Source organism: Neobacillus piezotolerans (genome assembly GCF_003362805.1).
GTDB classification, from domain to species: Bacteria; Bacillota; Bacilli; order Bacillales; family Cytobacillaceae; genus Bacillus_D; species Bacillus_D piezotolerans.
In genome coordinates, this window is sequence record NZ_QNQT01000006.1 from 173015 (window position 1) to 230685 (window position 57671).

50 protein-coding genes, 1 tRNA gene, 1 riboswitch and 1 other annotated feature (2 of these 53 running past the window's edge) are annotated in these 57671 nt (G+C 48.0%); of the genes, 48 read left to right on the plus strand and 3 right to left on the minus strand.

Going from position 1 to position 57671, the window contains the following annotated elements:
• From polX to DRW41_RS14675, 19 genes are all read left to right on the plus strand, one after another.
• Positions 1-1406, plus strand: partial view of a DNA polymerase/3'-5' exonuclease PolX gene (gene polX, locus DRW41_RS14585; RefSeq protein ID WP_115452798.1) — the 3' portion only. 307 nt of this gene lie to the left of the window's left edge; the window shows 1406 of its 1713 coding nt (coding positions 308-1713); its start codon lies beyond the left edge, outside the window; the stop codon is at positions 1404-1406.
• Positions 1407-1439: 33 nt separating this feature from the next.
• Positions 1440-3797: an endonuclease MutS2 gene (locus DRW41_RS14590; RefSeq protein WP_115452739.1), complete on the plus strand. Its 2358-nt coding sequence runs from the start codon at positions 1440-1442 to the stop codon at positions 3795-3797.
• 46 nt (positions 3798-3843) lie between these two features.
• Complete coding sequence (locus DRW41_RS14595) at positions 3844-4248, plus strand: DUF350 domain-containing protein (protein WP_115452740.1); 405 nt, start codon at positions 3844-3846, stop codon at positions 4246-4248.
• Positions 4249-4482: 234 nt separating this feature from the next.
• Positions 4483-6186, plus strand: a complete 1704-nt coding sequence (locus tag DRW41_RS14600) for an AMP-binding protein (RefSeq protein ID WP_115452741.1) — start codon at positions 4483-4485, stop codon at positions 6184-6186.
• Positions 6187-6389: 203 nt separating this feature from the next.
• Positions 6390-7001 carry a fatty acid metabolism transcriptional regulator FadR gene (fadR, locus tag DRW41_RS14605; RefSeq protein ID WP_115452799.1) on the plus strand — a complete coding sequence of 204 codons (612 nt, stop codon included), beginning with the start codon at positions 6390-6392 and terminating at the stop codon, positions 6999-7001.
• Positions 7002-7016: 15 nt separating this feature from the next.
• Positions 7017-7790, plus strand: coding sequence for an enoyl-CoA hydratase (locus tag DRW41_RS14610; protein WP_115452742.1), 774 nt, complete (start codon positions 7017-7019; stop codon positions 7788-7790).
• A 119-nt stretch (positions 7791-7909) separates the two neighbouring features.
• Entirely contained in the window at positions 7910-8683 is a 774-nt protein-coding gene (locus tag DRW41_RS14615) for an electron transfer flavoprotein subunit beta/FixA family protein (protein WP_115452743.1), read from the plus strand.
• A gap of 92 nt (positions 8684-8775) precedes the next feature.
• A complete protein-coding gene (locus tag DRW41_RS14620; protein ID WP_115452744.1) occupies positions 8776-9753 on the plus strand; it encodes an electron transfer flavoprotein subunit alpha/FixB family protein in 978 nt (325 codons plus the stop codon).
• A gap of 178 nt (positions 9754-9931) precedes the next feature.
• Positions 9932-10246, plus strand: coding sequence for a thioredoxin (gene trxA, locus DRW41_RS14625; protein WP_115452745.1), 315 nt, complete (start codon positions 9932-9934; stop codon positions 10244-10246).
• Positions 10247-10434: 188 nt separating this feature from the next.
• A complete protein-coding gene (locus tag DRW41_RS14630) occupies positions 10435-11613 on the plus strand; it encodes a hypothetical protein (protein WP_115452746.1) in 1179 nt (392 codons plus the stop codon).
• 102 nt (positions 11614-11715) lie between these two features.
• A complete protein-coding gene (locus DRW41_RS14635; RefSeq protein WP_115452747.1) occupies positions 11716-12663 on the plus strand; it encodes an NAD-dependent epimerase/dehydratase family protein in 948 nt (315 codons plus the stop codon).
• The gene (locus DRW41_RS14640) at positions 12653-13603 is read left to right on the plus strand and encodes a lysylphosphatidylglycerol synthase transmembrane domain-containing protein (protein ID WP_115452748.1); all 951 of its coding nucleotides are present in this window, start codon (positions 12653-12655) and stop codon (positions 13601-13603) included. Before DRW41_RS14635 ends, DRW41_RS14640 begins: the two co-directional genes overlap by 11 nt.
• Complete coding sequence (locus DRW41_RS14645; protein ID WP_115452749.1) at positions 13603-15063, plus strand: alkaline phosphatase family protein; 1461 nt, start codon at positions 13603-13605, stop codon at positions 15061-15063. The genes DRW41_RS14640 and DRW41_RS14645 overlap by 1 nt, the downstream gene beginning before the upstream one ends.
• Complete coding sequence (locus DRW41_RS14650) at positions 15060-15827, plus strand: glycosyltransferase family 2 protein (RefSeq protein ID WP_115452750.1); 768 nt, start codon at positions 15060-15062, stop codon at positions 15825-15827. Before DRW41_RS14645 ends, DRW41_RS14650 begins: the two co-directional genes overlap by 4 nt.
• Positions 15828-15900: 73 nt before the next feature.
• On the plus strand, positions 15901-16659 hold the full coding sequence (locus DRW41_RS14655; RefSeq protein WP_115452751.1) for a hypothetical protein: 759 nt from the start codon (positions 15901-15903) through the stop codon (positions 16657-16659).
• 47 nt (positions 16660-16706) lie between these two features.
• Positions 16707-17627, plus strand: a complete 921-nt coding sequence (locus DRW41_RS14660; RefSeq protein ID WP_115452752.1) for an FTR1 family iron permease — start codon at positions 16707-16709, stop codon at positions 17625-17627.
• Between the two features lie 506 nt (positions 17628-18133).
• Positions 18134-19582 (plus strand): hypothetical protein, encoded by a 1449-nt coding sequence (locus tag DRW41_RS14665; RefSeq protein WP_115452753.1) that lies wholly within the window; start codon positions 18134-18136, stop codon positions 19580-19582.
• Between the two features lie 18 nt (positions 19583-19600).
• The gene (uvrC, locus tag DRW41_RS14670) at positions 19601-21373 is read left to right on the plus strand and encodes an excinuclease ABC subunit UvrC (protein ID WP_115452754.1); all 1773 of its coding nucleotides are present in this window, start codon (positions 19601-19603) and stop codon (positions 21371-21373) included.
• Positions 21374-21442: 69 nt separating this feature from the next.
• Positions 21443-21622, plus strand: a riboswitch (Lysine riboswitch).
• A gap of 115 nt (positions 21623-21737) precedes the next feature.
• Positions 21738-22967: an aspartate kinase gene (locus tag DRW41_RS14675; RefSeq protein ID WP_115452755.1), complete on the plus strand. Its 1230-nt coding sequence runs from the start codon at positions 21738-21740 to the stop codon at positions 22965-22967.
• A 45-nt stretch (positions 22968-23012) separates the two neighbouring features.
• Here the strand turns inward: DRW41_RS14675 and DRW41_RS14680 are convergent, their stop codons facing one another.
• Positions 23013-23474 (minus strand): YslB family protein, encoded by a 462-nt coding sequence (locus tag DRW41_RS14680; RefSeq protein ID WP_245959446.1) that lies wholly within the window; start codon positions 23472-23474, stop codon positions 23013-23015.
• Between the two features lie 360 nt (positions 23475-23834).
• Between DRW41_RS14680 and DRW41_RS14685 the strand changes: the two genes are divergently transcribed.
• The 19 genes from DRW41_RS14685 (at position 23835) to yihA (ending at position 43583) form a co-directional block, all read left to right on the plus strand.
• Positions 23835-24443, plus strand: a complete 609-nt coding sequence (locus DRW41_RS14685; RefSeq protein WP_115452756.1) for a succinate dehydrogenase cytochrome b558 subunit — start codon at positions 23835-23837, stop codon at positions 24441-24443.
• 57 nt (positions 24444-24500) lie between these two features.
• Positions 24501-26258: a succinate dehydrogenase flavoprotein subunit gene (sdhA, locus tag DRW41_RS14690; RefSeq protein WP_115452757.1), complete on the plus strand. Its 1758-nt coding sequence runs from the start codon at positions 24501-24503 to the stop codon at positions 26256-26258.
• A gap of 6 nt (positions 26259-26264) precedes the next feature.
• Positions 26265-27056 (plus strand): succinate dehydrogenase iron-sulfur subunit, encoded by a 792-nt coding sequence (gene sdhB, locus DRW41_RS14695; RefSeq protein WP_245959447.1) that lies wholly within the window; start codon positions 26265-26267, stop codon positions 27054-27056.
• Between the two features lie 179 nt (positions 27057-27235).
• Positions 27236-27817, plus strand: a complete 582-nt coding sequence (srtD, locus tag DRW41_RS14700) for a class D sortase, LPxTATN-specific (protein WP_115452802.1) — start codon at positions 27236-27238, stop codon at positions 27815-27817.
• Between the two features lie 98 nt (positions 27818-27915).
• On the plus strand, positions 27916-28365 hold the full coding sequence (locus tag DRW41_RS14705) for an acyl-CoA thioesterase (RefSeq protein ID WP_115452758.1): 450 nt from the start codon (positions 27916-27918) through the stop codon (positions 28363-28365).
• Positions 28366-28484: 119 nt separating this feature from the next.
• The gene (locus tag DRW41_RS14710) at positions 28485-28709 is read left to right on the plus strand and encodes a helix-turn-helix domain-containing protein (RefSeq protein WP_048825928.1); all 225 of its coding nucleotides are present in this window, start codon (positions 28485-28487) and stop codon (positions 28707-28709) included.
• 153 nt (positions 28710-28862) lie between these two features.
• On the plus strand, positions 28863-29318 hold the full coding sequence (locus DRW41_RS14715; protein ID WP_115452759.1) for a MarR family winged helix-turn-helix transcriptional regulator: 456 nt from the start codon (positions 28863-28865) through the stop codon (positions 29316-29318).
• A 10-nt stretch (positions 29319-29328) separates the two neighbouring features.
• On the plus strand, positions 29329-30126 hold the full coding sequence (gene racE, locus DRW41_RS14720) for a glutamate racemase (RefSeq protein WP_115452760.1): 798 nt from the start codon (positions 29329-29331) through the stop codon (positions 30124-30126).
• A 626-nt stretch (positions 30127-30752) separates the two neighbouring features.
• Complete coding sequence (locus DRW41_RS14725; RefSeq protein ID WP_115452761.1) at positions 30753-31805, plus strand: GerMN domain-containing protein; 1053 nt, start codon at positions 30753-30755, stop codon at positions 31803-31805.
• A gap of 107 nt (positions 31806-31912) precedes the next feature.
• Positions 31913-32668, plus strand: coding sequence for a ribonuclease PH (gene rph / locus DRW41_RS14730; RefSeq protein WP_115452762.1), 756 nt, complete (start codon positions 31913-31915; stop codon positions 32666-32668).
• A 19-nt stretch (positions 32669-32687) separates the two neighbouring features.
• Positions 32688-33293, plus strand: coding sequence for an XTP/dITP diphosphatase (locus DRW41_RS14735; protein ID WP_115452763.1), 606 nt, complete (start codon positions 32688-32690; stop codon positions 33291-33293).
• A complete protein-coding gene (locus tag DRW41_RS14740) occupies positions 33293-33808 on the plus strand; it encodes a metallophosphoesterase (RefSeq protein WP_115452764.1) in 516 nt (171 codons plus the stop codon). The genes DRW41_RS14735 and DRW41_RS14740 overlap by 1 nt, the downstream gene beginning before the upstream one ends.
• A 141-nt stretch (positions 33809-33949) precedes the next feature.
• Positions 33950-34023 (plus strand) — tRNA-Arg (locus tag DRW41_RS14745).
• A 248-nt stretch (positions 34024-34271) separates the two neighbouring features.
• Positions 34272-35312 (plus strand): tetratricopeptide repeat protein, encoded by a 1041-nt coding sequence (locus DRW41_RS14750; RefSeq protein ID WP_115452765.1) that lies wholly within the window; start codon positions 34272-34274, stop codon positions 35310-35312.
• 132 nt (positions 35313-35444) lie between these two features.
• Positions 35445-36740, plus strand: coding sequence for a trigger factor (gene tig, locus DRW41_RS14755; RefSeq protein WP_115452766.1), 1296 nt, complete (start codon positions 35445-35447; stop codon positions 36738-36740).
• 483 nt (positions 36741-37223) lie between these two features.
• On the plus strand, positions 37224-38486 hold the full coding sequence (gene clpX / locus DRW41_RS14760) for an ATP-dependent protease ATP-binding subunit ClpX (RefSeq protein WP_115452767.1): 1263 nt from the start codon (positions 37224-37226) through the stop codon (positions 38484-38486).
• Between the two features lie 199 nt (positions 38487-38685).
• Positions 38686-40404, plus strand: a complete 1719-nt coding sequence (gene lonB / locus DRW41_RS14765; RefSeq protein WP_115452768.1) for an ATP-dependent protease LonB — start codon at positions 38686-38688, stop codon at positions 40402-40404.
• Between the two features lie 270 nt (positions 40405-40674).
• Positions 40675-43002, plus strand: coding sequence for an endopeptidase La (gene lon / locus DRW41_RS14770; RefSeq protein ID WP_115452769.1), 2328 nt, complete (start codon positions 40675-40677; stop codon positions 43000-43002).
• Complete coding sequence (gene yihA, locus DRW41_RS14775) at positions 42999-43583, plus strand: ribosome biogenesis GTP-binding protein YihA/YsxC (protein WP_115452770.1); 585 nt, start codon at positions 42999-43001, stop codon at positions 43581-43583. Before lon ends, yihA begins: the two co-directional genes overlap by 4 nt.
• Before the next feature lie 129 nt (positions 43584-43712).
• Here yihA and DRW41_RS14780 read toward each other — a convergent pair whose 3' ends face one another.
• Positions 43713-44198 carry a LiaI-LiaF-like domain-containing protein gene (locus DRW41_RS14780; protein ID WP_115452771.1) on the minus strand — a complete coding sequence of 162 codons (486 nt, stop codon included), beginning with the start codon at positions 44196-44198 and terminating at the stop codon, positions 43713-43715.
• A gap of 401 nt (positions 44199-44599) precedes the next feature.
• Between DRW41_RS14780 and hemA the strand changes: the two genes are divergently transcribed.
• The 9 genes from hemA to ysxE all read left to right on the plus strand — a co-directional run bounded on the left by hemA (position 44600) and on the right by ysxE (position 55614).
• Positions 44600-45946 (plus strand): glutamyl-tRNA reductase, encoded by a 1347-nt coding sequence (gene hemA / locus DRW41_RS14785; RefSeq protein WP_115452772.1) that lies wholly within the window; start codon positions 44600-44602, stop codon positions 45944-45946.
• 14 nt (positions 45947-45960) lie between these two features.
• A complete protein-coding gene (locus DRW41_RS14790; RefSeq protein WP_115452773.1) occupies positions 45961-46794 on the plus strand; it encodes a cytochrome c biogenesis protein in 834 nt (277 codons plus the stop codon).
• Between the two features lie 15 nt (positions 46795-46809).
• The gene (gene hemC, locus DRW41_RS14795; RefSeq protein WP_115452774.1) at positions 46810-47748 is read left to right on the plus strand and encodes a hydroxymethylbilane synthase; all 939 of its coding nucleotides are present in this window, start codon (positions 46810-46812) and stop codon (positions 47746-47748) included.
• Positions 47745-48539, plus strand: coding sequence for a uroporphyrinogen-III synthase (locus DRW41_RS14800; protein ID WP_115452775.1), 795 nt, complete (start codon positions 47745-47747; stop codon positions 48537-48539). Before hemC ends, DRW41_RS14800 begins: the two co-directional genes overlap by 4 nt.
• Positions 48540-48589: 50 nt before the next feature.
• Positions 48590-49570, plus strand: a complete 981-nt coding sequence (gene hemB, locus DRW41_RS14805; protein ID WP_115452776.1) for a porphobilinogen synthase — start codon at positions 48590-48592, stop codon at positions 49568-49570.
• Between the two features lie 72 nt (positions 49571-49642).
• Positions 49643-50929: a glutamate-1-semialdehyde 2,1-aminomutase gene (hemL, locus tag DRW41_RS14810; RefSeq protein WP_115452777.1), complete on the plus strand. Its 1287-nt coding sequence runs from the start codon at positions 49643-49645 to the stop codon at positions 50927-50929.
• Positions 50930-51147: 218 nt separating this feature from the next.
• Complete coding sequence (locus tag DRW41_RS14815; RefSeq protein WP_115452778.1) at positions 51148-52548, plus strand: M48 family metallopeptidase; 1401 nt, start codon at positions 51148-51150, stop codon at positions 52546-52548.
• Positions 52549-52748: 200 nt separating this feature from the next.
• Positions 52749-53876: a stage VI sporulation protein D gene (spoVID, locus tag DRW41_RS14820; RefSeq protein ID WP_115452779.1), complete on the plus strand. Its 1128-nt coding sequence runs from the start codon at positions 52749-52751 to the stop codon at positions 53874-53876.
• A gap of 706 nt (positions 53877-54582) precedes the next feature.
• Positions 54583-55614, plus strand: a complete 1032-nt coding sequence (ysxE, locus tag DRW41_RS14825; RefSeq protein WP_115452780.1) for a spore coat protein YsxE — start codon at positions 54583-54585, stop codon at positions 55612-55614.
• A 17-nt stretch (positions 55615-55631) separates the two neighbouring features.
• Here ysxE and DRW41_RS14830 read toward each other — a convergent pair whose 3' ends face one another.
• Entirely contained in the window at positions 55632-55820 is a 189-nt protein-coding gene (locus tag DRW41_RS14830) for a YszA family small membrane protein (RefSeq protein WP_115452781.1), read from the minus strand.
• A 157-nt stretch (positions 55821-55977) separates the two neighbouring features.
• Positions 55978-56208, plus strand: a binding site (T-box leader).
• 127 nt (positions 56209-56335) lie between these two features.
• Here DRW41_RS14830 and DRW41_RS14840 point away from each other — a divergent pair.
• A protein-coding gene (locus DRW41_RS14840) for a valine--tRNA ligase (RefSeq protein ID WP_115452783.1) crosses the window boundary here: on the plus strand, positions 56336-57671 show its 5' portion. 1307 nt of this gene lie beyond the right edge of the window; the window shows 1336 of its 2643 coding nt (coding positions 1-1336); its start codon is at positions 56336-56338; its stop codon lies beyond the right edge, outside the window.

Below are 57671 nucleotides of genomic sequence, written 5' to 3' on the forward strand. Positions count from 1 at the left end.
TGGCCAAGCTCCATGAAATGCTCGGGATTGAAGATATCGCGGACCTGGAGGAAGCCTGCCGGATGCATAAAATATCCGAACTGCCGGGCTTCGGGAAAAAATCGGAAGAAAAAATCCTTTCAGCGATTGAAAAGGCTGGCGAACGCCCGGAGAGGCTGCCGCTCGCCTATATGCTTCCGATTGCGGCAAAAATCGAAGCGCAATTGGCCGAGATGGATGGCATTGAGCAATACTCGAAAGCAGGCAGCATCAGACGATGGGCGGAAACGGTCAAGGACCTTGATTTCATCATCGCGACAAACAGCCCTGAATCGGTCAGGGAACAGATACTTTCGCTTCCCGATATAAAGGAAGTTATCGGCGCGGGGGATACAAAAGTATCGGTAACGTTCGGATTCGAATATGATATCTCCGCGGATTTCCGAATGGTCGCACGCGAAGAGTTTGCAACCGCGCTCCATCACTTCACAGGTTCAAAGGACCACAATGTGCGGATGAGGCAGCTTGCAAAGGAGCGCGGCGAAAAAATCAGCGAGTATGGGGTTGAAACTGAGGACGGGATAAAAACTTTCGATTCGGAAACTGACTTTTATGCCCATTTCGGGCTTCCTTTCATTCCGCCGGAAATTCGGGAAGATGGCCGTGAGGTAGAAATTTATTCACCTGATATGGGGCTTGTGGACATACTAGACATAAAATCGGACCTTCATATGCACTCGACATGGAGCGATGGCGCCCATACGATTGAAGAAATGGCGGAAGCCTGCAGGGCCATGGGCTATTCGCACATCGCCATCACTGACCACTCCCAGTTTTTACGGGTTGCGAACGGCCTGACTCCGGAACGCATCCGTGAACAAATTGAGGAAATAAAACGCCTTAATGAAAAATATACCGATTTTAAAATCCTGACTGGAATCGAAATGGACATTCTCCCGGATGGGTCGCTCGATTACGATGATGATCTGTTGAAAGAGCTTGATATTGTCATTGCGTCGATTCACTCCGCTTTTTCGCAGCCCCGTGAAAAAATCATGATGAGGCTGAGGGCGGCACTTGAAAATCCGAATGTTGATATCATTGCCCACCCAACAGGCAGGCTGATCGGCCGGAGGGACGGCTATGATGTGGATATCCCGATGCTGATCGACATTGCAAAAGAAACGAATACCGCGCTGGAATTGAATGCGAATCCGCATCGGCTCGACCTCTCGTATGTCCATTTGAAAAAGGCGGAGGAGGCCGGAGTTAAGATCGTCATCAATACGGATGCGCATAAAACCGCGATGCTTAGCCATATGGGCATCGGCGTCGCGGCGGCCAGGAAAGGCTGGATTAAAAGCAGCTCTGTACTGAATACTTACAAATTGGATGATTTGCTCCAATTTTTGCACCACAGAAGCTGACAACACACTTAGGCAAAAAGGAGAGGTTTCTCCATGCAGGAAAGAACGTTAAAAGTCCTTGAGTTTTTCAAAGTCAGGGAACAGCTGATGGGCCATGCGGCTTCACCGCTCGGCCGCGATAAAATTTCCAGGCTTATCCCGTCTTCCGATTTTGAAGAAGTCCAAAGGCTCCAGGAGGAAACGGATGAGGCAGCAACGGCGCTTCGCCTGAAAGGCAATGTGCCGCTGTCGGGTATCCATGATATACGCGCGCATATCAAAAGGGCGGAAATCGGCGGGACGCTAAGCCCGGCAGAACTCGTCCAAATCGCAAGCACCATTTCGGCGAGCAGGCAAATCAAACGATTTATCGAAAACCTCCATGAGGACAGAACCAATGTCCCGCATTTGCTCGACTACACAAATAGAATCATTCCGCTCGCGGAACTGGAACAGGCAATCAAAATGGCAATTGACGAAAGTGGGGAAGTGCTCGACACAGCGAGTGACGCTTTAAGGGCGCTTCGCCAGCAGCTCAGATCGAACGAGTCGAGGGTCCGTGAAAAACTTGAAAGCATGATCCGTTCATCCAGCGCACAGAAAATGCTGTCCGACGCAATCATCACCATCCGGAACGACCGATTCGTCATCCCGGTCAAGCAGGAATACAGGGGCCATTATGGCGGAATCATCCATGACCAAAGCTCATCCGGCCAAACGCTGTTCATTGAGCCTCAGTCGATTGTCCAGCTGAACAACCAGGTCCAGGAAATCCGGGTAAAAGAGCAGCTTGAAATCGAACGGATCCTTTCGGAACTCTCGGCGAAGGCCGCGGAATACAGTGCTGAATTAAGGGTCATTTCCGATGTGCTTGGCGAACTTGACTTCATTTTCGCGAAAGCGCGCTATAGCCGGACGATTAAAGGGTCGAAGCCAACAATGAACAATGAGGGCCGAATTGCGCTGTACAAAGCGCGCCACCCATTGATACCAATGGATGAAGTCGTCCCGAATGATATTATGCTTGGAAAAGAGTATACGACAATTGTCATCACCGGGCCGAATACAGGCGGTAAGACGGTAACGCTGAAAACAGTCGGCCTATGTACACTGATGGCGCAGTCGGGCCTTCAAATACCAGCCCTGGACGGATCGGAGCTTGCCGTATTCAACGCGGTATATGCGGACATTGGCGATGAACAGTCCATCGAGCAGAGCTTAAGTACGTTTTCTTCCCATATGGTTAATATTGTCGACATCCTTAACAATGCGGACTATAACAGCTTTGTGCTTTTTGATGAGCTTGGGGCAGGAACCGACCCGCAGGAAGGGGCGGCGCTGGCGATTTCCATTTTGGACGAAGTCTACAAGCGGGGAGCGAGGGTGATTGCCACTACCCACTACCCTGAATTGAAAGCGTACGGGTATAACCGTGAAGGTGTCATGAATGCAAGTGTCGAATTTGACATCGAGACGTTAAGCCCAACGTATAGGCTTTTGCTTGGCGTCCCGGGGCGAAGCAATGCCTTTGAGATCTCGCGCAGGCTTGGACTGAATGAACGTGTCATTGAAAATGCGAAATCCCAGGTAAGCGAAGACAGCTCACAAATCGATAATATGATATCGAAACTTGAATCGAGCAGGCGGGATGCCGAAATCGAACTTGCGGAAGCCCACGAATTACGAAAGCAGGCAGAAAAGCTCCATGCCGATTTGCAGAAACAGCTTATCGAATTCTATGAACAGCGGGACACCATGATGGAAAAAGCCGCCGAAAAAGCCGGCAAGCTTGTCGAAAAAGCAGCCGAAGAAGCGGAAGAAATCATTGGCGACCTAAGAAGGATGAGGCTTGAGAAGAACGCTGAAATCAAGGAGCATGAACTGATTGACGCAAGGCAGCGGCTCGCCGGGGCTGCCCCAAAGGTGAAAAAGACAGAAAAGCCAGGTGCGAAAAAAGCCGCCCTGCATGCCTTCTCGCCTGGCGATGAGGTCAAAGTCATCACTTTTGACCAAAAGGGAATTCTTCTGGAAAAAACGTCCAACAACGAATGGCAAGTACAAATCGGCATCTTAAAAATGAAAGTTGCCGAAAAGGACCTCGAATACATCAATACGCCAAAACAAAAGGAAGTAAAGCCGATGGCAATCGTCAGAGGCAGGGACGCCCATGTCTCGCTTGAGCTGGATTTGCGCGGCGAACGATACGAAGATGCGCTCTTCAAGGTCGAAAAGTACATTGATGACGCGCTCCTCGCTGGTTATCCAAGGGTGTCCATCATCCACGGGAAAGGCACCGGGGCTTTAAGACAGGGAGTACAGGAATACTTGCGGAACCACCGGTCCGTCAAAAAAATCCGGTTTGGCGACGCCGGTGAAGGCGGGACCGGTGTTACAATCGCCGAGTTTAAGTAACGGTTGGGGAGAAATTGTTTAAATTACGGTTGGGGAGCTAAATGGTATGGAAAGCTTTTGGCAAAATGAATTTATCCAGATCGCAGCCTACTATAGCCTTGTCATACTTTGCCTTGTCCTATTTCTGGCTGCGTTTGAACTGGTTACGAAGTATAAGAATTGGGAGGAAATCAAAAAGGGAAATGTGGCCGTGTCCATGGCGACCGGCGGTAAAATTTTCGGGATCGCGAATATTTTCAGGCATGCGATTGAGGAACATGCTTCGGTCCTGGCAATGATTGGCTGGGGCGTGTATGGTTTTTCCCTCCTGCTGGCCGGCTATTTCATTTTTGAATTCCTTACCCCAAAGTTCAATGTCGACGAAGAAATTGAAAAAGACAACCGCGCCGTCGGGTTTATATCAATGGTGATTTCCATCGGACTATCGTTTATAGTCGGAGCTGGAATCTAAACGGAGGATACAAAGTGGAAACACTTGCGAAAGTATTGTTGGGCCTTTGCGGCTTATTTGTGCTGATTGGAATCATTTATATGGCGTTTTTCGCGTAAAGTAGGGACCGCTGATGGAGCAGCGGTCCTTTTTAATGTGAAGATGAGGCATCTGTTTGTGGATTTGGGCTGGATGGATTATAATGGAATAAATAGATGGAATTTTTAAAAAATTTGCATTACCAAGGAGGTACCCATGATTGAGATAAAGCCTTGGCTCAAGCATTATCCGGAGGAAATCCCCGCATCCATCGAGTACCCGACAGATTCACTGCAGAGCTACCTGATAAAATCCGCCGAGGAATTCCCGGGAAAACCGGCCATCCACTTTATGGGAAAAGAGCTCACATTCAGGGAAATAAGGGAAAGCGCTGAAAAATTGGCCGCCTACTTGCAAAAGCTCGGGATTAAAAAAGGCGACAGGGTCGCTGTCATGCTCCCAAACACTCCCCAGGCAGTCATTGGATTCTATGGAATTCTGCTTGCTGGAGGGGTTGTCGTGCCAACAAACCCTCTATACATGGAACGCGAACTGGAATACCAAATGAAGGATTCCGGCGCGCTTGCGATTATCACCCTCGACATATTGTATCCGCGTGTTTCGAAAGTCTTCCATAAGACTGATTTGAAGCACATTATTGTAACCGCTATCAAAGACTTTCTCCCATTCCCGAAAAACCTTGTGTACCCTTTCATCCAGAAAAAACAATACGGGATCGTTGTTAAGGTAAAGCATGAGGGAAGCAACCATTTACTGACAGAAATCCTGAATAAGCCGGCAACCGACATTGAAGAATATCCAATCGATTTCGACGAGGATCTTGCCCTCCTCCAGTATACGGGTGGTACGACGGGTTTTCCGAAAGGAGTCATGATTACCCATAAAAATCTCGCCGCTAATGTGTTGATGTGCAACAGATGGCTGTACAAATGCCGGCCCGGCGAAGAACGGGTCCTAGGAATTCTTCCATTTTTCCATGTATATGGAATGATGGCAGTGATGGTCCTCTCAATCATGCAGGGGTATAAAATGATCCTGCTGCCTAAATTCGATCCGGACACAACGCTCAAGACGATCCAAAAGCAAAAGCCAACCCTATTCCCCGGAGCGCCGACCATCTATATCGGCCTTCTGAACCATCCGGACTTGAATAAATATGATTTGTCATCGATTGATTCGTGCATCAGCGGCTCCGCTCCGCTCCCTGCTGAAGTTCAGCAGGAATTCGAGGAAGTGACAGGCGGGAAGCTCGTTGAGGGATATGGACTGACGGAATCTTCACCGGTAACCCACTCAAATTTCCTTTGGGATCGGCCAAGGATTAAGGGAAGCATTGGCGTCCCATGGCCTGATACGGACGCGGTGATTTTTTCGCTCGAAAACGGCGAGCGCCTTCCGCCCGGAGAAATAGGCGAAATTGCCGTTAAAGGCCCACAAGTAATGAAGGGATATTGGAACCGTCCCGAAGAAACGGCCATGACGCTCAGGGATGGCTGGCTTTTGACCGGCGATTTGGGTTATATGGATGAAGACGGCTATTTCTATGTTGTCGACAGGAAGAAGGATATGATTATCGCTGGTGGCTTTAATATTTATCCAAGGGAAATTGAAGAAGTCCTTTATGAGCATCCTGCCATCCAGGAAGCGGTCGCCGCGGGCGTCCCAGACCCGTATAGGGGCGAAACAGTCAAGGCGTACATTGTCCTTAAGGAGGGCGCCACCGCCTCAGAAGAGGAACTGGACGAATTCGCACGCAAGCATCTCGCTTCATTCAAGGCACCGAGGATTTATGAGTTCAGAAAAGAACTGCCCAAGACCGCTGTCGGTAAAATCCTCAGGCGCGCACTCGTAGATGAAGAGAGGAAAAAGCTTCAGGAGGATGAACAAAAGCATGCATAGAAGGGGAGCCGCTTGACGGCTCCCTTTTTCCTTTTACCGGATTTCCCTTTTTTTCGGGTTCATTATATGATAGAAGTATCAGCGGCCCCATATCGCGGAACATCGGCTGCTTGACAGAAAAATCAAGGTGGTTTTATTATTAAATTATGAATGATTGTTCATTCATTTCATGTGTCGTGTTCTTCGGAGGAGGGTAAATAGTGGTGAAGAAAAACAGGCCCAAATACATGCAAATCATTGATGCCGCTGTTTCCGTTATTGCCGAAAACGGCTACCACCAGGCTCAGGTTTCGCGGATTGCGAAGCAGGCGGGAGTGGCGGACGGGACGATTTACCTGTATTTTAAAAACAAGGAAGATATCCTCATTTCTTTATTCGAAGAAAAGATGGGATCGTATATTGAAAAAATCGAGCCTGTCATAGCAGGAAAAGAGTCGGCGGCAGAGAAGTTATTACTATTGATTGATTCCCATTTCCGGATGCTTTCCGAGGACAGGGACCTTGCGATTGTCACACAGCTTGAATTGAGGCAGTCGAACAAAGAGTTGCGGCTTAAAATCAACGAGGTGCTGAAAGGGTATATGAAACTCATCGACGAAATCCTGCTTGAGGGCAAACAAAATGGAGAATTTTCCCGATCGCTCGATATCCGCCTCGCGCGACAGATGATTTTCGGGACAATCGATGAAACGGTCACCACATGGATTATGAATGAGCAAAAGTACGAGCTGAACACATTGAGTATTCCTATCCATGAACTGCTTTTGAATGGATGCGGAGCGGGCACATCCGGGCCTTCCGCCAGCCAAGTCTAATGAGGGGGGATTTGTTTGGAATTTTTAAAATGGTCAAATGAGGGCGGCATCGCGGAGGTTGTAATCCAGCGACCGCCGGCAAACGCACTATCATCCCACGTTTTGAAAGAGCTTTCATCCATCCTGGACGAAATTGAAACGGATAAGGAAATTAAGGTTCTCCTGCTTCGCGGTGAAGGAAGGTTTTTTTCCGCAGGGGCGGACATAAAGGAATTTACAACGATTACATCCGCTGAGGACTTCTCCGACCTTGCCCGCCTTGGACAAAATTTGTTTGACAGGATGGAGAAGTATTCAAAGCCGATTATAGCGGCCATCCATGGGGCTGCGCTCGGTGGCGGGCTTGAACTGGCCATGGCCTGCCATTTCCGCCTTGTCAGCGAAACAGCGAAACTCGGGCTTCCCGAGCTTCAGCTTGGCCTAATTCCGGGCTTTGCCGGTTCTCAAAGGCTCCCTAAATTTGTTGGAACGGCTCGAGCGGCCGAAATGCTGTTTACTTCCGAACCCATAACAGGGCTGGAAGCTGTGCAGTTTGGACTGGCGAACCACGCCTATCCTGAGGAAGAACTTTTGGACCATGCCTTCACAATGGCCAAAAAGATCGCCAAAAAAAGCACTGGCTCGCTAAAAGCAGCCATTGAGCTTTTGAACTATTCAAAGACGGAAGAATTTTATCATGGTGTTGACAGGGAAGCGGAGCTGTTTGGCCAGGTTTTCATGTCGGAGGACGGCCAGGAAGGCATCCGGGCGTTCATCGAAAAACGCGAACCGGAATTCAAAGGCGAATAAAACCTTAAACCGGGATTCCTACCCGGCTTTCAGGAAATTTTGAAAGCGTTTTACCGTTATAAAACATCTATTCTATCAAACACGCAGAAATCAACTGAACTTTGGGAGGGGTAAAAAGTATGAATATTTTTGTGCTGATGAAAAGGACATTTGACACGGAAGAAAAGATTTCGTTGTCCGGCGGCAAAATCAATGAGGATGGCGCGGAATTCATTATCAATCCGTATGACGAATACGCCATCGAAGAAGCAATCCGGGTGCGTGATGCACAAGGCGGTGAAGTAACTGTTGTGACAGTCGGGACTGAAGAGGCTGAAAAACAGCTGCGGACCGCATTGGCAATGGGGGCGGATAAAGCCGTCCTGATTAACACGGAAGATGATGTTGAAAACGGCGACCAATTTACAACAGCGAAAATTCTCGCCGAATTTTTAAAAGACAAGGAAGCTGACCTCATCCTTGGCGGGAATGTCGCCATCGATGGCGGGTCCGGACAGGTTGGGCCCCGAGTTGCGGAACTACTGGGCATCCCGTATGTAACGACCATCACCAAGCTTGAAATTGACGGAGGAACCGCGAAAATCGTCCGTGACATCGAAGGCGATTCCGAAGTGGTTGAGGCATCCCTTCCTTTGCTCGTGACCGCCCAGCAAGGACTGAACGATCCACGGTACCCATCGCTTCCGGGAATCATGAAAGCAAAAAAGAAACCGCTTGATGAACTGGAATTGGATGACCTTGATCTTGAAGAAGACGATGTCGAGGCGAAAACAAAAACAATCGAAATCTTTATGCCGCCAAAGAAAGAAGCAGGGCGCATCCTTCAAGGTGATTTGCAGGATCAGGTAAAAGAACTTACCCAGCTCCTTCATTCCGAAGCAAAAGTCATTTAAACCTCACATATTTCGCCGAGGCGAAAAACGATTTTAGGACTAAATTAAATTTGGAACCCAAGCTGAATGATAAAGCGCAGGAGGTAGAGGATATGGCGAGAAAAGTGTTGGTATTGGGAGAAGTACGCGATGGTTCGCTTAGGAATGTTTCCTTTGAAGCAATCGCCGCGGCTAAAACGGTAGCCGAGGGCGGGGAAGTAGTCGGCGTTTTGATCGGAGATGCTGTAAGCGCTTTAGGTACTGAGCTTTATCAATATGGAGCGGATAAAGTGATTGCAGTCGAAGACGAAAAACTGAAAAATTATACGCCGGACGGTTATTCGCAGGCGCTTTTGGCGGTTCTTGACTCAGAAAAGCCAGAGGGCCTGATTCTTGGACATACGGCTATGGGCAAGGACCTGGCACCAAAAATAGCCGCAAAACTTGGCAGCGGGCTCATTTCCGACGCCATCGCGGTCGAAGCCGCGGGCGGGAATCTTGTTTTCACAAGGCCAATATATTCCGGAAAGGCTTTTGAAAAGAAATTTATCACCGATGGGCTGATTTTCGCGACAATCCGCCCGAATAATATCGCTCCGCTTGAAAAAAATGAAGCCGCAAGCGGAACGGTGGCGGCGGTCACGGTGGAGATCAAGGATTTGCGCACGATCGTTAAAGAAGTTGTCCGGAAAGCAAGCGAGGGAGTCGACCTTTCGGAGGCAAAGGTGGTTATCGCGGGAGGCCGGGGTGTAAAGAGCGCTGATGGTTTCGAACCGCTGAAGGAGCTAGCCAAGGTTCTCGGCGGCGCGGTTGGGGCATCAAGGGGCGCATGTGACGCTGATTATTGCGACTATTCACTTCAGATCGGCCAAACAGGCAAGGTGGTAACGCCGGACCTTTATATTGCCTGTGGGATTTCTGGAGCGATCCAGCACTTGGCAGGGATGTCGAACTCGAAAGTGATCGTCGCCATTAACAAGGACCCTGAGGCGAACATCTTCAAGGTTGCAGACTATGGTATCGTCGGAGACTTGTTCGAGGTCGTTCCGCTTTTGACGGAAGAATTTAAAAAGCTGAAAATCCACTCCTAATATTGGAGCTCGAAAAAGGGCGGCGTAACCCGCCCTTTTTCCTTTTAACGACTTCAGCCACGGGAATATCCCTGCCATGGCCCGGGAAGGCTAAAGCAGAAACAAATTATTAGCATGCACCTCCGAATGGTGGTATACTTTCGGTAGATTTTAGTATCAATTTAGGAGGCTATTTTTTATGGCAATTTCAAATGTAACAGACCAGAATTTCGCTGGCGAAATCGGCTCAGGCCTTGTTCTTGTAGATTTTTGGGCCCCATGGTGCGGACCATGCAAAATGATTGCCCCGGTTCTTGAGGAAGTTGATTCCGAAATGGCCGACCAGGTGAAAATTGTAAAGCTTGACGTTGACCAAAACCCTGAAACTTCCGCGAAATACGGCGTTATGAGCATCCCGACTTTGCTTGTTTTCAAAGACGGAGAACAAGTTGACAAGGTTGTTGGCTACCAGCCGAAGGAAAACCTTGTGAGCCTTCTGCAAAACCATTTGTAAAATCAATTCCCCGGCGGATTTTCCAGCCGGGGTTTTATTTTTGCCGAAAAGATGAACGAAAAGCTGCCAATTTAGTCAGTTTTGTGAATTTGTCCACTAAACCGTTGACGATGAGAATCATTCTCTTTTATAATCATAAATAGAAATGATAATCATTTTCAATTAAATGTCATCAGGAGGAAATCGAAATGTCTTTAAAGGTGAAATTGGTAGCATCACTCGCTGTATTATCACTTATCCTTGGCGCTTGCGGTTCGAAAGAAGAAAGCTCGTCATCTACAAAATCCAATACTGAACAAAAAGAAACAAATAAAAAGGACGAATCGGCTGAAAAGGAAGAAATCTCATATGGAGATAGCTTTAAAGAAGCCGTGGCAGAATTGGAGAAGGCCAAGGAAGGAAAAGAAGTCGATTTTGATAAGGTAACAAAAATCTATGAAGAAAATCTAAAAGGACTTGTCCAAAAGAGGGACCAGGAGCTTGAAGATAATATTGACCAGACAATCACCACAGCGCTTCAGGCTGGCAAGGACGGCTCGCTGGATAAAGTGGTTGTAAAGCAGATTTTTGATAAATTGATGCAAAAGGTATTCTATACATCTATGAAACATGAATTCTCCGAAGTTGCCGAAAACTGGGGCAAGGCGGATGAAGTGAAAGAAGAAATGGAAGAAGCAAAGGAATTTTACGGCATCATTCAATCCACTGTCGAAAAGAGGGATGCGTCTTATGGCACATCCATGAAAGACGCGATTTCCGCTGGTTTCGATGAAATGGAAAAGGCAATCGGGGCCAATGACCAGCTTGGCTTCCAGCTTGGGAAACAGGTTGTCGATAAAACATTGATGAAAACCTTCTACCTTGCAACAGGCGCGCTCCCTAACGGCTATGCAACAAAGGCTGCTGACAAAGCAAAAGAGGATGCCGAAGCTGCAAAGGTTGAACAAGCGGAAGGCTGGGCGTTCTTCCAGGCGATCAAATCCTACATTATGAAGCATTCTCCGGAAGAAGGGGCATTCATCGAAAAGCAATTCGATCTTCAATCCGATGTGAAGGCAATCGATCCGGCAGCAATCAACAAAGCGTTTGTGCGCGGGTTTGCAAAGGTAGCCATTGACGAATATACTGAAAGCATTGAGAGCTGGGGCGAGGACAAATCGGTGATTACGGCCCTTGAAGGCGCATTGTTTATCGATGTCATTAGTTCCGACCTGAAAACATCGCTTGGTGAGCAAGGCTACAATGGCCTTGTTGAAAATGCCCAGGCATATGTGGACGCTGCGAAAGCCAAGGACAAAGCAGCCGGGGAAAAGCTGTTTAATGAATTGAAAGCATCCCTTCAATCTGTAATTGACAGCGCCAAATAATCCGCGTTAACCAATCCGGAAAAACCTTGTCAGCCAAGCAAGGTTTTTCCTGTTTTCATGTTTAGCGGCAACCATTACATAGACGAAAGAGGCGTTTGGCCAATGAAGATCATAGTGACGGGCGGTGCCGGGTTTATCGGCTCTCATCTTGTCAGGGCCCTGCTGAAGGAAGGCCATGAGCTTGCTGTTATTGACGAACTGCACCATTATTATCCTCCTGAAAGGAAAAAGGAGCAGCTCGAATTTGCCAGGGAGGCGGGGAGCTTTGTTTTTTTAAAAAAAGGCCTCCTTACTGATGATGAAGAAGTGGGATTGCTATTTAAAAAGTTCCGGGCGGACTGCGTCATCCATTTAGCCGCGATACCCGGCGTCCAAAAATCGCTCACGGCTCCACTTGAATATGTCGATTATGATATAAAAGCGACTGTCAATGTCCTGAAATTTTCAGGGGAAACGAATGTCAAGCATGTGTTGTTCGCCTCTTCTTCTTCAGTTTATGGCGACCTTCCCAACAGTCCTGTAAAAGAGGAAATGGCAGCAGGACGGGTCGTATCTCCATACGCAGCAGCAAAATACGGGGCGGAATCCTTTTGCCATGCGTATGCTGCGCTGTATGGCTTCCAGATGACCATCCTCAGATTTTTTACAGTATACGGACCATGGGGAAGGCCGGATATGGCAATACCGGGATTTATTAAAAATTTGATCCGTAACGAGCCAATCACTCTTTTTGGCGGGGGAACTGCAAGGGATTATACCTATATTGATGATTGTGTCGGCGGGATTCTTTCCGCGGTTAAAAGTGCCAAAGGAAATCAAGTGTATAATCTCGGCTCCGCGCAGCCGATTTCCATTGAAAAGGTCGCCGATACACTGGCAGGGCATTTCCCCGACGCAAAAGTGTTGAGGTCCGGACGGCGGGTAGGCGACGTCAACTTCACCTGGGCTGATATAACGAAGGCAAAAAGAGAGCTAGATTACTCTCCGCGAATTAGCTTTGAAGAGGGCATCGCCAGGACGGTGGAGTGGGCGAAAAGCTATGAAAAATAGGCTGTGGATAAAAAGGATCCTGTACGCGGGCGGGGTATCACTCGTGTTGTTTTTCCTATACTTGTCTGCAAGGCATTTTAGCGGGGAAGCGGTGAGGGCTGCACTGGCGGATTTTTTCGTTGAGAACCCGCTGATCATCATTGCGGTGACAGCTGCATATTTCCTGTCATTCTCCCTAAGATCTGTGGCATGGAAGCTATACCTTGGAAACCGGGCAAGATTCGGCAGCTGCCTACAGGCGATATTGCTCAGCTTGGCAGTCAACCACCTTTTCCCTGTCAAAATCGGTGACGCTTTTAGAATCGGGATGCTGAGCCATAAGGAAAAACACATAAAGGCTGATGAATCCGCGCATTCGGTCATTGTCCTCCGCTTATTGGATATTTTTATCCTCCTGCTGTTTTCCGCAATAGGCATCTTTCTTTTAAAAAAGAGCTTTGTTGTCGCGATTCCAGGATGGGCATTGGGTTTGGGATTCCTTTTTGCCACCCTTTCCGGCTATGCGGTTTTTCGGCTTTACCCATTGCTTTTTAAGAAACACGCCGCCATGCTGAAGGAGGCTTTTACAGGAGGAAGGTTCATCCCTGTTGCATTTCTTACCGCCCTTAGCTGGCTATTGGAAGGGGCGGTTGTCCTCGGCGTCACGGCCTCGATAGGGAATCAGCTTGGGCCAATCCAGGCAGTCTGGGTCAATTCCATAACAGTCGGCGGCCAGATTTTCCAAATCACCCCGGGCGGGATCGCGACGTATGAATCGATAATGGCAATCGCTCTCGCAAGCTTTCATTTTCCGGCGGACAAGGCCTATTTGGTTGCCTTGGTTAGCCATGGTTATAAATTTGTATTTTCATATGCCGCGGGGCTGGCCCTGTTGATTTTCACGCCTTTCAAAACAATCAGGCAGCTCCGCAAAAAGGGTTACACTGGAGGAAATGCTTAATGAAACAAGCTTCTGCTTTTGAAAAATTCGCGGCCAGGTGTTGGAATCTACTAAACGAGGGCAAGCCGTTCACACCGATTTTCACGATCGGCACGATGCTGATTTACAGCCTTCCCCGCTTTGGGCAGGACGGATATTTGACGGAGTTGCTAATCGGCTTTTTGGCTGTCGTTCCGCTGCTCGTTCTATATTTTGTTTATGATTTCCCGTTATTTCTTCGGAATTATATCTGGATGCCGGTTATGGCGTTCCTAATGGTTTGGCATCATGTGAATTATCCGCTTATTTTCCTTGCGGTGGGGCTTTATTTCTTTTTCACAGTCTTCTTTTGGGGCACGCTTTATTATCACCTTAGAATTGGGACAGACTGGCTGAATTTTACCCGCTTCTGGAAGCTGGTCCTGAAAAACAGCGACTCCACAAGCGGAAATGCGCAGGAACAGCTTCCAAAATTCCTTCTGATCCTTCTTGCCTGGGACTATGCGGCGGGACTGCCCGCGCGAGGGCTTGGAGAGTTAGGCGGCCTCTTCCTGTTTTATGCAGCGATTCTTCTGTTCGCGTTCATTTTACACAGGTATTTGTTTGACTGGAAACCAGTTCCATACTCCTCGTATACAAGGGATACTGAAAAGCCGGCAACCGGCCCGATAAATAACAGGGTCATCGTCTTTGTGATCGATGGCATGCGTAAGGAACGGTTCGACCAGGCGAACACTCCATTCCTTGATAATTTGCGAAAAAATGGCACAGACTACAGCCTGATGGAAACGGTCTATCCCGCAAGGACTGTTGTCTGTTTTTCATCGATGTTTACCGGTACATACCCATTCGAACATGGGATTACCTCGAATATGGTTTGGAAGCTTGGCCTCAAAGTAGAGAGCATTTTTGATTCCCTCCGGAAAGTCGGGAAAAAAGGCTCGCTGCTTGGCATTGCCCACCTTGTCGATTCCTTCGGCGAAAGGGACGTTGATACAGTTACCGCGGTCATGCATAAAGACAAGGCGGACAGGAATATTATCGAACGGGCGAAAATGATCATGGATGAAAAAGACCCGGATTTACAAATCATCCAGCTGATCGGTACAGACCAGATTGGGCACAGCCGCGGCGTTCTGTATGATGAGTACATTGAAAAGATTGAAGAAGCCGATGCGCTGGCGGAAGAATATTTCAACTGGCTGAAACAGAAGGGGAAACTAGAAAATGCAACCTTCATTGTATGCGCCGATCATGGCCAGGCAGATGGTATCGGGGGGCACGGCCATTTGGATGAAGGGGAAAGGTATGTGCCATTCTTTATGCACGGACCAGCCATCGAACAAGGAAAACGGATTGATGAGAAGCGGAGCCTGGTTTCGCTCGCCCCGACAATCGCCTATCTCCTTGGAGCGCCGTTCCCTTCCCATAGCCGGGGTCCAATTTTGATGGAGTCAATCAGAAGGGACACCAGGAAATGAAAAAGAAGATTATTGTATTTTTGCCAGCCCATAACGAAGAAGAATCGATACCGCAAGTGATTCGAAAAATTCCGAGGTACTATCATCCGTCGGTTGAAGTGGAAGTGCTCGTCATTGACGACGGGTCAACCGATGCGACAGTCGCCATTGCGAAAGAATCTGGCGCCGACCATGTTTTTTCTTTTAAAAAAAATCAAGGGCTTGGTGCAGCTGTCCGGAAGGGCCTTCAGCTTTGTGTGGAACTTGGCGCCGATATCGGGGTCATGATTGACGCCGACAATGAGTATCCTGCCGACCAAATTCCTGACCTGGTGGCACCGATTCTTGCAGGTGATGCCGACTATGTAACGGGCTCCCGTTTCCTCGGTACAATAAAGGGGATGCGCTGGAACAGAAGGATTGGGAACTATTGCTTCACCCTTTTGCAATCCATCCTGCTTAGGCGGTGGATTTATGACGGACAATCGGGGATGAGGGCCTTTTCCAGGCTCGCGATGGAGCATGCCGAAATCGAGCACGATTACAATTATGCACAGGTGATTACGCTGAATCTACTAAGGAAGGGATTCAGGATGAAAGAAATTCCGATCCGTTACCAGGTAAGGGAAACAGGGGAATCCTTCATTAAATTCAAGGCCTACATGACATCCGTGCTGCCAGCGATTATCCGTGAAATGAGGAAACCTGTATTAAAGGTAGACCAGGTTTCGGAGCAGCAGAAAGTTAAATATGGAAAACATGTGACCGAAAAATATGAAAAATAAATGACAACGACTATTGTTACATTGACAATGATGTTGATAATCATTATCATTGTGATTGGGAGGGACAGATTAGATGAAACGACTTTCTTTTTTTTGCCTCGTATTGATTTTCATTCTCAGTGGATTTCCGGCGAACGGAGTCCAAGCCTATTCGTATGGAGATCCAAACGAGGAAAAGGTAGCCGAAGTATATAAAGAAGTGGTTGTAAAATTAAACGAAAACCCTCCGAATTATATAGATGCTCTTGCATTGTTCGGTACAGTGAAGGAAGAAATTGATATGCATATGGGCCCTGAGCCTGGAAGCATCATTCAAGAGAACCTGGAAAAGGAACAAAAGGTCCAGGCGATTGAAAATATGGAAAAGCTCCTTGTCCTGAATATAGCCAGGAGGCTTGAGAGCATTGAAAAGAACTTCAGCGAGTTTGATACGAGCAAAAAGCTGCTTGCCAAAGGCTTTGCAACCTATGAGGCGATTTCGCCAAAGGTAGAGGCGAAGGACGCTTCTGCTGATAAAGAAATACGCGATGATTTCAACGCGGCGCTTGAAGCGCTTGGAAATCCCGGCCTGTTTGGGGTTGGGAAGAAAGAACCTAACCTTGATGAATTTAAAACTAGAAAAGACGAAATTCTATCCGCGCTCAAGGAACAATTCGAGATAAAGAACCTTGAAGTCGGCCATTTTTCCGAAAGCGCGAGCGAAGTGGAAACGAATAGCGGAAAAAAGGATTGGACCGATGTTTCCAACCTGAGGAACTGGATTCCAATCATCCTGATTGCCGCTGTCATTGTTGGAGTAGTTCTTTATACAGCAAGAAAGAGAAAAAAGTAAAGCCGCGCCTGATGGCGGAGTAATCGACGGCAGGAGGAGAAACAGCTGTGGAAATTCAAGCATTATTGATCACCTTCCGTGAAGTATTGGAAGCCTTGTTGATTGTAGGGATCATTACGACTTACCTTAAGAGGGTCGGCCAGAAGCAATACACTAAATATGTATGGCTTGGAGCCGGGCTTGCCGTCGTGGCGAGCATTGGGATCGCGATGCTCTTCCAGGTCGTGTTTACCGGCTTTGCCGCGATGGGAAGCGAGATTTATCTCAAAATCGGCATCATGGTCGTCTCGACAATCCTGTTAACCCAGATGGTCTTCTGGATGGCTGCCCACAGCAAGGATATAAAAGGCAATGTGGAAGGAAAGATGAACAAGTTCATTTCGACTGGTAATATCATCGGAATGGTCATCCACTCATTCCTCGTCGTCCTCAGGGAAGGGATCGAAACAGTATTCTTCTTCGCCGCGATTACCGGCGGTAATATCGGAGCCGCAATGCAGGGCTGGGGTGCAATCTCCGGTGCTCTGATTGCAGCCGTTGTCTGCTACTTCTTCTTCCGCGGAACAATGCGGGTCCCGCTGAAAACCTTCTTCAAGGTTACGGGCGCGTTCATTATCCTGATTGCAGCTGGCCTGCTCGTCCAGGCGATTTCGATGATGCAGGATATTAATCTGATCGGCAGCGTCATGCCGCATGTGTACGATATCACCTGGTTCATGCCGGAGCATCCGATTGACTATGCGCACTATCTCCGTGATACGGGGACGTCACCGCTAATTTCCGGCGATGTCGGCATCTTCCTGAAAGCATTGTTCGGCTATTCCTCCATGCCGTCGATTGAGGAAGTAATGGCCTACCTCGGTTATTTTGCGGCAATCTATTTGCTGACGTCCTCCGGCGAAAAGAAAGCCCCTGCCAGGGAAAAGCATTTCAATACCGCGGGCACAACGGAAGCCCAGGCGAAATAATGGCGATATTAAAAGTACAAGGCGGCCGCCTTGTACTTTTTGGTCTTTTTAATATTAGGCGGGGATATTTGATGTTTGGACTGGTTTTGGGAAATTTGGCGGGTAAGTGTCCAAAGCTGCCTGATGTTTGGATAGCAAAGTGAATTATCGAGAGGTGTCTGTCCAAAGAAGCCCGATGTTTGGACAGTAAAGTGAACTTTTAAGGGGTATCTGTCCAAAGAAGCCCGATGTTTGGACAGCAAAGTGAATTTTCAAGGGGTGTCTGTCCAAAGAAGCCTAATGTTTGGACAGCAAAGTGAATTATCGAGGGGTGTCTGTCCAAAGAAGCTCGATGTTTGGACAGTAAAGTGAATTTTCAAGGAATGCGTGTCCAAAGCCGCCCCTATTTCTGACAGCTTTTCAGAAAACTGATGCAATCGAGTCAGAAGTTTCTTAAGTTTAATAGGCAGCCCAATTATTCTTATTTTACCTTCAAAGATGGTGATGTATTGAAAGTGTCACATTCGTTGGGAGAGAGAGCCCTTCAGCTGTATTCTCTCCTGGCAATCCTCATTGCGGCATTCGCACTTTTTTATTATATAAATCCTTATATCTCTTCTTTTGATGCGGCTGATTTCGCGCTGGCCATCAACAGGTTTGACCTACTGGCGATGCAGCCGCATTTTCCTGGATATCCATATTTCATCCTTGGAGGAAAAATAATCTCTTTTTTTACAGACAACCCGGCCAAGGCGCTTTCGCTTTTCAACGGGCTTTTTTATGTAACTTCTTTATACCCTGTCTATAGGATGTTCAAGTCGCTTGGTACAGGAAATTACAGCATCCTCGCTACCGCGGCTCTGTTTACATCCAGTTTCCTGCTTGTGTCCGTCAACCAGCCGATGTCGGAAGGCGCCGCCCTTGCGTCATTATGGTGGTTCCTTTGGAGCCTGCAAACCGCTTTTTTAAAACCGGCAAAAAAAACAATTATCCCCACTTTGTTCTGGCTGGGAATCCTCCTTGGAATCAGGCTTTCCTATATTCCATTCGTATTGGGACCCGGCTTGTTGTTGTTGCGGGAATGGCGTTCCCGGGGCTTGAAGGCTGGAGCCCTAATCCGGTACGCGGCAATTGCATTCCTGTTCCAGCTAATTTGGGTTGCGGGGCTGATTGCCACTGAGGGAAGCATAAAGGGATTTTTTACTCTAGCGCTTTCGTTTACGGGCGGACATTTCGAGGAATGGGGCGGAACCGCGGCGAGTTCTTCTGCGCCTATTTGGGAGAGGTTGTATACCCTTGCGGCAGGGAACATGTTTTGGACAGGCATGTCCGCACATTCCATCTTTCTTGCCTGCCTATTTGGAATCCTTGCCATAATAGGATTGTATCAAATAACGATTAGCAAACGGCTCCCGGATCGTTTTGCCATAATTCTCATCTGGCTGTTTTCCGCGTACTTCCTTTGGGCGCTTTTTGCGCAAAATATTGAGAAAGCCAGGCATGCCCTTCCGTTATCGGGGATGGCCATCATCATTTTGATGGCGGTTCTTTTAAAAGAAAAGCCTGGCAAAGTAGTCACGATACTATGCACCTTGCTCGTCGCCGCCCAGGCCTATACGGGGATAAAATTGCTGCGGATGCAGTCCGCGGAGCCCCCGGCTGTTTATCAGGTGGCTGAGTATGTGGGAAGCATGGGGGAAAAAGTAATGGTGTACACACATGAAGAGTCACGCGTTTTCGATTACCTTCGGGTTCCATTTTCACATAAGAAAATTTTCACCTATGATGTATTCTTGTATGATTCAGGGTTATATGAAGATTATACAATCCTGCTGACGGGGAAAGTGGCTGAAGGCTTTATGGAGCAGGGAGTGGACATCCATGGTAAAATTGAAGAAGCGGGGGAGTTTCATTCAAACCCGCTATTTGAGCCGATCTACAACGATATAACCTTATATAGATGGAAAAAGAATTGAGAGGGGGCGGCCGGCCAAATGAATGAAATTATCAAGCAAAAACTCGCGCTGCTGCCGGACCAGCCTGGATGCTATTTGATGAAGGACAGGCAGGGGACGATCATTTATGTGGGAAAGGCAAAGGTCCTGAAAAACAGGGTGCGCTCGTATTTCTCGGGTTCGCACGATGCGAAAACGCAGCGTCTTGTAGGGGAAATCGAGGACTTTGAATACATTGTCACTTCATCCAATATTGAAGCGCTCATCCTTGAACTGAATCTGATTAAGAAACATGACCCCAAATACAATATCATGCTCAAGGATGACAAGACGTATCCGTTCATCAAGCTGACGGCCGAGCGGCATCCGAAGCTGATTATCACAAGGAAGGTGAAGCGGGACAAAGGGAAGTATTTCGGTCCCTACCCGAATGTCCAGGCGGCCAATGAAACGAAAAAGCTTCTCGACCGGATTTACCCGCTCAGGAAATGCGCGACACTCCCCGACCGCGTCTGCCTTTATTATCACCTTGGGCAGTGCCTTGCGCCTTGCGTAAAACAGGTGCCTGAATCGGAGTATAAACAGATGACCGATGAAATTACAAGGTTCCTGAATGGCGGCTATAAGGAAATAAAAAAAGAGCTGACCGAAAAAATGTCCCAGGCCGCGGAGCAGCTTGATTTTGAACGGGCCAAAGAATTCCGCGACAAGATAGCGCATATCGAAGCGACAATGGAAAAACAAAAAATGACGACGACCGATTTTACCGACCGGGACGTTTTTGGATATTTCGTCGATAAAGGCTGGATGTGCGTCCAGGTGTTCTTTGTGCGCCAAGGAAAACTGATTGAACGGGATGTCTCCCTGTTTCCCGTATACGGTGAGCCGGAGGAGGAGATGCTGACATTCCTGGGTCAGTTTTATTCAAAGGCAAACCATATTAAGCCAAGGGAAGTCCTCATCCAGGACAGCGTCGACTGCCCGATGGCCGAGCAGCTTCTCGAAGTAAAGGTTCTTCAGCCGCAGCGCGGGCCAAAGAAGGATCTCGTCAAGCTTGCCGTGAAAAATGCACAAATTGCCCTCAATGAAAAATTCTCACTCATTGAACGAGATGAGAACCGGACAATCAAAGCGGTAGACAATCTTGGCGCGCTCCTTGGCATCCACCCCCCGAACCGGATTGAGGCCTTCGACAATTCAAACATCCAGGGCACGGACCCAGTATCTGCGATGGTTGTATTCATGGATGGGAAGCCGTATAAAAAGGAATACCGCAAATACAAAATCAAATCGGTTAAAGGCCCGGATGATTATGAATCGATGCGGGAAGTCGCGAGGAGACGATACACCCGGGCATTGAAGGAAGGCCTACCGCTGCCGGACATGATTATCATCGATGGTGGAAAAGGGCATGTCGAAGCGGTCCGGGATGTTCTAGAGAACGAGCTTGGGCTTGATATTCCGCTCTCTGGACTCGTAAAGGATGAAAAACATAAAACATCCCAGCTTCTGTTCGGAAATCCATTGGAAATCGTCCCGCTGCCGCGCAACAGCCAGGAATTTTACCTGCTGCAGCGAATCCAGGATGAAGTCCACAGGTTTGCTATTACGTTCCACAGGCAGCTCCGCGGAAAGAGCGCGTTCCAATCAATTCTTGATTCCATACCAGGGATAGGCGAAAAACGGAAAAAGCTCCTTCTTAAAAATTTTGGTTCGGTGAAAAAAATGAAGGAAGCGACACCGGAGGAGATCATTCGTCTTGGCATACCGGGGCCAATCGCCGAAGAACTCTTGAAAAAATTGAACAGTTAGGGTTGGCGAATAAAAAAAAGCTGTGCTATAATGATGGTTAATTTCATATACTATCACTTTGAATTCTAAAGTGAAGGTAGAGGCGCGGGCTTCAAGAGTATAAATCCGGAGAAGAATGGATTCCATGAAGGATTTTGAAAGGGGAGACCGCCGAAGCGGCGAATGGATCCATTCCGGACGCTTGCTGGTCCTGCATTGAATAAGTGCAGGATTGTCAGGGTTTACTAATCCTGGAGGGCTATCTCACATAGATGCGTAGAACAATCACGTATCCGGGCAATGAGATGACTCTCATTGCCCTTTTTTATTTGTGCAGATACCTTACTTCAAAAAATGAAAACAGCAAAGGAAAGTAGGGGGAACAGTGGCGATTATTGTACAGAAATTCGGCGGCACCTCTGTGGGAACGCCGGAACGGATCATGAACGTGGCAAGGCGTGTAATCGAAGAATGCGAAAAAGGCAACCGTGTTACGGTCGTCGTATCGGCGATGGGGAAAACGACGGATGAACTTGTGGGACTGGCAAAACAAATTACCTCGTCCCCTTCAAAAAGGGAAATGGACATGCTCCTTTCCACCGGTGAGCAGGTGACCATTTCACTGCTATCGATGGCGCTGAATGCGCTCGGTATGGAGGCAGCTTCATTTACAGGCTGGCAGGCCGGGATAAAAACTGAAGATGTTCACGGGAACGCGCGCATTATGGATATTGATCCGCAACGGGTGCGGGAAGTGCTTGAGGCTGGAAAAGTGGCCATCGTCGCCGGGTTCCAGGGGGTTACATCCCACGGGGAGATCACGACGCTAGGACGCGGCGGTTCGGATACGACAGCCGTTGCCCTCGCCGCAGCCTTGAAAGCAAGCCGCTGCGATATTTATACGGACGTTACAGGTGTATTTACGACAGACCCTCGGGTTGTGAAGAATGCGAGAAAGCTGCTTTCTGTATCCTATGACGAGATGCTTGAGCTAGCCAATCTCGGTGCGGGTGTCCTTCATCCAAGGGCCGTTGAATTCGCAAAGAACTACGCCATCCCGCTTGTCGTGCGATCCAGCATGGTAAAAGAGGAAGGGACACTTATTGAGGAGGAAGTATCCATGGAAGAAAATTTAATTGTTCGCGGTGTTGCATTTGAAGATCAAATTACACGGGTATCCGTAATCGGGCTGGCGGAATCGCTGAACGGCCTTCCCGCAATCTTTGCTTCACTTGCCAAGAATGGCATTAACGTGGATATTATCATCCAAAATATTACCGGCAATGGGACGGCGAACCTTTCCTTCTCTATCAAAACTGAAGATTTAGAGAAAACGATCGAGGTGCTGGAAGCTAGCAGGAAAGCTTTGGGCTATGGAAAAATTGAAACGGAAACCGGCCTCTCGAAGGTATCGATTGTCGGGTCCGGAATGGTATCGAATCCGGGCGTAGCCGCGCAAATGTTTATCGTCCTGGCGGATAACGGAATCCGTGTAAAAATGGTGAGCACATCGGAAATAAAAGTTTCGGTTGTAATCGAAGATAAATTCATGGTTCCCGCGGTTGAAGCTTTGCATGATGCCTTTGCCCTATCAGGCAGCGAAATCCATGCATAGATAAACGGAAAAAGCCCCCTTCTTAATGTGAAGGGGGCTTTTTCACTATGCTCCGATGGGATCCTTGCTATCCCACTTTACAGTGAAAACAGCGATACGGGAGCGTTTGACTGGATGCTCAAAGGCCTCCGCGGTAACGCCTTTTTGCATTTCGATCTGCTGGGCGAGAAATCCCGCTTCGAGCTGGAAATATGCCTCGGCTTTGGACGGTACCCGGGAAGGAAGCATCACGGCTTCCAATTCGAATTCCATTTCATTTTTTGATTCTTTTCGGATGTCCAGGCTGCCCCAGGAGGCTCTCACAAAAAAGGCCTTTACTTCATCAATTGTTTTAAGCGGATATTTTCTGGCAAGGAGTTTTCCTGCCCAATAAAGAAGTTCAGGGGCGTTTTTGCCAAGTAGTTCAGGCAAAAGGATTTCCCTGATCAATTCATAGCCAAATTTGCTTACAGTTTCAGTTGGCACAGTTTCAGTCGGCTGCAATTCAGAAGCGGTATGTTCTTTCAAAGGACTCCCTCTCTTTCTATCATTCTATTATATACATTTTTTCAACGCAGTAAGCCTAAAATTTATAACCAATTCCGTTTTTGGACAGTTCCTCCGGATGGAACCACAAATACCATTTGGCAAAAACATAACCCGCTAAGCAGAGGATTGCCGCAACACAAGGACAACCCTATATTAGTATATTTTCAACTTTTCTTTTATGGAAGAAATAATGTATACGTTTCCTTGACGCTCCCATCCAGTGGGAGTAAAATGAACATGTCACACGAATGTAACGGAAGGTTCATAACTTTTTCACAATGATGATAGGTTTATATTCTATGAGGGGAGCCTTCATCGTATTAACTAGGGGGTATGATTATGGCGGGTAACAGAGAGTTTTTTAACCGCAGGCTGCATTCGCTTTTGGGAGTCATTCCGGTTGGGATTTTCCTCATGCAGCACCTGCTCGTGAACTATTCTGCAACAGGAGGTCCGGAGTCCTTCAATAAAACTGCAGACTTTATGGGAAATCTTCCTTTCAGGCTTGTCCTGGAAACCGTAGTGATTTATTTACCTTTGCTATACCATGCAATTTATGGACTTTATATCGCTTTTACAGCAGACAATAACCCGGGCAGATACGGTTATTTCCGTAACTGGATGTTCACGCTCCAGCGTATTACTGGTATAGTTACGCTGATATTCGTCAGCTGGCACGTCTGGGAAACCAGGGTTGCGGCGGCATTTGGCGCGACTGTAAATTATAACATGATGGCAGACATTTTAAGTTCTCCTTTCATGGTTGTTTTTTACTTCTTGGGCGTTATTTCTACTATTTTTCACTTCGCGAACGGGCTCTGGTCATTTTTTGTCAGCTGGGGAGTCACTGTGACTCCACGCTCACAAAGGATTTCCACCTATTTTACAATTGGCCTATTTTTTGCCCTTTCCTTTGTCGGGATTCGCGCCTTGCTAGCGTTTATGTAATCTGAAAAATTAGGTCGGACCTGATAGATTAGGAATTAATTAGGGAGTGAGTCAAGAATGGCAAAAGGAAAGATCATTGTTGTCGGAGGCGGACTTGCAGGTTTGATGGCCACCATCAAGGCGGCTGAAGCCGGGACACAGGTGGAATTGTTTTCGCTTGTACCGGTAAAGCGTTCCCACTCCGTTTGTGCACAGGGCGGCATTAATGGCGCCGTCAATACGAAAGGTGAAGGCGACTCCACATGGGAGCATTTTGACGATACTGTCTACGGCGGCGATTTCCTCGCCAACCAGCCTCCTGTAAAAGCAATGTGCGACGCGGCGCCTGGCATTATTCATTTATTCGACCGCATGGGGGTTATGTTCAACAGGACGCCTGAAGGTCTTCTTGATTTCCGCCGATTCGGCGGCACACAGTACCACCGCACCGCATTTGCCGGAGCGACAACCGGCCAGCAGCTTCTTTATGCGCTCGATGAGCAGGTCCGGCGTTTTGAAGTGTCCGGCCTTGTAACAAAGTATGAGGGCTGGGAATTCCTCGGTGCCATCGTTGATGAAGAAGGGACTTGCCGCGGAATTACGGCGCAGCAGCTTACTTCCATGGAAATCAAGGCGTTTCCTGCGGACGCCGTCATCATGGCGACTGGCGGGCCAGGGATTATTTTTGGAAAATCGACGAACTCGATCATCAACACCGGTTCGGCAGCGGCGATTGTTTACCAGCAAGGCGCTTACTATGCGAACGGCGAATTCATCCAGATTCATCCGACAGCAATCCCGGGGGATGACAAGCTTCGCCTGATGAGTGAATCCGCCCGCGGTGAAGGCGGCCGGATTTGGACATACAAGGACGGGAAGCCTTGGTACTTCCTTGAAGAAAAGTATCCTGCATACGGAAACCTTGTTCCAAGGGATATCGCGACGCGTGAAATCTTTGATGTGTGCGTAAACCAAAAGCTTGGCATTAACGGCGAAAACATGGTCTACCTTGACCTTTCCCATAAGGATCCGCATGAACTTGACATCAAGCTTGGAGGAATTATCGAAATCTATGAGAAGTTCATGGGCGACGATCCACGCAAGGTTCCTATGAAAATTTTCCCTGCGGTCCATTATTCAATGGGCGGCCTATGGGTTGATTTTGACCAGATGACAAACATACCTGGCCTATTCGCGGCCGGGGAATGCGATTATTCCCAGCACGGCGCGAACCGCCTCGGCGCTAACTCGCTCCTTTCGGCTGTTTATGGCGGAATGGTTGCGGGGCCGAATGCTGTTCGCTATATCAACGGCCTTGAAAAGAGCGCGGATGCGGTTGAAGCATCTGTGTTCGATAGCCATGTCCGTGAAGAAGAAGCGAAGTGGAACAACATCATGTCGCTTAATGGAACGGAGAACGCCTATGTCATCCATAAGGAGCTTGGCGAATGGATGACGGACAACGTAACGGTTGTACGCCATAACGACAAGCTGCGCCAGACGGATGAAAAGATTCAGGAACTTCTTGAGAGATATGACAATATAAATATCAATGATACGGCAAAATGGAGCAACCAGGGGGCCGCGTTTACCCGACAGCTTCAGAACATGCTCCAGCTGTCCCGAGTCATCACTATCGGGGCATTGAACCGTAACGAGAGCAGGGGGGCCCACTTCAAGCCTGAATTCCCTGACCGTGACGATGAAAACTTCCTTAAAACAACGATGGCCAAATTCACCGGCCAAAAATCGGCTCCGGCTTTCCATTATGAAGAAGTCGACACTTCATTGATCAAGCCGCGCAAGCGCGATTACTCGAAACAGAAAGGGGAGTAGAAACGGATGACTGAAACTATGGCAGCCGAAAAGGCTTCAGCAGCAGTGAAGACAGTTAAGTTTATCATCACACGCCAGGACACACCGGATTCCGCCCCTTATGAAGAAACGTTTGTCCTGCCTTATAGACCAAATATGAATGTTATTTCCGCATTGATGGAAATCCGCAGGAACCCGGTCACTGAAGACGGGAAAAAGACAACCCCGATCACTTGGGAAATGAACTGCCTTGAAGAAGTTTGCGGTGCCTGCTCAATGATCATCAATGGGAAACCGCGCCAATCGTGCACCGCGTTGATCGACAAGCTTGAACAGCCGATCCGTCTCGCACCGATGAAGACATTCCCAATTGTCCGCGACCTTCAGGTTGACCGGAGCAGGATGTTTGATTCCCTTAAAAAGGTCAAAGCATGGATCCCGATTGACGGAACGTATGATTTGGGCCCTGGACCGCGCATGCCTGAGACAAAGCGCCAGTGGGCATATGAATTGTCAAAGTGCATGACGTGCGGCGTCTGCCTTGAGGCTTGCCCGAATGTGAACAGCAAGTCGGACTTTATTGGCCCCGCCCCGCTGTCCCAGGTGCGCCTGTTTAACGCACATCCAACTGGTGAAATGAACAAGGCGGAAAGGCTGAATGCCATCATGGGTGATGGAGGGCTTGCGAACTGCGGCAACTCGCAGAACTGTGTCCAATCCTGCCCGAAAGGCATTCCACTTACGACCTCAATTGCCGCGCTTAACCGCGAAACAACATTCCAGTCGTTCCGCAACTTCTTCGGAAGCGACCGGGCTTAAGAGAATAGGAAACTTTAAAGCTGTCCCGGCATGGTGGGGCAGCTTTTTGTATTTCGGACAACTGAGGGCGTTATTGGCAAGGTTATGGGCGGCGGTATGCCGATGACGGCCATTTTGTTATAATTGAAGAAACAAAACCGGGAAGGGGGAGGCATTTGAAAGGAAAGACGATATTTCCAATGATGTTTATCATCGCGGGCATCGCGGTTATCATAGTTGGCGGTTTTCAACTCGCCGAGACCCAGATGGAAAGCGGCCGGTCCCTTGAGGAGGCTAAAAGGCTCGTCACAAGCGGGTCGTTTGAAGCGGGGGCGGATAAGCCCGGGGATGTGCCGGCAGTGGAAACTCCCAAACCCGGTTTCGGGGAGATTGTCGGCCTTCTCGAAATCCCCGCAATAAACTCCGAACTTGCGATTGTCGAAGGGACCGACCCAGATGACCTGAAAAAAGGCGTCGGCCATTTTCAAGGTTCCTACTTCCCCGGAGATGGCGGCCAGATTGTTCTTTCAGGCCATCGGGATACCGTATTCAGGCGGCTTGGCGAGCTGAAGGCAGGGGATGTTTTAAATATCCGAATGCCCAAAACAGAAACACTATATGAAATCACAGGAACGAAAATAGTCGATGCGGATGACCGGACAATTATTACACTGCAGGATGACATGGAAGAATTGATCCTAACCACTTGCTATCCTTTTAGCTATGTAGGAAATGCCCCAGAAAGATATATCATTTATGCAAAGCCAGCAAACGGCGGCTGACCTATTAGATTTCATAATTCATACTGTCTTGCTTCCTAAAGTGTCCATTGAATACTATAATGAAATGAATGAGCATTCACTTTAAAAGGGGGATGGACATGGCGAGGATTGGCTATATTGCCTCCATGCAGGAATGGGAGCAGGAATTCAAATTTTACTCTCCGGTAAAGGTCCGTTTTTCGGAAACCGATATGTATGGGCATCTGAATAATACAGTTCCCTTTACGTATTTTGAAATGGCTCGGATTGAATTTTTCAAAGAAATCGGCTTCATGGGGAACTGGCTGAAACCTGGATATCCCTTTATTCCCGTGGTCGCTGATCTTCAGTGCGATTTTCTCAAACAAGTATTTTTTGATGAAAAATTAAGGATTTACGTAAAGGCCAACAAGATCGGCAATTCGTCCGTGGATCTCCATTATATGGGTAAAAATGAGGCGGGAGAAGTATGTTTCACCGGCCGGGGAACAATGGTTCAGATTTCACGGGAAACCGGCAAAGGCGCGCCATGGACGGATGAAATGAAAAACCTTATTTCCAAAACGTAATCCGCTAAACTTCAAGTAAAATCAGTCACTTATGAAGCATTGTTTACATACTATATCGTGACTAAATATATACCCATCCCACGGTTCACAACTGGCGAAGGCAAGGAGGGTTACAATACTTGAAGGATAACGGATTCAGCCATAAACCATTACTCACCAAACGGGAAAGAGAAGTTTTCGAGCTGTTGGTACAAGACAAAACAACAAAGGAAATCGCTGGTGATCTTTATATAAGCGAGAAAACGGTTCGGAACCATATATCTAACGCCATGCAAAAGCTTGGTGTGAAAGGGCGTTCCCAGGCAGTTGTAGAGCTCCTGAGAATGGGAGAACTTGAACTGTGATACTGACCGGCTATCCGTCCTGGAGGCCGGTCTCAATTTTGAAAAACGCAGTTTCCCTTGAATTTTTATCGGAAAAAGTAGAAAATAAAAGTAACCATGGGGATTATAAGGCAAAGCTGCTTCCCCAAGGTTCCATGATGGGAGTGGTCAAAAATGAAACAGGCTGAAACGGAAAAGCTTGATATGAATATAGTCGCAAGCATCGAGAAGGACCTTCGTTACATAGCGGGCATTATTAAGCAAAAGGGCAGGGAGATGCTCAGCAATTACACAATTACACCGCCACAATTCGTCGCGCTTCAATGGCTTCGTGAAGATGGCGATATGACAATCGGCGAGTTATCGAACAAAATGTACTTGGCGTTCAGCACCACGACCGACCTAGTCGACAGGATGGAGAAGAACAGCCATGTAATGAGGGTAAAAGATCCAAAGGACCGCAGGGTTGTAAGAATCCACCTTCTTGAGGAAGGCGAAAGGATTATCGATGAAGTTATCAAAAAACGCCAGGATTACCTGGAGGATATATTAAAGAACTTTACATCGGAAGAAATTCAGCTTTTACACGGCAACATGAATAAATTGCATCATGAAATGCGCGGAAAATGAGGCGAGAGGTTTGGAACAGCCAATAGGGATCATTGATTCCGGGGTAGGCGGCCTGACAGTCGCCAGGGAAGTGATGCGTCAGCTTCCCAAAGAAAAGATTATTTACCTTGGAGATACGAAAAGATGCCCCTACGGACCACGCCCGGTCCATGAGGTGAAAAAATTCACGTGGCAACTGACGCGTTTTTTGCTTAAAAAAAACATTAAAATGCTTGTCATCGCCTGCAACACCGCGACCGCAGCCGTACTGGATGATATCCGCAGGGAGCTCGACATCCCGGTTGTCGGCGTTATTTACCCGGGAGCGAGGGCGGCAATCAAGAATACCGATAACTACCACATTGGGGTCATCGGGACGATTGGTACGGTAAAGAGCGGAGCGTATGAAAAAGCGCTTAAATCGCTGGTCAGCAGGGTTTCGGTCCAAAGCCTCGCCTGCCCAAGGTTCGTTCCGCTTGTCGAGAGCGGTGAAGTGGATGGGGAACTGGCCAGAAGGGTTGTTTCCGAGACGCTTCAGCCTTTGGTTGGTGAAAAGCTTGACACGCTCATCCTCGGATGCACCCATTATCCTTTGCTCGAGCCTCTTATTAAGGAAGTAATGGGCAGTGGCGTGAAGGTGATCAGTTCCGGGGATGAAACAGCCCGCGAAGTGAGTACGATCCTTGATTACAGAGGGATGCTTGAAACAGGTGAAGGGCAGCCAAAACATGAATTTTATACAACAGGTTCGGATTTGATTTTCACACGGATTGCATCCAGCTGGCTTGGCTATGATGTGGAAGGCGTAAGGACAATCAAATTGGATTAGGGACAAGCTTCCGGATTAGGGGGCTTGTTTTTTGTTGAGGAGCTTTTTCGTCGTGACATTCGAGGGGCAAAATCCGGATTTGATGTCATTCAAGGCGTGTTTGTGTGACATTTGAACGGCAAAATCCGGGGTAGATGTCACTCAAACCCTGTTTGCGTGACATTCGAAGGGCAAAATCCGGATTAGATGTCACTCAAGGCGTGTTTGCGTGACATTTAATCGGCAAAATCCGGATTGGATGTCACTCAAAACTTGTTTGCGCGACATTCGAAGGGCAAAATCAGGATTGGATGTCACTCAAACCCTGTTTACGTGACATTCGAAGGGCGAAATCCGGAGTAGATGTCACTCAAACCCTATTTGCGTGACATTTGGACGGCAAAATCCGGATTGGATGTCACTCATACCTTGTTTGCATGACATTCGAAGGACAAAATCCGGGGTAGATGTCCCTCAACCCCTGTTTGCGTGACATTTGAACGGCAAAATCCGGGACAGATGTCACTTAATACTGGATACAGCAGATTTATTTATTTTTCCTGGACAGGAATTTCTTTTTGGGGCCTGGTCTATTTTTCATAAGGGCTCGTATACATGTAGTACAAACTGTCTCAGGAGGGATTCTCATGTCCAATAATAAAAAAGCAGTCCTGGCATCGGCTGTCCTCGTATCTTCAATCGCGTTATCGGGGTGCGGGCTGTTTGGAGCGGAAACGGTGAAAAAAATCGACCCGCCAAAAAGTACGGCGTATACAAAGGACAGCGGCCTGGCAAGCTCCACCAAGGACAATGCGGCCCCTGTAACCGAAGAAACAGTCAAAACGGAACTCTATCTCATCGATAAAAATGGATATGTCGTTTCGCAGACCTTGAACTTGCCGAAAACAACCGCCGTTGCGACCCAAGCTGTCAAATATCTTGTCGAGAACGGGCCGGTCTCTGAAATGCTGCCTAATGGGTTCAGGGCTGTTCTTCCAGCCGATACGGATGTTTCGGTGAACATCGCGAAGGATGGAATAGCGACTGTGGATCTTTCAAAAGAATTCAAAAACTATCAGCCGGAAGATGAGCAGAAAATCCTTCAATCCCTGACCTGGACGCTAACACAGTTCGATTCCGTCAAAAAAGTGAAACTGAAAATGAACGGCCATGAACTTACTGAAATGCCGGTTAATGGCACTCCAATCAGCGATACCTTATCACGGGAATCCGGCATCAATATCGACTCGTCCGGAGTATCGGATCTTATGAATACAAGGCCGGTTACGGTTTACTATATCGGCGGGGAAGAAGGTTCCTACTATTATGTGCCGGTGACACGCCGCGTCAGCAACACTGTTGGCAATTCAATTGAAGCCGCTGTGATGGAACTTGCGAAAGGCCCATCCTCCACCAGCCTGGACAGCCTTTTTATGAGTGATGTTAAGCTTGTCGAAAAACCAAAAGTTGAGGACGGGAAGGTTACACTGAACTTCAATGAGGCGGTTTACGGCGCCTTTGATAAGAAAATCATTTCCCAGCAGCTCCTTGATGCACTCGTATTGTCACTGACGGAACAGGAAGGAATCAAAGAGGTCGCAGTCCAGGTAAACGGAAAGGCGGAGCTTGTCCGGGAGGATGGGAAAAAACTCGCGGAGCCGGTAACGCGCCCTGAAAAAGTGAACACTGGCAGTTTTTAAATCAAGAAATTTGTTATACTATATAATGAAATGAAAGAGGTTGGCCTAAAAAAGCCGCCTCTTCTTTATTGATGAAACACAAACCGGGTACGCAGGGAGGAAATGGAATGCGTTTTGATGGCAGAGAGCCGCTGCAATTAAGGCCGATACATATTGATACAAATTTTTTGAAACACCCAGAAGGGTCTGTATTGATTTCGGTTGGGGATACAAGAGTCATCTGCACCGCCAGCATTGAAGAAAGGGTTCCTCCCTTTATGAGGGGCGAAGGAAAGGGCTGGATCACAGCCGAATATTCCATGCTGCCGCGCGCGACAGAGACACGCAACATCAGGGAATCTTCCAAAGGAAAGGTTTCAGGGCGGACAATGGAAATCCAAAGGCTGATTGGCAGGGCGCTCCGCGCGGTTGTCGACCTTGAAGCGATTGGCGAAAGAACGGTCTGGATTGATTGCGATGTCATTCAGGCGGACGGCGGAACAAGAACCGCGTCAATCACAGGTGCCTTCGTTGCCATGGCGGTCGCGTTAAATGGCTTGGTTGAGAAAAAAGCGATGGCCCGCTTCCCGATTACCGATTTCCTGGCCGCAACAAGTGTCGGGATTCTGGCGGATGGACAACCGGTACTTGATTTGAACTATGTCGAGGATTCTAGCGCTGCGGTGGACATGAATGTCGTAATGACGGGAAATGGGGAATTTGTCGAATTGCAGGGAACTGGGGAAGAGTCTACTTTTTCCCGCGCCCAGCTTGCGAAAATGCTCGAGGCGGCGGAAACAGGTTTGCTGGAATTGTTTGAAAAGCAAAGAGCTGCGCTTGGCGAAGCCATTTCGGGTAAAATAGACAACAGAAGGAATAAGTAGGCAGGGAGGAGGCAGTACGTTGAAAGAAGTAATTATTGCAACAAAAAATCCGGGGAAGGCGAAGGAGTTTGAAGCCATTTTTGCCGAAAGAGGGATTCAGGTCCTGACGCTTTTGGACTTCCCGGACGCCCCGGATGTTGAGGAAACAGGAACAACCTTTGCGGAAAATGCCATCCTGAAAGCGGAAACTATTTCGCAAAAGCTTAAAAAGGCCGTAATTGGGGATGATTCGGGTTTGATTATCGATGCCCTAGATGGCCGTCCCGGCATTTTTTCGGCGAGGTATGCGGGAGAACAGAAAAACGATGACGCAAATATCGATAAAGTGCTTTCCGAACTGAAGGGAGTTCCCGAGGATAAGCGGACAGCCCGTTTCTTTTGCGCGCTTGCCATGGCGGTGCCCGGAAAAGAAACGATAACGGTCGAAGGGACATGTGAAGGCAGGATTCTGGAGGAACGCCGGGGCACGAATGGCTTTGGCTATGACCCAGTTTTTTATGTACAGGGATTGGGCTGTTCGATGGCCGAACTTTCAAAGGATGAAAAAAATGCAATAAGCCACCGCGCCAATGCATTGAAGGCCCTTGAACGTGTCCTTAATTCTGCGGAAGCAGCAGAAAGGTAATGAGGAAGGTTCTTGTTGTAAGCGACAGCCATGGTTTGGAGGAGCCGCTTACGGCCATAAAGGAAAAGCACCCCGATGTGGACGTATTCATCCATTGCGGCGATTCGGAACTGCCGAAAAATGACGAAGCATTGGAAGGCTATATTACGGTTGGCGGGAATTGTGATTTTCACCCCGGTTATCCGAACGAGGAACTGGTCGAAGTGGACGGACTCAAAATTTTCGTCACCCATGGACATCTTTACTCGGTGAAATCCACGCTGATGAACATCCAGTACCGGGCGCGTGAACTAGGCGCAGACATCGCCTGTTTCGGCCATTCCCATTTGCTTGGGGCTGAACTTTCAGGCGGGATCCTGTTCCTGAACCCAGGAAGCATCAGGCTCCCAAGGGGACGGAAAGAGAGAACCTATCTCATCTTGGGAATCGATGGCCGCACTGTTGATTTATCTGTTCATGATTACGAGAGAGGGGAACTTCCTGATCTTCACAGGGTTTTCCAACATGAGCTGTAAAAGGAAGGGGCAGATTTTGCCCCTTTCCCATCAAAAATTCGTTGACAACTAATTGCTTGCCTACTATAATAATAAATGTTGTCGCACTTGCCGGGGATGTAAATTTTCTATGCCAGAGCGATGAAGGAAATTATTTTTCATGTCCCAGTAGCTCAGTCGGATAGAGCATACGCCTTCTAAGCGTACGGTCGGGAGTTCGAATCTCTCCTGGGACGCTTTTAAAACCGGAAGCCGGCCATCTCATTACGAGGTGGCCGGTTTTTTTTGTGAAATCGGCCTAGTTGGCAACTAAAAACGATAAGAGACTTTGTCTAGGCAAAATCCGGAGAGGAAGCCACTCAAATCTGGATGATTTCTATAATATCGATGTGTTCGCCTCCATTTAAGAGTACGACCGTCCAAATTGTTTTTTGCCCTATGCCATGCTAAACTTTTTTCAACAACTACCTAAGGATGATCTGCCATGAAAAAGAAAGGCCGCGAGAATATTGTCTTTTTTCCGGATGTGGAAAGGCGGCTTGCAGAAAAGGGAATTGAGGCGTTACACGAAAAGCGATTTAATGAAGCAATTTGCCTTCTTGAACAGGGGCGTGAACTTGATCCCTCGAATAGCGATATCACAGCCGCATTGGTTCTTGCCTACTTTGAAGCGGGAGCGCTGCGAAAAGCGAAAGAACTTTGTAAGGAAATGCTGATGGAAGGGACAGGCGATTATTTTCAACTTGTCGAAATGTACATCACCATCCTGATCCAGCTTCATGAATACCGGGAAATAACCGAAGTACTCGAAGCACTGTTTGATGAGCGAGAAGTTCCTGCGGAAAAGCGCGAGCACTTTCTGACAATCCTGCAATTTTGCAAAAGGTTGGCTGACAACGACCCGATTCCAGCCCAGGATTCCGAATTGGAAGACATCGAAGAACATAGTATTGAGGAACAAATCAGGCCTGGGGAAGTAGATTTTTTAAAAATTAACGACCTTAAGCAACAGGTGCAGATAGCTGGAAGGCTGGCCGGCCAGAACATCCAGCCGTTCATTCCCGAAATCGCCACATTCCTGAATGATGAAAAAGGGCATCCGTTTTTTAAAACGATTCTTTTGAACTTGCTTAGGGAGCAAAACATTGACAGCGATCTCGTTATAAGGAAGTTTGGAGTTGCTGAAAAGGTCAATCCGGTATTCATGCCAGCGCTGCACGAGCTTCATCAGGAGCATGAGACAGGGAGAATCCTCTCGGAAGAACTTGAGCACCGTGACCCTGTCCTGCTCGAGAATGTCCTTAGCCTGGTTCAGCGCTATTTCTTTGCTTCGTATCCATTTGAATTGGAGCCCGGTAACCCGTCGGCATGGGCGGCTGCTTTCCATATCATTGCCATGTCCTACCTGGGATCCCCGCCTGACCTGCAAGGAATGGCCAGGATGTATAAGGTGAAAAAAGAGGAAGTCGATAAAGCCATCGATTGGATTCGCAAGGTGGAGGAAATTTCTTATCCGATAATTTAGCCGCCAGAGTTGAAAGAACAAAATCGTGTGTTATAATGTAGTGGTTGCAATATGTAAACATACATTGCTTTACATAAAAAGTGCGATTCTACCATAAGGAAAATTAGGAAATAGATAGCTGGAGGGAACAAAATGTCTGCTAAGTGGGAAAAATTAGAAGGGAACCGTGGGGTTCTTACTGTAGAAGTTGGCGAAGAAAAAGTTAAGGAAGCATTGGATGCCGCATTTAAAAAGGTTGTTAAGAAAGTAAATGCGCCTGGTTTCCGCAAAGGCAAAATGCCTCGCCCGATTTTCGAAAAAATGTATGGCGTCGAAGCATTGTACCAAGATGCAATCGACTACCTTCTTCCTGAAGCATATTCAAATGCAATCGACGAAACCGGCATCGAGCCAATCGACCGCCCTGAAATCGATGTTGAGCAATTCGAAAAAGGTTCCAGCTTTGTTTTCAAGGCAACTGTTGAAGTAAAGCCTGAAGTAAAGCTAGGCGACTACAAAGGCATCGAAGTGGAAGAATTCGATACAACTGTTACGGATGAAGATGTCAACAAGGAAATTGAAACTCTTCAAACACGCCATTCCGAGCTTGTTGTAAAAGAAGAAGGAACTGCTGAGAACGGCGATACAGTCGTAATCGACTTCAAAGGCTTTGTTGATGGTGAAGCGTTCGAAGGCGGAGAAGCCGAAAATTATTCCCTCGAACTTGGTTCAGGCTCCTTCATTCCTGGTTTCGAAGAGCAGCTTGTAGGAGTAGCTGCCGGCGAATCCAAGGATGTTGAAGTAAGCTTCCCTGAAGAGTACCATGCTGCCGAGCTTGCTGGAAAACCTGCAACCTTCAAAGTAACTGTCCATGAAATCAAAGCGAAGGAACTTCCTGAGCTTGATGACGAATTCGCCAAGGATGTTGACGACGAAGTTGAAACCCTTGATGAGCTGAAAGCGAAAATCAAGTCCCGCCTTGAGCACGACAAGAACCACGAGAAAGAACACCATGTACGTGACTCCGTGGTAGAAAAAGTAGCTGCAAACGCGGAAGTTGAAATTCCGGAAGTTATGGTCCGCACCGAAACTGACCGTATGCTCCAGGATTTCGAACAGCGCCTGCAAATGCAAGGCATGAACCTTGAACTTTACTACCAGTTCTCCGGCCAGGATGAAGAAGCCCTTCGCGGCCAAATGAAAGGCGATGCTGAGCAGCGTGTACGCGCAAGCCTTGTTCTTGATGCAATCGCGGAAGCTGAAAAGCTTGAAGTTACCGAAGGAGACATCAACGCCGAACTTGAAAAAATGGCTGAAATGTACAATATGACTGCAGATAACATCGTTAAGGCGCTTGGCGGAACAGAAGGAATCAAATCCGACTTGCAAAAGAATAAAGCCGTAGACTTCCTGATTGAAAACAGTAAAACTGTTGCAAAATCAGAATAATAACAAAAATGGGGCCGCGCAGCCGTGTTTGCCTGTCAATGGCCTGAACAACCCGGTGATGCCGGATCTGTAATTCTTTACGATCCTCTTTTATTGTGGCGTGAATGAAAAGATACAAATAAAAACAAGGCGCGATTTATTCGTGCCTTGTTTTATACAATTTTTAAGGAAACATATTATAAAACATATACATAAAAAGAAAATATGGTCTTTTTGGTTATTGAGGCTTAAGCAGAGGTAAAACTGGATAAGCTTAAAGGAGTACATATCTTTAGGGAAACGAATCGGCAGGCTGGATAAAAATGGTCATATCGAATAGAGGATTTACAGAGAGTTATTATTTCCAGTCCACATACAAAATGTGGTACAATGCAATACATAACGCTACTTTGCTTTTTGGGATTTTTAGCAATTTCCATATGAGCTTGCCGGTAGATGCAGCTTTTAGAATAATGTTAATTCGTTCTTTGAGGGGTGAAAGGTTTGTTCAAATTTAATGATGAAAAAGGGCAATTAAAGTGCTCCTTCTGTGGAAAAACACAGGATCAGGTAAGAAAACTTGTTGCCGGGCCTGGTGTATATATATGTGACGAATGTATCGAATTATGTACTGAAATCGTCGAAGAGGAGCTTGGCACCGAGGAAGAAGTTGAATTCAAGGACGTCCCGAAGCCAAGGGAAATCCGAGAAATCCTCGATGAATATGTCATCGGGCAGGAAAGAGCGAAAAAATCGCTGTCTGTTGCGGTATACAACCACTATAAGCGTATTAACTCAAACAGCAAAATTGATGATGTCGAGCTGTCCAAGAGCAATATCTGCATGATTGGGCCGACCGGCAGCGGGAAAACCCTCCTGGCCCAGACGCTCGCGCGTATCCTGAATGTGCCTTTTGCGATTGCCGATGCGACTTCACTTACCGAAGCGGGTTATGTCGGGGAGGATGTTGAAAACATCCTTCTGAAATTGATCCAGGCCGCGGACTATGATGTCGAAAAGGCTGAAAAGGGAATCATTTATATCGACGAAATCGATAAGATCGCCCGAAAGTCCGAAAACCCATCGATTACACGTGATGTTTCCGGTGAGGGTGTCCAGCAGGCGCTTCTGAAAATTTTGGAAGGCACTGTGGCGAGTGTTCCTCCACAAGGCGGAAGAAAACATCCGCACCAGGAATTCATCCAGATTGATACGACGAATATCCTCTTCATTTGCGGTGGAGCATTCGACGGGATCGAACCAATCATTAAGCGCCGCCTTGGCCAAAAGGTTATTGGCTTTGGCTCCGATGTGAAGCAGCAGGAAATCAGCCAAAAGGAACTCCTTTCAAAGGTTCTTCCTGAAGATCTTCTAAAGTTCGGCTTGATTCCTGAATTCATCGGCCGCCTTCCTGTAATCGCTAGCCTCGAACAGCTTGATGAGGATGCTCTGATTGAAATTTTGACAAAACCAAAGAATGCCCTTGTGAAGCAGTACCAAAAAATGCTTCAGCTTGACGAGGTTGAACTTGAATTCGAAGATGACGCGCTTGTTGAAATCGCCAAAAAAGCAATCGAGCGCAAAACTGGGGCCCGCGGACTCCGTTCAATTATCGAAGGCATCATGCTTGATGTCATGTTCGATCTGCCGTCCCGTGATGATATTACAAAGTGCATCATTACGAAGGAAACGGTCGCGGACAACAGCATTCCAAAGCTGATCCTTGAAGATGGCACCGTTATCGACGAAGAGCGTAATTCAGCCTGATCCTATTTTAAAAATCCAGACTAGCTGCCCGGAAACTTTCCGGGCAGCTTTATTTATTTGCGCGAAAACGCTGGCAATGCGGCTTTTCCCTTCCTGGCCAATTCGGGAAATTGAGTTTCTTTCGGTTTTTTGTTTAGTGATTCCTTTCAACGGAAATACTATCAAATATCGGAACTATGTTTTATCAGGAGGGAAAAGGATGAGTTGGACCGGAATCGCTCTATTTATACAACTCTTCTTTGGGATTATAATCGGGTTGTATTTTTGGAATTTGTTACGAAACCAGCGGACCCAAAAAGTCTCAATTGATAAGGAATCACGCAAGGAAATGGAGCAGCTCAGGAAGATGAGGGCCATTTCGCTCACTGAGCCGCTTGCTGAAAAGGTTCGGCCGGCAAGCTTTGACGATATCGTTGGCCAAAAGGAAGGTATCAAGGCGCTGAAGGCCGCGCTATGTGGGCCTAATCCCCAGCATGTCATCATTTATGGGCCGCCCGGAGTCGGAAAGACAGCAGCGGCGAGGCTTGTGCTGGAAGAGGCGAAAAAGAATGCAAAATCCCCATTTCAACAATCCTCCGTCTTTGTGGAGTTGGATGCGACGACAGCGAGATTTGACGAACGCGGCATCGCGGACCCCTTGATTGGCTCTGTCCATGATCCGATTTACCAGGGTGCCGGGGCTATGGGCCAAGCAGGCATACCTCAGCCAAAACAGGGCGCTGTAACAAATGCCCATGGGGGCGTACTGTTCATAGATGAAATCGGCGAGCTCCATCCCATCCAAATGAACAAGCTCCTTAAAGTGCTTGAGGACAGGAAGGTATTCCTTGAAAGCGCATACTATAACGAAGAAAATGGATCAATTCCAACCCATATCCATGACATTTTTAAAAATGGACTCCCGGCTGACTTCCGCTTAATCGGGGCGACGACCAGGACTCCGAATGAAATACCGCCTGCGATCAGGTCACGGTGCATGGAGGTTTTCTTCAGGGAACTAAGCCAGGAAGAGATTAGTACAGTTGCGAAAAAAGCCGCCGATAAGGTCGGGATGGCGATTCCGGAAACCGGGCTTGAAATCCTTTCGAATTATGCCAGGAATGGGCGCGAGGCCGTCAACATGGTTCAAACGGCAGCGGGGCTAGCGATTACAGAAGACAGGAACAATATTAAAGAAGAGGATATTGAATGGGTCATCCATTCCAGCCAGGCGACCCCTAGGATGGAACGGAAAATCAATGACATTCCTTGCATCGGACTAGTGAATGGGCTGGCTGTTTACGGCCCGAATTCAGGGGCACTGCTGGAAATTGAAGTGACTGTCATCCCGGCGAAAGAGAAGGGATCGATTAACGTAACTGGCATCGTTGATGAAGAAAGCATCGGCGGGCAGGGGAAATCAATCCGCCGGAAATCGATGGCGCGCGGATCGATTGAAAATGTCATTACAGTTCTCAGGACAATGGGAGTCCCTGCGGATGAATATGATATTCATGTTAATTTTCCTGGAGGAATTCCAATTGATGGGCCATCGGCAGGCATCGCGATGGCAACAGGGATTTATTCCGCCATTTACCAGGTACCCGTTGATAACAAGGTTGCCTTGACGGGTGAAATTTCAATCCACGGAAATGTAAAACCGATCGGCGGCGTTTTTGCAAAAGTGATGGCGGCCAAGAAAGCCGGGGCGAAAACGGCCATCGTGCCAGCCGAGAATTTGCAATCAATCCTAAAGGAAATTGACGGGATTAAAATAGTACCGGTAACCCATTTAAGCGAAGTGTTCGAAATCGCGATTGCAAAGGAAGCGCCAAAAAGCGCGGCATCTCCTAAAGGAGTCACCAACCTCCTTCCCGATCTCGGCGAGGGGAATGTAATAACCGCATCGAACCAGCTTTCCAAGAAAGAATCCGTATAAACCATTCCTTTTCCAAAATGGTGATTCGGGAATATAGGCAGGAAAATCAACATGGAAACTTCGGTTGCATTGCAGGGCCGAAGTTTCTTTTTTCGGATAAAAGGACATATTCCCAAACACCCAAAACGATACTAAGCACTATACGGCCTTATTTTTTAGCAAAAGGAACAGTAACGATATATTAGACACGCTTTCCCAAATAAGATAGAATTGTACAAAGACAAATCCTAACTTTAGGATAATTGAATGCATTTTGGAGGTGCAAGGGTAATGGCGGAAACGAATGAAAAAGACGTCCCCCTTTTGCCGCTTCGGGGTTTGCTGGTTTATCCAACAATGGTTCTCCACTTGGATGTAGGCCGGGAGAAATCCGTTCAGGCACTCGAAAAAGCGATGGTTGATGACCATCTGATTTTTTTAACTACCCAAAAAGATATTTCGATAGATGAGCCATCCGAGGAAGACCTTTATACGATTGGAACGCTCACCAGGGTCAAGCAGATGCTTAAACTTCCCAACGGGACTATTCGGGTATTGGTAGAGGGGCTAAACCGGGCCAAAATTGTTTCATTCGAGGACTTGGACGATTACTTTTCCGTTACAGTGGAACTGTTTGAAGACAAGGAAACCAAGGATGTTGAAGACCAGGCTTTGATGAGGACGATGCTGGATTATTTCGAACAGTACATAAAGATGTCGAAAAAAATCTCCGCTGAAACATACTCCTCGGTCGCAGACATCGAAGAGCCCGGCAGGATGGCGGACATCATTTCCTCCCATCTTCCTCTTAAGCTTAAGGATAAGCAGGAAATCCTTGAAACCATCGATGTGAAGGAACGGATGTCGAAGGTTGTTGACATCATCCACAACGAAAAGGAAGTCCTGAACCTTGAAAAGAAAATCGGCCAGCGCGTGAAGCGGTCGATGGAACGGACGCAGAAGGAATACTATTTGCGCGAGCAAATGAAAGCCATCCAAAAGGAACTTGGCGAAAAAGAGGGAAAAACAGGCGAAATCGCCGAATTGACGGAAAAAATCGAGCTTGCCGGCATGCCTGAAAATGTCAAGGCGACCGCGTTCCGCGAGCTCGACAGATATGAAAAAGTCCCTTCAAGCTCGGCGGAAAGCGCTGTTATCCGCAATTACATCGATTGGCTTGTGGCACTGCCATGGACGAAAAGAACGGATGACGATCTTGATATCGATCGTGCTGAAAAAATCCTGAATGAGGACCATTATGGCCTGGAAAAGGTCAAGGAACGGGTGCTTGAGTACCTGGCTGTCCAAAAGCTGACCAATTCCCTGAAAGGCCCGATTCTTTGTCTCGCGGGCCCTCCGGGTGTCGGAAAAACGAGTTTAGCGAGGTCGATCGCACGGTCCCTGAACCGGAATTTCATCCGTGTCTCGCTCGGCGGGGTGCGTGATGAATCGGAAATCCGTGGGCACAGAAGGACGTATGTCGGCGCGATGCCAGGCCGGATCATCCAGGGAATGAAAAAAGCGGGAACGATCAATCCTGTCTTCCTCCTCGATGAAATTGACAAGATGTCGAGCGATTTCCGCGGCGACCCGTCCGCGGCAATGCTTGAGGTGCTGGATCCGGAACAAAATTACAATTTCAGCGACCATTATATAGAAGAGCCATACGACCTTTCAAAAGTTATGTTCATCGCCACGGCGAACAACTTGGCGACGATTCCCGGGCCGCTTCGTGACAGGATGGAAATCATTACGATTGCCGGCTATACCGAAATCGAGAAGGTCCACATTACAAAGGACCATTTGCTGCCAAAACAGATCAAGGAAAACGGCCTTTCCAAAGGCACTTTGCAGGTTAGGGAAGACGCAATCCTGAAAACCGTCCGTTATTATACAAGGGAAGCAGGGGTAAGGAGCCTTGAGCGCCAAATGGCGACGATTTGCCGGAAAACGGCGAAAATCATCGTTGCCGGCGAAAAGAAGAAGGTTGTCGTCACGGAAAAGAACCTCGAGGAATTCCTCGGTAAACCAAAGTTCCGCTACGGCCAGGCCGAGCTTGAGGATCAGGTAGGCGTCGCGACAGGCCTTGCCTATACGACGGTAGGCGGCGACACACTGCAAATCGAGGTTTCCATCTCTCCGGGGAAAGGAAAGCTTGTCCTCACCGGAAAGCTTGGCGATGTCATGAAGGAATCCGCCCAGGCGGCGTTCAGCTATATCCGCTCAAAGGCGGAAGAGCTTGGCATCGAACCGGATTTCCATGAAAAGCATGATATCCATATCCACGTTCCGGAGGGCGCGGTGCCGAAAGACGGCCCATCAGCCGGGATCACAATCGCTACTGCTCTTGTTTCGGCGCTTTCAGGCCGGCCGATCCGCCGCGAAGTCGGAATGACAGGCGAAATTACGCTCCGTGGCAGGGTGCTGCCGATTGGCGGATTGAAGGAAAAGACGCTAAGCGCTCATCGCGCGGGGCTCACGAAAGTGATTTTACCTAAGGACAATGAAAAAGATATTGATGATATACCTGAAAGTGTGCGCAATGAAATGCAATTCGTGCTGGTTTCCCATGTTGATGAGGTGCTGAAGCACGCACTATCGGATGGGGGAAGAGCATGAAAGTAACAAGCGCGGATATCGTAATTAGCGCGGTAAAGCCGGATCAGTATCCTGATTCGGCTTTGCCGGAGTTTGCCCTTGCCGGCCGTTCGAATGTCGGCAAGTCGTCGTTTATCAATAAGCTGCTGAACCGCAGGAATCTTGCCCGGACTTCGTCAAAGCCGGGGAAGACGCAAACGCTGAATTTTTTCCTCATTAATGAGGAGCTTTTTTTCGTCGACGTTCCGGGGTATGGGTATGCGAAGGTGTCGAAAACGGAGCGCGAGGCGTGGGGAAAAATGATCGAGACGTATTTTACGTCGCGCGAGCAGCTGAAGGCGGTTGTCCTGATTACCGATCTTCGCCATCCTCCGACTTCCGATGACAGGATGATGTATGATTTCCTGAAGCATCACGGCATCCCGTGCATCATTATCGCGACTAAGGCGGATAAGATTCCGAGGGGAAAATGGCAGAAGCATTTGAAGGTGACAAAGGAAACGCTTGAAGTCGAGAAGGATGACCCAATTGTCCTTTTTTCTTCTGAAACGGGGGAAGGAAAGGACAAGGTGTGGGCGCTTTTCCAGGAATATATGGATTGATTTGATTGTAGAATAGTACAGGAAAGGCCTGGCAGCAAGGATTGGAGAACAACCCTTTTGCCAGGCCTTTTTTAATAAAATGTTCTGCCATTTTATTTGGAAGTTCCCTTAGATTCCGCGTGAGGTCGGTCACTTCCTTCTTGCGAATACAAACCAGGCGCCGATTGCGATCAAAATGATGGGCCAGAATTTCCAGGCGAGGGACATATTGTTTTGGACTAAACCAAACCAGGCGCCAACTTTGTCAGTGAACAGGAGCAGGATGGTGACCAGGAGGAAAAGGAGCCCCTGAAACAGGCCGTTCCCTGTCTTTTGGTAGCGGAGCAGGAAGCCAATGGCGATAATGGCCATGAATGACCCGATATGGTCCGGCCAAAATGGCACCTTGCCGGCTATATGGAAATGGAGGCCGAATCCGGCCAGGATCGTTCCGGGAAGGATGGCGTCATGGTCCCTTGTAAAATAGCCCTGGCACAGGAAAGCCACTCCGACGATAATGAGGAGCGTCGGCCATGTGTAATAGTTTTGAAGGAAAGAAACTCCCGATTGCTGGAGAAAAAAATAAGCCCCGAAACCGATCAGGACAATCCCAGGAAATAATTGCTGGTTCTTCATCGTTCCTACACTCGCTTCCAGTAAGGTTCTCTTGATATATGTTGGTATATTTGCTAATGTACATAAGGATGGACTAAATAATTTTACGCGTTGGCTGGCCCTTTTTTCTATGGGCTAAACGGCCGCTTACGCTTTTAATGATATCTAGCTCCGGCTGCCAGCGCCTAGTGTACTTCGGTCTCCTCCTTACGATAAGTCAACATCGATTCACTATGTTCATCGTGTTTCCTTTATCTCGTTCGGAGCCCTCCAGTCCATACAGCGCTAAACGGCCGCCTACGCTTTTAATGATAACATACAGTTTCGGTTTCTGTTCACATTTTTCGGGCAAACAGAGAAATAGCTCGTGATATAATCTGAGTAGTTAGTTACGCGATTACGTTGGGGGTGTTATTAACTAGATGCATATTTTAGTGGCAGGAATCAATTACAAAACCGCCCCAGTTGAAATCCGTGAGCGGCTTACCTTCAAACAGGATGAACTTCGGGAGGCGGCAAGGACGCTTAAGGGAAAAAAGGCGATTCTTGAGAACGTCATCCTTTCGACGTGCAACCGGACCGAGATCTACGCGGTCGTCGACCAAGTCCATACAGGCAGGTATTATATAAAGGAATTCCTTTCCGAGTGGTTCGGGCTTGAACAAAGCGAGTTTTCTCCGTTCCTTTTCATTTATGAAGGGGACGGTGCTATTGAACACTTGTTCAATGTCGCCTGTGGCCTGAATTCGATGATTCTCGGTGAAACACAAATACTTGGCCAAGTCCGTTCAAGCTTCTTCCTTTCACAGGAAGAAGAAGCGACCGGGACGGTTTTCAACCATCTCTTTAAACAAGCTATTACAGTTGCTAAACGTGGCCATGCTGAAACCGAGATTGGCGCGAACGCGGTATCTGTGAGCTATGCGGCAGTCGAACTGGCGAAAAAAATCTTTGGATCGCTCGAAGATAAGCATGTGTTAATTTTCGGAGCCGGGAAAATGGGCGAACTCGCCGCGCAGAACCTGCATGGAAACGGGGTTGGCAGCGTTACCGTCATCAACCGGACATTTGAAAAGGCGCAGCAGCTTGCAGGGCGTTTCGGAGGCAGGGCGAAACTGTTATCCGAGCTGCAATGCTCGCTCGTTGAAGCGGATATTGTCATTAGTTCAACTGGTTCGGACAATTTCGTGATTACGAAGGAAACAATGGAGCAGGTCGAAAAGCTGCGCAAGGGCAAACCGCTGTTCATGGTGGACATCGCCGTGCCGCGCGACCTCGATCCACGGATTTCCGATTTGCAGAACGTCTTTTTATACGACATCGATGACCTTGAAGGCATTGTCGAGTCAAACCTTCAGGAACGCAAAAAAGCGGCAGCCGTCATCATGATGATGATTGAAAAGGAAATTGTCGATTTCAAACAATGGCTTGGCATGCTTGGCGTCATCCCGGTCATTTCCGCGCTCAGGGAAAAGGCCCTTGCAATCCAGGCTGAAACCATGACAAGCATCGAACGTAAGATTCCAAACCTTTCCGACAGGGATAAAAAGGTATTGAACAAGCACACGAAGAGCATAATTAATCAGCTGCTTAAAGATCCGATCCTCCAGGCCAAAGAGCTCGCCGCGCGGCCTGACGCCGAAGAGGCGCTGGATTTGTTTATGGCAATCTTTGATATTAAAGAGCTTGTCGAAGATCAAAACCAATCGAAAGCAGCCGAAACCAATAAAGAAATGGTTCATGCACCGCAGGCTTCCTTTCAGTCATAAGAGGGGTAATGTCTATGTTTGACATTTATCTGGCGCGACTGCACGAATTGACGGTTCTTGTTTATGCCTTTAGCGTGCTGTTATATTTCTTTGATTTTATCCACCATAACCGGAAGGCGAACCGCATTGCCTTCTGGTTACTTGCATTTGTATGGATTTTGCAAACGGTTTTTTTATTTTTGTATATGGTAAAAACAGGGAGGTTCCCGGTTCTTACAATAATGGAAGGGCTTTATTTTTATGCTTGGGTGCTTGTGACTTTGTCTCTGGCGATCAATCGGTTGCTGAAAATGGATTTCATCGTTTTTTTTACGAATATCCTTGGGTTCATCGTCATGGCAATCCATACTTTTGCGCCCCTTCAGTATGAGTCGCATGTGATGGGCGAACAGCTCATTTCGGAACTACTGCTTATTCACATTACAATGGCGATCCTTTCGTACGGGGCTTTTTCAATGTCATTCGTTTTTTCATTGCTGTATTTGGTCCAGTACGATTTGTTAAAGAGGAAGAAATGGGGGACAAGGCTTGTCCGAATTGCGGACCTTTCCCGCCTGGAGCAATTTTCCTACCTTCACGCCGTCATCGGCGTACCGATGCTTTTATTAAGCCTGATCCTTGGCATGCAATGGGCATTCATCAAAGTGCCCGACATGCCCTGGTACGATATGAAGGTCATCGGATCCTTCCTGCTGCTGACCGCCTACAGCATTTATTTGTATTTGCGGATAGCGAAAAGCATGGGCGGCAAATCGCTGGCCCTGTGGAATATCGCTTCCTTCCTGATTGTTTTAATTAACTTTTTCCTGTTTGGCAAATTGTCGTCATTCCACTTTTGGTATTCGTAGACTAGGAGGCTTTTTATGAGAAAAATAATAGTAGGTTCCAGACGCAGCAAGTTGGCATTGACACAGACGAATTGGGTCATCGAGCAATTGAAGAAAATCGCCGGCCCTTCCTTTGAATTCGAAGTGAAGGAAATTGTGACTAAAGGGGACCGAATCCTTGATGTAACGCTATCAAAAGTTGGCGGAAAAGGCCTTTTCGTAAAGGAAATCGAACAGGCGATGCTTGATAAGGAAATCGATATGGCTGTGCACAGTATGAAGGACATGCCGGCTGTTTTGCCGGAAGGCCTGACAATCGGCTGCATCCCGTTCCGTGAGGACCACCGTGACGCGCTCATTTCAAAGGGCCATGTTAAGCTCGACGAACTTCCTGCAGGTGCTGTCGTTGGTACAAGCAGCCTGCGCCGCAGCTCACAGCTTTTGCTGAAGCGGCCTGACCTTGAAATTAAGTGGATCCGCGGAAATGTAGATACCCGTCTTGAAAAGCTTAACAATGGCGAATATGATGCCATCATCCTCGCGGCCGCGGGCCTTTCCCGCCTCGGCTGGGCAAAGGAAGTTGTCACTGAATTCATTGATGCGGATGTGTGCATCCCGGCTGTCGGCCAAGGCGCGCTTTCAATCGAATGCCGAGAAGATGACCGTGAATTGCTTGAGATTTTTGAAAAATTCACCTGTAAAAAAACTGCCCTTGCTGTCAGGGCTGAACGTTCCTTCCTTCAAAAAATGGAGGGCGGCTGCCAGGTTCCAATCGCCGGATTCGCGACAACTGAAGAGAATGGCGATATCACGCTGAAAGTGCTTGTCGCTTCCCCGGACGGGCAAGAAGTATACAAGGATACCGTTACCGGCCACGATCCGGAAGCGCTTGGCGAGGAAGCCGCCGGCCTTTTGATAGAACGAGGCGCCAAAAAATTGATTGACCGGGTAAAAGAGGAGCTGGACAGTGAATGAACCGGCCGCTGCCCCTGAGCAATAAAAAAGTGCTTGTACCAAGGGGAGCCAGCCAGGCCAAACCGTTTTCCAGGCTCATTGAAAAGCACGGAGGGATTCCAGTCGAAATCCCTCTTCTTTCCTTTCGGCCGGTTCGGATGGACGAAACCCTGCACCATATGCTCGCCACGGTTGAAGAGTATGACTGGATTGTGTTCACAAGCAATGTGACAGTCGAAACCTTCCTGTCCTTTTACGGGGATAGAAAGCGCCCTCGATTGCCAAAGATTGCGGTGATCGGCGAAAGGACGGGCCTTTTTTTAAAAGAAAGAGGGTTTGAAACGGACTTCATCCCAAGTAAATACGTTGCCGAGGTGTTTGCCGAGGAGTTTATCGCGCATATTAACAAGGGCTGCAGGGTCCTGATCCCGAAAGGAAACCTGGCGAGGGAGCATATCGCGAACATGCTGAGGAAGCATGGGTCCATAGCGGATGAAATCGTTGTCTATGAAACGTACTTGCCGGAAGAAAGCAAACAAAAGTTAAATGAGATGCTGTCCAAAGGGGAGCTTGATATCCTTATGTTCACCAGCCCCTCGACGGTCGACCACTTCATCGAGGCTACCGGCGAGAAAGGGCTTAAGGAGCTGGCGGCCCGCTGCGTTGTGGCGTGCATCGGGCCGGTGACGGAAAAACGGCTGAAGTCCCTCGGGATACCGGTCCATGCGAGCCCCGACCAGTACACAGTAGAGGATATGGTTAACAGCACTCTCGAATATTTGGAAAGCCTCAATAAACAAGATAAAATGTAACAAGAAATAAAAATCTGGCGATTGGCCAGAAATGTCCGGAGGTTAGCAGAATGGAACTTCAATTTTCACGTCACCGCCGCCTGCGCACAAGCGCGAACATGAGGGCTTTGGTAAGGGAAACACATCTTCACGCCGAGGATTTTATTTATCCACTTTTCATCATCGAAGGGGAGAACATCAAGAACGAGGTGCCTTCGATGCCTGGCGTCTACCAGCTTTCGATGGACCTGCTTGGCGAGGAAATCGACGACATCGTGTCGCTTGGCATCAAGTCCGTCATCCTGTTCGGGGTGCCTTCAACGAAGGATGAATGCGGTTCAGGAGCATACCACGACCACGGAATCGTCCAGGTGGCGACACGGTTTATCAAGGAACGCCATCCGGAGATGATCGTTGTCGCGGATACATGCCTTTGCGAGTATACGAGCCACGGCCACTGCGGCGTTGTGGAGGGGGACCGCGTCCTGAATGACCCATCGCTTGAGCTTTTGGTGCAGACGGCTGTCAGCCAGGCGAAAGCAGGAGCGGATATAATCGCTCCTTCCAACATGATGGACGGATTCGTCGCGGCTATCCGCGCCGGCCTGGATGAGGCTGGTTTTCAAGAAGTGCCAATCATGAGCTATGCCGTCAAATATTCATCCGCGTTCTATGGACCGTTCCGCGACGCAGCTGACAGCACGCCGCAATTCGGAGACAGGAAAACGTACCAGATGGACCCCGCGAACAGGATCGAAGCGATGAGGGAAGCGGAATCCGATGTGCTTGAAGGAGCGGACTTCCTGATTGTCAAGCCGGGCCTTCCGTACCTTGATATTGTCCGCGATGTGAAAAACAACTTCAATTTACCGGTTGTCGTTTACAATGTCAGCGGCGAATATGCAATGGTGAAAGGCGCAGCACAAAACGGCTGGATCGATGAAAAAGCGGTCGTCCTTGAAATGCTGACAGGCATGAAGCGCGCCGGTGCCGATTTGATCATCACCTATTTCGCGAAAGACGCCGCCCGCTGGCTGAAAGAACAGAAATAAAGATTGTTTTGAGATTTCCACTGGGTACGTATTCGGTTCACGCCCATCCTAAAATAGAAAGAGGGAAAGCCCATGCGCTCATACGATAAATCAATCGAAGCATTCAAAGAAGCAAAAACTCTCATGCCAGGCGGGGTAAACAGCCCTGTCCGCGCCTTTAAATCAGTCAATATGGATCCGATTTTCATGGCCCGAGGCAAAGGCTCGAAAATTTACGACATCGATGGCAATGAATACATCGACTACGTCCTATCATGGGGCCCGCTAATCCTTGGCCACACGAATGACCGTGTCGTCGAAGCGATTAAAAAGGTTGCCGAACTGGGCACAAGCTACGGCGCGCCTACATTGATGGAAAATGAATTGGCGAAGCTTGTGATCGAGCGTGTCCCATCGATTGAAATCATTCGGATGGTGTCCTCAGGCACCGAGGCGACTATGAGTGCGCTCCGCCTGGCGCGAGGCTATACGGGAAGGAATAAAATCCTTAAGTTTGAAGGCTGCTACCATGGCCATGGCGATTCCCTGCTGATCAAAGCCGGTTCAGGGGTCGCGACACTCGGCCTGCCGGACAGCCCTGGGGTTCCTGAAGGCATTGCCAAAAACACGATTACCGTGCCTTACAATGATATGGATAGTGTCCGCTATGCGTTCAAGGAGTTCGGTGAAGATATCGCCGGCATCATTGTCGAGCCGGTCGCGGGCAACATGGGCGTTGTCCCTCCTGTCCCGGGATTCCTGGAAGGATTGCGTGAAATCACTACCGAATATGGCGCATTGCTGATTTTTGATGAGGTTATGACAGGATTCCGCGTCGATTATAACTGCGCGCAAGGATACTTCGGCGTTACTCCTGACTTGACATGCCTTGGCAAAGTCATCGGCGGCGGCCTGCCTGTTGGAGCATATGGCGGACGCGCGGAAATCATGGAGCAAATCGCGCCAAGCGGACCGATTTACCAGGCAGGCACACTGTCGGGGAACCCGCTAGCGATGACGGCCGGTTACGAAACATTAAGCCAGCTGACTCCAGAAGATTATGTAGAGTTCCGCAGGAAAGCCGATTTGCTTGAAAAAGGCTTGACTGAAGCCGCTGTTAAACACGGCATCCCGCACCGGGTTAACCGCGCCGGTTCGATGATCGGCATCTTCTTCACAAACGAAGAGGTAATTAATTACGAAAGGGCCAAGACATCCAATCTTGAATTCTTCGCACAGTACTATCGCGAAATGGCCGACCAGGGAGTCTTCCTGCCGCCATCCCAATTCGAGGGACTGTTTCTGTCAACCGCCCACACTGATGAAGACATTGAAAAAACAATCAAAGCAGCTGAAACAGCGTTTTCGAAGCTTAAATAATACTGCAGCCCTCGCCGGTTCTTTTTACCGGCGGGGGTTTTTATATTAGTGGGGTGATACCAGGGTGCGTGATAAGTTGAAAGTGTCTTCATACTCCTGACTGAGGGGTATCGGATGTTTTTGTTAACACTTGTTATTTTGGAAAAAAGAAGCAAGTGACACCCACTCAAAAACCTCCTATAATTCTATTATCTGACATAAAGGGGACAAGGAAATCATTGAACCACCAAGAACCAGCACCAAGAGATTTAATTTACCGAAAAGAGAAGGTTTACTTTTGGATTGTTTTGTCTTTCAGCATTCTTTCCTACATCATGTTTGCTGCTTCAATCATCGGGATTGCAATCCTAATCGGCCTGCTGATTTTTTCGTTTTTCCTGCACGGCATCATGATGGGCCATATCCGCACGAATGGAGTAAAGCTGTCTCCTTCCCAGTTCCCGGCCGTATACTCGAAAGTGGAGGAGCTATGCGCCAAAATGGAACTGAAAAAGGTCCCGGATGTGTATGTGATGCAGTCCGGAGGGGCCTTGAACGCGTTTGCTACACGTTTTTTTCGAAAAAATATGATCGTGGTCTACTCTGAAATTTTTGATTTGATTGAAGATGGGTGCGAGGAAGAATTAACTTTTGTCCTTGCCCACGAGCTTGCCCATATTAAAAGAAATCATTTAGGGAAAATGGCGTTCATATATCCTTCCATGTGGATACCGGGGCTTGCAGAGATGTACATGCGCGCCTGCGAATATACGTGCGACCGTTATGCAGCCTATTACAGCGGTAATCCCGGTGCGGCGAAAACAAGCCTTGCGATGCTTGCTATTGGCAAGAAAACATTCTTCCATGTAAATCAGCAAGCATATATGGATCAAATCAATCAGGAAAAAGGGTTCTTCGTTTGGTTGAGCGAAATATTATCTACACATCCACACCTTCCTAAAAGAATTCACGCAATCGAAACTTTCTTTGGCGGAGTGGAATCTTCCGTTGTTTTTCAAAAAAGAAGCTTTCGTCATTTTGGCTTTGCTATAATAATCGTTTTCTTATTTGTCGGATTTGTTGCCTCCATTTGGACAAGCTTGAGTGCTTTTGGTTCTCTTGATCCCTTCCCGGATGCCGAAGAGGATTCATGGAGCGGGGAAGAAACATCGCCGCTCATCCAGGCCGTTATACTGGGAGACATGGCAAAAGCGGAAAAGCTCATAAAAGGTGGAGCGGACCTTGAATTTGAAGATTACAGCAGCTACACGGCAATGGATTGGGCGATTAAATCGGGTAACACTGAAATGGTCAAACTCCTTCTTGATGAAGGGGCGGACCCAAACTATGAAACTGGCTATTCGATGACGCCGCTTATGACTGCGGCCGAAAAAGGCAATCCTGAAATGGTTCGTTTGCTTAAATCGGCTGGGGCCGACGTGAATTACCAGGAGTCCGTCGAAGGCATGACTGCTCTCATGTACGCGGCAATGGGCGACGATGAGGAAACCGTTAACCTTTTGCTGGGGTATGGCGCCGACCCGGAAATCAAGGACTATCAAAGCATGACAGCATATATGCGAGCGCTTGATACAGGGTCTGAAAGTATCGCCATTCTGTTAAAACCGCATACAAAGTAAACGCATGGGCCTCCATGCGTTTTTTTGATACGTTACTGGCAAATGAAGTGAGCAAAGCCCGGTCAATTTATAAGAGGATTCAAAACTATCCATTATTTTATTTAACTTATCCCACTCATCTCCGTTTCCAGCCGAATTTTTATCATAAAGCCTTTCCGCTCTTCATAAAGTGTAAGTGACATGGTGATTTTTTAGAGGAGATGAAAGGAGGAGTCGCTTTGTCCCAGGAGAAGCAATCGTCTTTACGATTTTCTTTGGAGGAATCCTTGTGGTTTCGGAAAGGACAGGAAGTCGATGAATTGGTGTCGATTTCACTGAGCCCGGATATTACGATCCAGGAAAATGACCAGTATGTCAACATCCGCGGCGCGCTGGATTTGTCTGGGGAATATGTTTGCCAGTCAGGCGGCCTTGAGGATTCCGAGGGAGCGCCTGGCCTGAGATATGTCCAGTCAGTCGGGCAACGGGAAGAGGGGATATGCGAATTTGCCCACCGCTTTCCGGTTGACATAACCATTCCAGTAAACCGAATCGCGAGCATTTATGATATCGATGTGATTGTGGACTCTTTTGATTATTCTTTTACAGAAAGAAGCTGCATGAAGTTGACCGCGGACCTGATTATCAGTGGAATTTACGACGGCCAGAGCCCTGAAGTGGAAGAAGAGGCTAGGGATGAGCCGGAGGAAATTGTACTCACCGACCGGGTATTTGAGAGCGTCCAGGATGCCGAGGAAGAGGAAGAAGAAGAAGGGTATGCAGGATACATTGCGGAAATTCCCGAGGAGGAATTGATATTTGAAGCGGAAGCAAGGCGGATTCCAGAGGAAGATCCGGCCGATAACCCGGCCGCTTTTTCAGCATTCCCCTTCCAATCATATTGGAATCAGTTCCATGGAGTCCTTCCGTTCAATCCCGCGCGCAGTGAAGACCTCCAGTCTGATATGAATGCCATGCCAGTTTCGCAACAATGGCAGGAGCAGGAATACGAAGCACAAGAGACCGCAGCGGAACACCATATGGAAGCAGAAGCCGAAAATGCCGCCGAAGAAGCTGAATCTTCGTCCTCTGTCCCGCAAAAGCAGAAAAAGAAGAAGAGCAAGAAAAAGAGCATGTCCCTGACTGAATTTTTCGCCCGGAAGGACGAGGGGGATGAGCAGGCAAGGATGAAAGTTTGCATTGTCCAGAAAGGGGATACATTGGACCGCATTTCCGACAGGTATTCCGTGTCCATCCAGAATCTTCTCCGCTACAACCGGCTTGACCTGAACCAGGATGTATATGAGGGACAGGTATTGTACATCCCTGCCGCCATTGTTAAAAAATAAGCAATCACAAGCAGTTGAGCGGGCGCACACTCGCTCTCTGTTTGTTTTTAAAATGGAGGAAACCCTAGGAAACTCAAATTCTCTGTTTGGATCCAGGCTTCATTTGGACACGAAACCATGAAAATTGACATTCTCTGTCCAAATCCAGGCATTATTTGGACACGAAACTATGAAAACTCACATTCACTGTCCAAATCCAAGCATTATTTGGACACGAAGCCATGAAAACTGGCATTCTCTGTCCAAATCCAGGCATTATTTGGACACGAAACTATGAAAACTCACATTCACTGTCCAAATCCAAGCATTATTTGGACACGAAATTATGAAAACTGGAATTTTCTGTCCAAATCCAGGCATTATTTGGACACGAAACTAAGAAAACTCACATTCACTGTCCAGATCCAAGCATTATTTGGACACGAAGCGATGAAAACTGGCATTCTCTGGCCAAATCCAGGCATTATTTGGACACGAAACTATGAAAATGGACATTCTCTGTCCAAATCCAGGCTTCATTTGGACTTGAAACTATGAAAACTGAATCCAGGCTTCATTCGGATTTGAAACTCCAAAAAGCGAGCTGAATTCCAATGAATGAAATGAACCGCCTAAAGGAATTCGCCGAAATCCTGCAGCCATACAGTATCAATCCNAATCCAGGCTTCATTCGGATTTGAAACTCCAAAAAGCGAGCTGAATTCCAATGAATGAAATGAACCGCCTAAAGGAATTCGCCGAAATCCTGCAGCCATACAGTATCAATCCCTACTATGTGGAGGATTATGGCAAACTAAAAAAGGTGTATAGCAACAAAGGGACGTTTGCCCTGAAATGGATTGATGCCCATGAAGGAATTGATTTTATCCGGCATGTCCATGATTTATACCAGCGCGGCTACAATCGGATTGTACCGATTTATCCAGCGATGGACGGGAGATACGGAATTCTTTCAGGCCAGAAGCTGTATTACCTCATGCCCTGGCTGCCAAATGACATTAAGGAAGGCCTCGACAACCGGAACCTGCAAATGGTCCGTGAGCTGGCCAGGCTTCATACGCTGTCCGCCCGTGAAGTCAAAGTCGGGAAGGATATGAGGCAGGACCATTATGATAAAATGGTGGCCCAATATGATAAAAATCAGGAGTTCCTGGATGGATTTGTCGAGCAATGTGAAAAGAAGGTCTATATGTCACCGGTCGAGCTTCAATTTTGCTTATATTATAATGAGATTTCACAGGCTTTAAGGTTTTCTAAAGAGAAACTTGAAACGTGGAAAGAGGAAAGCAAGGATCTGGAGAAGGCCCGGATGGTCATCACTCATGGAAAATTGTCTCCAGAACACTTCATTTACAATGAAACGGGGCAAGGTTATTTCATCAATTTTGAACAATCCGGATATGGCTCGCCGACCCACGACTTGCTGCCCTTTATGTCGAGGATGCTTGAAACCCAGCCGCGGAGGAGCGAAGAAGCCGTTGAATGGGTAACGCATTACTTCAAATACTTCCCGTTGAAATCGGATGAAAAGCTGCTGTTTTACAGCTATCTTTCCCACCCGCTTCAGATTACAAAAGTGGCGGAAGCCTATTTTTACCGGCGGGGCCCGAGGAACGAATTCAGGTTTTCAAGAAAACTTCTGAAGGAATATTGGCATCTTAAAAATACAGAATATGTGGTCATGAGGCTCACGGAAATAGACCGCATGCAGCAGGCCGCAAAAGAAGGAGCCCAGTGATAAACCACCGGGGCTCCTTAAAAAATTTCCATATAAATAGCGGTAGCAATTAAAATGAGAACGGCCAGTAAAAGCGCATCGAATGTAGTAGGGAAAATGATCACCCTGATTCCCTGGAATATACAAAACGGGATGCAGAACTGCGCGGCTATCGCTCGACATCTCTTCAGCCACGGAGGATACATAAAACGGTTGAATCTTTTCATGGAACATCCCTCCCGGTGCATGGTACACCATTATATGCGGGGAGAGCCCAGATTGTGTTGGCCCATTTTTCCAAAAAGGGGTTAAAACCGAAAAAATTTGGCCATCTTGATTGACGTAACGCCATCTTTTTGGGTAGTATAGAGTATAAATTAATAACAAAAAGCACTGACAGGGAAGAGTACAATGCCCCGTTGCTTTCCAGAGAGGGAAATTTACCAGCTGAAAGGTTTCCCAGGCAGCCCATTGGAATGTCACCCTTGAGCTTCTTCCGCCAAAGGCCGCGTGCCCGGTAGTGGAAGACGGATCGACTCCGTTATTCAATCAAGTGCCGGCATGATTTTGCCGGAAAAAAGGTGGTACCGCGAGCGCACTCCATTCGTCCTTTTATAGGATGAGTGGAGTTTTTTTATTGAAAAGCGGAAGCGAGCAATGCTCGCTGAAGCTAGACAAGGAAAAGCGGAAGCGGCGATAATCGCCATAACCAGTTTTAAGAGCAAATCAAGGAGGAATTATGATGGATCAAAAGGAACTCAGCATGCCGACGAAATATGACCCGCAGTCGATCGAGCAGGGGCGCTATGACTGGTGGGTGAACGGCAAATTTTTCGAAGCGAAGGACGACGAGACTAAGCAGCCGTACACGGTTGTTATCCCGCCGCCGAACGTAACTGGAAAGCTGCACCTTGGCCATGCATGGGATACAACGCTTCAGGACATCATTACCCGGATGAAAAGGATGCAGGGTTTTGACGTTCTTTGGCTGCCGGGGATGGATCACGCAGGTATCGCGACCCAGGCGAAGGTTGAGGAAAAGCTTCGCAATGAGGGGAAAACCCGCTATGACCTTGGCCGCGAAAAATTTGTCGAGGAAACATGGCGATGGAAGGAAGAATACGCCGGCCATATCCGCAACCAGTGGGCGAAGGTGGGTCTCGGCCTTGATTACAGCCGTGAACGCTTCACGCTGGATGAAGGGCTTTCGGACGCGGTTAAAAAGGTCTTCGTCACACTTTATGAAAAAGGTTTGATTTACCGCGGCGAATACATTATCAACTGGGATCCGGCCACAAAGACAGCCTTGTCCGATATTGAGGTTATCCACAAGGATGTCCAGGGCGCGTTTTACCATATGAGGTATCCGTTGGCGGACGGTTCCGGCCACATCGAGATTGCGACAACCCGCCCGGAAACGATGCTTGGCGATACTGCGGTTGCCGTCCATCCGGAAGATGACCGCTACAAGCATCTGATCGGTAAAACGGTGATCCTGCCGATTACTGGCCGCGAGATTCCGATTGTCGGTGACGATTACGTTGATATGGAGTTTGGTTCAGGCGCTGTTAAAATTACGCCTGCGCACGACCCGAACGATTTTGAAATCGGCAACCGCCATAATCTTGAGCGTATCCTCGTCATGAACGAAGACGGCACGATGAACGCGCGAGCCGGCAAGTATAACGGCATGGACCGTTTCGAATGCCGCAAGCAAATCGTCAAGGATTTGCAGGAAGAGGGCGTTCTTTTCAAAATTGAGGACCATCTGCATTCGGTCGGCCATTCCGAGCGGAGCGGCGCGGTTGTTGAACCGTACCTTTCAACTCAATGGTTTGTTAAAATGCAGCCGCTCGCTGATGAGGCAATCGCCCTGCAGGCGAAGGAAAACAAAGTCAACTTTGTTCCGGACCGCTTTGAAACCAACTATTTACGCTGGATGGAAAACACCCGCGACTGGTGTATTTCACGGCAGCTTTGGTGGGGCCACAGGATTCCTGCCTGGTACCACAAGGAAACTGGCGAGGTTTATGTTGGTGAAAATCCACCAGCGGATGAAGAAAACTGGAAGCAGGACA

What these genes read in the sequence shown, in the direction of transcription:
- DRW41_RS14780 (WP_115452771.1), bottom strand. Translation starts at nt 44,198, where the DNA reads ATGAAGAACCAGCAATTATTTCCTGGGATTGTCCTGATCGGTTTCGGG.
- DRW41_RS14800 (WP_115452775.1), top strand. Translation starts at nt 47,745, where the DNA reads ATGAACCGGCCGCTGCCCCTGAGCAATAAAAAAGTGCTTGTACCAAGG.
- DRW41_RS14615 (WP_115452743.1), top strand. Translation starts at nt 7,910, where the DNA reads ATGAATATTTTTGTGCTGATGAAAAGGACATTTGACACGGAAGAAAAG.
- DRW41_RS14630 (WP_115452746.1), top strand. Translation starts at nt 10,435, where the DNA reads ATGTCTTTAAAGGTGAAATTGGTAGCATCACTCGCTGTATTATCACTT.
- lonB (WP_115452768.1), top strand. Translation starts at nt 38,686, where the DNA reads ATGAGTTGGACCGGAATCGCTCTATTTATACAACTCTTCTTTGGGATT.
- DRW41_RS14590 (WP_115452739.1), top strand. Translation starts at nt 1,440, where the DNA reads ATGCAGGAAAGAACGTTAAAAGTCCTTGAGTTTTTCAAAGTCAGGGAA.
- DRW41_RS14685 (WP_115452756.1), top strand. Translation starts at nt 23,835, where the DNA reads ATGGCGGGTAACAGAGAGTTTTTTAACCGCAGGCTGCATTCGCTTTTG.
- DRW41_RS14790 (WP_115452773.1), top strand. Translation starts at nt 45,961, where the DNA reads ATGTTTGACATTTATCTGGCGCGACTGCACGAATTGACGGTTCTTGTT.
- hemL (WP_115452777.1), top strand. Translation starts at nt 49,643, where the DNA reads ATGCGCTCATACGATAAATCAATCGAAGCATTCAAAGAAGCAAAAACT.
- hemB (WP_115452776.1), top strand. Translation starts at nt 48,590, where the DNA reads ATGGAACTTCAATTTTCACGTCACCGCCGCCTGCGCACAAGCGCGAAC.
- rph (WP_115452762.1), top strand. Translation starts at nt 31,913, where the DNA reads ATGCGTTTTGATGGCAGAGAGCCGCTGCAATTAAGGCCGATACATATT.
- DRW41_RS14740 (WP_115452764.1), top strand. Translation starts at nt 33,293, where the DNA reads ATGAGGAAGGTTCTTGTTGTAAGCGACAGCCATGGTTTGGAGGAGCCG.
- yihA (WP_115452770.1), top strand. Translation starts at nt 42,999, where the DNA reads ATGAAAGTAACAAGCGCGGATATCGTAATTAGCGCGGTAAAGCCGGAT.
- ysxE (WP_115452780.1), top strand. Translation starts at nt 54,583, where the DNA reads ATGAATGAAATGAACCGCCTAAAGGAATTCGCCGAAATCCTGCAGCCA.
- lon (WP_115452769.1), top strand. Translation starts at nt 40,675, where the DNA reads ATGGCGGAAACGAATGAAAAAGACGTCCCCCTTTTGCCGCTTCGGGGT.
- DRW41_RS14620 (WP_115452744.1), top strand. Translation starts at nt 8,776, where the DNA reads ATGGCGAGAAAAGTGTTGGTATTGGGAGAAGTACGCGATGGTTCGCTT.
- sdhA (WP_115452757.1), top strand. Translation starts at nt 24,501, where the DNA reads ATGGCAAAAGGAAAGATCATTGTTGTCGGAGGCGGACTTGCAGGTTTG.
- tig (WP_115452766.1), top strand. Translation starts at nt 35,445, where the DNA reads ATGTCTGCTAAGTGGGAAAAATTAGAAGGGAACCGTGGGGTTCTTACT.
- DRW41_RS14650 (WP_115452750.1), top strand. Translation starts at nt 15,060, where the DNA reads ATGAAAAAGAAGATTATTGTATTTTTGCCAGCCCATAACGAAGAAGAA.
- DRW41_RS14600 (WP_115452741.1), top strand. Translation starts at nt 4,483, where the DNA reads ATGATTGAGATAAAGCCTTGGCTCAAGCATTATCCGGAGGAAATCCCC.
- DRW41_RS14645 (WP_115452749.1), top strand. Translation starts at nt 13,603, where the DNA reads ATGAAACAAGCTTCTGCTTTTGAAAAATTCGCGGCCAGGTGTTGGAAT.
- DRW41_RS14715 (WP_115452759.1), top strand. Translation starts at nt 28,863, where the DNA reads ATGAAACAGGCTGAAACGGAAAAGCTTGATATGAATATAGTCGCAAGC.
- hemC (WP_115452774.1), top strand. Translation starts at nt 46,810, where the DNA reads ATGAGAAAAATAATAGTAGGTTCCAGACGCAGCAAGTTGGCATTGACA.
- uvrC (WP_115452754.1), top strand. Translation starts at nt 19,601, where the DNA reads ATGAATGAAATTATCAAGCAAAAACTCGCGCTGCTGCCGGACCAGCCT.
- DRW41_RS14830 (WP_115452781.1), bottom strand. Translation starts at nt 55,820, where the DNA reads ATGAAAAGATTCAACCGTTTTATGTATCCTCCGTGGCTGAAGAGATGT.
- srtD (WP_115452802.1), top strand. Translation starts at nt 27,236, where the DNA reads ATGATGTTTATCATCGCGGGCATCGCGGTTATCATAGTTGGCGGTTTT.
- sdhB (WP_245959447.1), top strand. Translation starts at nt 26,265, where the DNA reads ATGACTGAAACTATGGCAGCCGAAAAGGCTTCAGCAGCAGTGAAGACA.
- spoVID (WP_115452779.1), top strand. Translation starts at nt 52,749, where the DNA reads ATGAAAGGAGGAGTCGCTTTGTCCCAGGAGAAGCAATCGTCTTTACGA.
- DRW41_RS14595 (WP_115452740.1), top strand. Translation starts at nt 3,844, where the DNA reads ATGGAAAGCTTTTGGCAAAATGAATTTATCCAGATCGCAGCCTACTAT.
- DRW41_RS14635 (WP_115452747.1), top strand. Translation starts at nt 11,716, where the DNA reads ATGAAGATCATAGTGACGGGCGGTGCCGGGTTTATCGGCTCTCATCTT.
- hemA (WP_115452772.1), top strand. Translation starts at nt 44,600, where the DNA reads ATGCATATTTTAGTGGCAGGAATCAATTACAAAACCGCCCCAGTTGAA.
- trxA (WP_115452745.1), top strand. Translation starts at nt 9,932, where the DNA reads ATGGCAATTTCAAATGTAACAGACCAGAATTTCGCTGGCGAAATCGGC.
- DRW41_RS14725 (WP_115452761.1), top strand. Translation starts at nt 30,753, where the DNA reads ATGTCCAATAATAAAAAAGCAGTCCTGGCATCGGCTGTCCTCGTATCT.
- DRW41_RS14750 (WP_115452765.1), top strand. Translation starts at nt 34,272, where the DNA reads ATGAAAAAGAAAGGCCGCGAGAATATTGTCTTTTTTCCGGATGTGGAA.
- DRW41_RS14640 (WP_115452748.1), top strand. Translation starts at nt 12,653, where the DNA reads ATGAAAAATAGGCTGTGGATAAAAAGGATCCTGTACGCGGGCGGGGTA.
- DRW41_RS14705 (WP_115452758.1), top strand. Translation starts at nt 27,916, where the DNA reads ATGGCGAGGATTGGCTATATTGCCTCCATGCAGGAATGGGAGCAGGAA.
- DRW41_RS14655 (WP_115452751.1), top strand. Translation starts at nt 15,901, where the DNA reads ATGAAACGACTTTCTTTTTTTTGCCTCGTATTGATTTTCATTCTCAGT.